This window comes from Mycobacterium sp. NPDC050041 (assembly GCF_049541695.1).
Lineage (GTDB): Bacteria > Actinomycetota > Actinomycetes > Mycobacteriales > Mycobacteriaceae > Mycobacterium.
Window position 1 is genome coordinate 901,163 of sequence record NZ_JBMVDG010000001.1, and the last position, 57,023, is coordinate 958,185.

Consider the following 57,023-nt stretch of genomic DNA (forward strand, 5'->3'; position numbering starts at 1 on the left):
CGACGAGGTGCACCGGCTGGATGTCGTGCGACTCGACTGCGTCGAGGCGGTGTTCGACGCGCGGCTGCAGCTCGGGCAGGACGCCGGCCTGGTGCCGGAGATCAGCGCCGAGGTCACCGGTCATCCACTGCGGGAACGGCTCTGGGAGCAGCTGATGCTCGCCCTCTACCGGGCAGGCAGGCGGGGTGACGCGCTGCGTGCCCACGACCGGATGCGCACGGTGTTCGACCGCGAACTCGGGGTCGCGCCGGGATCGGACGCCGAGCGGCTCGCCCACGACATCCGTTCGGAGGCAGCACATCTGCGGCGCGACCCAACCGCGTCGACCAAGGCGGCGCCCGCCCGACCGCGGCAGCGTCCCCTGGTGGGCCGCGGCCACGACGTCCGCCAACTGGACGATCGACTGGCCGCAGCCGTCGGCGGGCAGGGCAGCGCCACCGTGATCGTCGGCGAGAGCGGCATCGGCAAGACCGCCCTGGCCGCCGAGACCGCCCGCCGTGCCGAAGCCTTGGGTGCGACGACGCTCTGGATCGGGCACCGCGCCGCGGCCGACCTGTCGCCGTGGTGGACGTGGAACCAGGTGCTGCGCGAGCTCGCAGGCCGCACCGGCGACCCGGTCCATCAGCCCGCCCCGCCCCGCGCCGACGGCGACCGCCGGATGGTCGAGGCGATGGCCACCGCCGTCGGGGCGCTGGTGCGCGAGCCGACGGTGGTGGTCCTCGACGACGTCCACCTCGCCGACCCGCTCAGTCGCGACACCCTCGCGGTGCTGACGGGCGCGCTCCCCCGGCTGCCGCTGCTGGTGCTGGCCACCTGGCAGCACGGCGACGCCGCACGTCCCGGCGAGGAGCTGTCGCGGCTGCTGGCCGGTGCCGACCTGCGTTCGATGTGGTTGCATGGCCTCGACGCCGATCGCGCCGCCGAGCTCGTCGAGCATCTCAGCGGCGTGACGCCCACCGACGCGGTGGCCGGCCAGCTCGTCGCCCGCACCGGGGGCAACCCGCTGTATCTCACCGAACTCACCCGGCTGCTGATGGAACGCCGCCAACTCGACGGCGCGACAGCGGCATTGTCCGCCGACGGTGTGCCGCCGGCCGTCACCGGCGTCATCGGCGGCCGGATGGCCGCCTTGCCCGCGGACACCGCGACCGCGCTCAGCGCCGCGGCGGTGCTGGGCATCGCGGTGTCGTCGACCCGCGTCGGCGCCGTGCTCGGTGTCGCAGCGCACGTCGTGGAGGACCGGCTGGCGGCTGCGGTCAGCGCAGCCTTACTGGTGCCCGAGCAGGCCGGCCGCTACCGCTTCAGCCACGGCATCGTCCGTGACGCCGTGGTCGGCAGGCTCGACCCGCGGGACCGCAGCCGGCTGCACGCCGATGTCGCCCGGGTGCTGCTCGCCGACGCCGGCGCGCTCGACGAGGACGCCGTCGCGGGCGCCGACCACGCCTGGCGGGCGGGGGTCCGGCTGGACGCCGCAGACGCGCTGACGCTGCTCGGCCGGGCCGCGGCCACGGCGTGGAGCCGGTCGGCCTACCGCGAGGTGGCCGAGCTGAGCCGGCGAGGCCTGCAGGTGTGCGAGCGGTTGCCCGACGGGCCGGACCGGCTGCGCCAGGAGGCCGACCTGTGGTTGCAACTGGCCTCGGCGGAGGCGGTCGTGACGGGCCAGACGTCGGCCGCGGTGTCCGCCGCGCTGCGGCGATCCCACGAGATCGGTTCGCAGATCGGGCATGTGACCGTCGAGCGGGCGCTGCGCTGCCTGGAGGCCTGCGGGGCGGGCCGGTACCGGGAGGGCGCGGTGATGGCCGACGGGCTGATCGAGCTGTTCGCCGACACCGGTGACGCGGTCGCCGGATCGGCCGGGTACTACCTGCGCGGGTTGACCGATTTCGCGGCGGGCGACGTCGACGGCTGCCTCGACCGCATCGAGACGCTGCTGCACGAACTCCCGCCGGTGGACTGGCGCCGCCACGGTCACATGGCCACCTTCGACGTCCGCGGCTACGGCGTCGCGGCGTGGGCGCACGCACTGCTTGGTGAGCCCGAGCGGGCACGGGCACTCGTGGCGACCGGGCTCGAACTCGCCGAGGGCCGCAACGACACGTTCGGATCGGCGATCCTGCTGACCTCGCAGCTGCAGGTCGATGCGATCCGCGGCAGCCACGCGTGGCTCGCCGAGCAGGCCGAGGCGACGGTCGAGCGGCTCACCGGCTTTGGTTTCGATCAGCTGGCGGGCACAGCACGGATCATCGGAGGTTGGGCGCGCGCGCTGGGGCCGGCGGGTGAGGACACCGCCGAGGAGATGCGCGACGCGATCGCCACCCATTCCCGCGACGGGACGCGCATCTTCCTGCCGCTGTACTACGCGCTGCTGGCCGACGTGCAGGCCGCGCGCGGCGACGTGTCCGGTGGGCGGGCGACGCTGAACCGGGCGGAACTCACCGCGTTCGCCACCGGTGAGCGGGTCTGGGACGCCCAGCTTTCCGCGCGGCTGTCCGCGCTGCGGCACCGCCGTGACCACGGCCGCCCCGAGGACGCGGGGCGGATCGCCGAGTAGTCACCCGGGCGGCGACGACGTATCCACCCGCAACGACCAGCAGGGCGAACTTGATCGAGGCCGCCAGGTGCGCGCGTCGCGTGTGTACGGCAATCTGATTGCCGCTCAACACGTTCAGCAGTGACGCGCCCTCGATCGCGTCTCCGGCGACGGCGCCGACCACGAGCAGAACCGGCGTGCGCGGGTGGCCGAGAACCCGCCGCGCACGGTCGACATGCAGGCCGGCGAGGACGCCGTAGGTGGCCATGTAGCCGAAGTCCAGCCACAGGGACGTGCGCGCCGTGCGCCGACCACCGGGGCCCCAGCGGCCCATGATGCTCTCGGCGCGGGCGGGGGTGCGGGCCAGCTCGAATGGGATGATGCCCGGGCCGCCGGTCCGGCGCAGCCGCCGTTCGAGAACCATCATCAGCGCGGTGTAGCCGAGGAAGGCGCCCGTCGCGTAGCGGATTCCCGCGCCACGGATTTCGGGTGCCTGGCCTGCCGAACTCCGTGACATGGTGCTCCCCCACGTACATGGTGTGTGCGTTGTGGTGCAACGGTAACGCCGGCCGCGCCTCAGCGATGAGTTCGTGGCCCTGCCGCGGTCTTCACCAGCACCCGAACGAACGGAGAATGCAGTGCCTCGAACGAACCTCTCGATGTCGATATCCGCCGATGGCTACGTCGCCGGCCCGCACCAGAGCGTCGACCACCCACTCGGAGTCGGCGGAGAGCAGCTGCACGGTTGGCATCTCGGACCTGCCAGGGACCACCCGGCCAATCGCCAGGTGGTCGCGGAGATGCTCGACGACATGGGCGCGACCATCATGGGCCGCAACATGTTCGGGCCGATCCGCGGCGAGTGGGGTGATTCACCGTGGCGGGGCTGGTGGGGCGACGAGCCGCCCTACCACTGCCCCGTGTTCGTCCTCACCCACCACCCGCACGACCCCATCGAGATGTCCGGCGGGACGACATTCCACTTCGTCACCGACGGTGTCGAAGCCGCCTACGCGCTCGCGGCGGAGGCAGCGGGAGAACGCCCGATCTCCATCGCGGGCGGCGCGTCCTGCGCCCGGCAGGCACTGCACGCCGGGCTCGTCGACGAACTGGACCTCCAGGTGAATCCGGTCATCCTCGGGTCGGGCGAGCGACTGCTCGACGGGTTCGCGGCAGGCCACCCACAACTCGAACTGGTCCGAGTCATGGAAGCTCCCGGCGTCGCCCACCTGCGGTACCGCGTCGTCCGCTGAGCCGTCCCGAAGTCGTGATCGGTAGTGAGCTCACGCCGAGACGCTCTGTCCTGCGTCCCGGCCGGACCCGCCGGGACGGGACATCGTGAGAGGAAGACATGAACGCCACCCGCATCGGAATCGCACTCACCACCGGAGTCCTCGCGATCTCCGCGTTGAGCGGCTGCTCGAAAGCCACGGAGATCAGGGACGTGGCAGCCCAGGCGGCCGAGCAGGTCGTCACGTCGGGCACCGAAAGGATCACCCAGGCCGCGGCGGGCGGCGACCTGTTCACCGCTGAGGGCATCGACGCCGCCTATGCGGCGGTCGAGGAGAAGGTCGGCGCCGACCCGATGCAGGTGGTGGAGGTGACGATCATCGCCGGCAATCTCACCGTCCAGGCCGTCGACCCCAACGCCCCGACCGAGCTCAACCAGTGGACCTACACCGCAGGCGTCGTCGGGCCGTCGCGTCCGGTCGACTACGGCGATGACGTCGAGGCTCTCGGCGAGAACCTGTTCTCCGTCAACGAGGTCGAGACCGGCGCCATCGAGGCGGCCGTCGTCGGCGCGGTGACGATGGCCGCAATCCCGGGCGGCGAGGTGCAGAGCGTGATCGTCAAGCGGAACATCCCGTTCGACGAGAGCGTGACCATGTTCATCAACGTCGATGGCGAACGCAGCAGCAAGCAGGTGCGCGCCGACGTCTCGGGCACCATCACCGACGTCGTCTAGGAACGTGACCGCCGGGGTCGCCGATCAACTCGGCGGAACTGCGCCGGCAGTCGTCAGGTCGGCGTCCTTCGGCGCGTATTCGGCGACCACGTTCTTGAAGACGACGCTGGGGTTGGCGTCGTCGATCTTGAACGCCTCTTCCGGGTCCTGCTTCGCGTCGTCAATCGAGCTGCGAGTGCCGTACGCGGCGAAGAGTTGGGGATACTCGACGCTCTCCCGGCTGGGGTCGTCGATGACGAGATACACCCGCAGCAGCGGGTGATCGGACACCAGGTCGTGCACCACGTTGCGCGGGGCGATTTCGTTCTCGATGCACAGGAAACTGCCCCCGGCCGCGGTGGGCACGAGCTTGGTGACGGTCTCGGAGAATTCGACGGGCTGCTGGCGCAGGGATACCCGTGGCGGAAGGCAGGTGCGGGTGTCGGTCACCCGCCGCTGGGTGATGAAGGCGGCGCTCACGGAAAGGCGCGCCAGACCCACCTGACGAATGTCTACGTCGACCACCTTCTTGTAGTCGCTCTGCATGCCCGGCAGCAGGAAGGCGCCGGCGGTGTCGAAGTCGTCGGCGTACACCAGTCGGGCGGCGGCCGCCGGTGTCGGGCCGGCTCGAAAATCTCGTCCGGCGGTCCAGCCGCTGAAATCCATTCCCGCCGCGACATCGACCGGCTGCGCGTCCATGGGCGCCTGCCCTCGCGGATACGCCACCACACGCATCAGCGTTCCACCGATGTCGGCCTGCACGGTGCCGCGGTTGTGCAGCGTCACCTTCGCCTGGAGATGCACGATGTGGCCGGTGCTGCCGACGGGCGTCAGGTCGGCCCGAACGTCGATCAGTGGCCTGGAGGTGCGCGGCAGGTAGTCCGTGTCCAGCCAGTACTGGAAGAGACCGAGCAGCGGGACCACCGCCGCGAGAACGGCGACGCCTCTGGTGAACGTCGCTCTGGCATGCGGTCCGAGGTACACGATCCACCACACGGCGGATGCGCCGAGCGTCAGGACGAATCCGGTCCAACCGGTGAGCTGTGAGACGGGACTCCGAAGGTCGATCAACCAGACATAGCCGGCGAAGAACGCCATGGAGATCTGGCTCAGGAGGACGGCCGTCAACCAGCTCGCCGACTTGCGCACTATTGCCGTGAACGCCCAGACGCACACGATCGCGATGGCGAGTAACAAGCCCGCGCCGAGTGTCGACGACGCCGTGCGGGTCATCTCGAAATCGCGCACCGCCAACGCGAAGACGAAGACGCCGTCGATCAACACGGTCGCGACAAGCAGGACCGAAAGCGTCCGGGAGACGGTCCGAACATCACTGCCGATCGCCGTGGACGCCGCTGCGCGTCCGGGGCTTTCGTGGGGCACCGGCCGTGCATGCGTGTCCGGTTCGGTCACCATGCCCGATGTCCGAACTCGCACGGCCCGAGCCGCTCTGCTGGATCGCGCATCACACCTCCCCAGGCTCTACAGGGCGATGCTCTCAGGACTCGGCGGGCGGGTACCGGGTAGCCGGCTACCCCAGTGCAGACGGGGAAGAGGTGCGGGATCCTCGCGACGGCGCATGGCGGCCCACCACATGACAAAGGTCACGAACCCGGAGATCCGTGACCCTTGTCGAGTGTGGGCGAAGGGGGACTTGAACCCCCACGTCCCGAAGGACACTGGCACCTGAAGCCAGCGCGTCTGCCATTCCGCCACTCGCCCTGAAGACCGAGGGAGCCTATCACCCGAGCGCCTCGGCTCCCAAACCGTACAGATCGGGCCGACCAGAGCCTCCAGCAACCCCTGCGCCGCCCAAGATCGCGTCCCTGACCTGCGACGACAGGATTCTCAGAGTTCTGTTGGTCCCGCAGTTCAGTGCTGGGCCGATACCATGCACTGCAGGAAAGAGCCCGAGCGACACGCGGTGGGAGGCCGAGGTGAGCGGGGCCGAGCGACGACACGAGTGAGGCGGGCGGTGACATGGGTCCTCTCGACCGCATCGAACGCAAACTCGAGTCCACCGTCGGGGACGCCTTCGCCCGTGTCTTCGGCGGATCGATCGTCCCGCAGGAGGTCGAGACGCTTCTGCGCCGCGAAGCCGAGGCCGGCACCCGCGAGGTCGGCCGCGACCGCATTTTGGCGCCGAACGACTACGTAATTACCCTCGGTGTTTCCGATTACCAGAAGGTGAGCGCCGACCCGGACCTGACCTCGACCACATTCGCCAGACATCTGGAGGGATACATCCATGATCAGGGGTGGCAAACGTATGGTGATGTGGTCGTCAGATTCGAGCAGTCCCCGAATCTGCACACCGGCCAATTCCGCGCGCGGTGCGCGGTCAACCCAGACTCGACCACCGGCGAACCCGCCCCAGCACACCGAGAGCATGCGTTCGACGCAGGATCAGGAGTACCACCGATGACCGACAATCCGACGTACCGCGGCGGCGGCCAGGGACAGGGGCGGCCCGGCGACGAGTACTACGACGAGCGGTACGGACGCCAGGGCGACGATCCACGCGCGGCCTACCCGCCCGAGCAGGGCGGTTACCCGGCGCAGCAGGGTGGCGAGCCGAACTACCCGCCCCGCGGCGGCTACCCCGAGCAGGGTGGCTACCCCGACGGCGGTGGCTACCCCGAGGGCGGTGGCGGCTACCCGGACCAGGGTGGCTACCCGCCGCCGTCCTATGAGCAGCGCGGCCCCGCAGGTCCCGGCGGCTACGGCCCGCCGCCCGGCCCGCCACCCGGTGGCGGCTACGACCAGGGCTACCGGCCCGGTCCCGCCGGCCCCGGTGGTCCCGGTGGCTACGGCGGCGGCCAGTCCGGATACGGGCAGCCCGGCGCCGACTACGACTACGGCCGTCCCCCGGCACCCGGCAGGCACGAGGACGGTGGCTACGGCGCGCCGCCCGCCGGCCGGCCCGGTTACCCCGACCAGGGCGGCTACCCGGATCAGGGCGGCTACCCGGATCAGGGCGGCTACCCCGACCAGGGTGGCTACGGCGGCGGCCAGTACGGACGCCAGGACTACGGGCAGCAGGAGTACGGCGGCGGACGCGGCTACGCCGAGCCGGCCGCTTACGGCGAGCCCGGTTACGCCGAGCCCGCGGGCCGCGACTACGAGTACGGCCAGCAGGCCGGTGGCGGCTACGGCGGCGCGTACGGGCAGGGCGACTACCCGGCCGGTGGCGCGACCGTCACCCTGCAGCTCGACGACGGCAGCGGCCGCACCTACCAGCTGCGCGAAGGCGCGAACGTGATCGGACGCGGCCAGGACGCGCAGTTCCGGCTGCCCGACACCGGCGTCTCGCGCCGGCACCTGGAGATCCGCTGGGACGGACAGGTCGCGCTGCTGTCGGACCTGAACTCGACCAACGGCACCACCGTGAACAACGCACCGGTCCAGGAGTGGCAGTTGGCTGACGGCGACGTCATCCGGCTCGGCCACTCCGAGATCATCGTCCGCGTTCACTAGTGATCGCGGCTGGGTCACGACCTGGGCACAGCCACGGGCGAAGCTGAAGGCTTCACCACCACGTCGAACAACGTCCAAGTATCGTGACGTTGCCGACGTCGGCCGGCCGCACCGGCGGGCAGGGGCGCAGCGACCCGGGGATCCGTGTTGATGCGGGCAGGAGTACGGATCGGGGAACGAGAGGAACGTCAGATGCAGGGGTTGGTGCTGCAGCTGACGCGCGTCGGATTCCTGTTGCTGCTGTGGCTGTTCATCTGGTCGGTACTGCGGATCCTGCGCACCGACATCTACGCCCCCACCGGCGCGGTGATGGTGCGCCGCGGTCTGGCGCTGCGCGGCTCGCTGCTGCCCAACCGGCAGCGCAACGTGATCCGGCAGCTGGTGGTCACCGAGGGCGCGCTCGCCGGCACCCGGATCACCCTGAGCAGCCAGCCGGTGCTGATCGGCCGCGCCGATGACTCGACGCTGGTGCTCACCGACGACTACGCCTCCACCCGCCACGCCCGGCTGTCCCCACGAGGTTCGGAGTGGTACGTGGAGGACCTAGGATCGACCAACGGCACATACCTCGACAGGGCGAAGGTGACGACGGCGGTAAAGGTTCCGATTGGCACGCCGGTTCGGATCGGCAAGACGGTGATCGAGCTGCGCCCGTGACGCTGGTTCTCCGGTACGCCGCGCGCAGCGACCGCGGTCTGGTCCGTGCCAACAACGAAGACTCGGTCTACGCGGGTGCGCGCCTGCTCGCCCTCGCCGACGGTATGGGCGGTCACGCCGCGGGTGAGGTGGCCTCGCAGCTGGTGATCGCCGCGCTGGCCCATCTCGACGACGACGAGCCCGGCGGCGACCTGCTCGGCAAACTCGATTCCGCCGTCGCCGAAGGCAACTCGGCGATCGCGGCGCACGTGGAAGCCGATCCCGAACTCGAGGGCATGGGCACGACGCTCACGGCGATCCTGTTCGCGGGCAACCGCCTCGGCCTGGTGCACATCGGCGACTCGCGCGGCTACCTGATGCGCGACGGCGAGCTCACCCAGATCACCAAGGACGACACCTTCGTCCAGACGCTGGTCGACGAGGGCCGCATCACCGCCGAGGAGGCGCACAGCCACCCGCAGCGGTCGCTGATCATGCGCGCACTCACCGGCCACGAGGTCGAGCCCACACTGATCGTCCGCGAGGCCCGTGTCGGCGACCGCTACCTGCTGTGCTCGGACGGGCTGTCCGACCCCGTCAGCCACGAGACCATCCAGGAGGCGATGCAGATCCCGGACGTCGCCGAGAGCGCCGACCGGCTGATCGAGCTCGCGCTGCGCGGGGGCGGACCGGACAACGTCACCGTGGTGGTCGCCGACGTCGTCGACTACGACTACGGACAGACCCAGCCGATCCTGGCCGGCGCCGTCTCCGGCGACGACGACCAACCCCCGCCCAACACCGCGGCGGGCCGCGCGTCGGCATTCAACCCGAAGCGCAACGAGCCGAAACGCGTTGTGCCGCAACTCGCGGAGGACCCCCGCAAGCCGCGCTCGAAACGCCGGATGATCATCGCCGCGGTGTTGCTCATCCTGGTGGCCCTCGCCGGGCTGGCCATCGGCCGCGAGATCGTTCGCAACAACTACTACGTCAGCGACGACGACGGCACGGTGTCGATCATGCGCGGCGTGCCCGGATCCTTCCTGGGCTATCACCTCCAGGAGCCCTACCGGCAGGGCTGCCTCACCGCCCGCGACGGCCTCACACTGATCAACCCCGGCCAGGCGCCGCGCGACTGTGAGCTGTTCCGCGTCGCCGACCTCAAGCAGTCCGAACAGCGCCAGGTGATCGCGGGCCTGCCGACCGGGTCCGAGGACGAGGCGATCGGCCAGATCAACCAGCTGGCACGCGATTCGCTGCTGCCGATCTGCCAGGCCCCCAAGCCGACGCCGACCCCGAAGACACAGCCGCACCTGCCCGGCTCGCCGCAGTCGCCCGGCGTGCCGAACGCCCCGACGACGTCGGGTGGCGCCGCGCCGGCCCCCGAGACACCGCGGACCGTCGCCCCCTCGCCCGGCCCCGCTGCGGGCGGCCCGCAGGCACCGCCACCGGCGCCGCCCACCCCGTCCCCCTCCCCCACCGTGACGGCGCTGCCGCCCCCGCCCCCGGAACCTGGCACCAACTGCCGGGAGGCGGCGTGACGACGCAGCCCCAGTCACCGGTCACGGTGATGCCGCCGCTGCCGAATCGGCGCAACGCCGAGCTGTTCCTGCTCGGCTTCGCGGCACTCATCACGACCGTGGCGCTGCTGATCGTCGAGGTGAATCAAGAACAGGGTCTGAGTTGGGATCTCGCCCAGTACACGCTGGGGTACCTCGCCCTGTTCGCCGCCGCGCACGTCGCGGTCCGCCGCTTCGCGCCCTACGCCGATCCCCTGCTGCTCCCGGTGGTCGCACTGCTCAACGGGCTCGGTCTGGTGATGATCCACCGCCTGGACCTCGCCGCGGGCGAGCTGACGTCAGAAGGCTTGGGCGGCACCGCGAATCAGCAGATGCTGTGGGCGCTCGTCGGCGTCGCGGGGTTCACCCTGGTGGTCGTCTTCCTGCACGACCACCGGCTACTCGCGCGGTACGGCTACGTCTGCGGACTGACCGGCCTGGTGCTTTTGGTGATCCCGGCCCTGCTGCCGGCGCGCTACTCCGAACAGGGCGGCGCGAAGATCTGGATCCAGTTGCCCGGCTTCTCGATTCAGCCCGCCGAGTTCTCCAAGATCCTGCTGCTGATCTTCTTCGCCGCCGTGCTGGTGGCCAAGCGCGACGTGTTCACCAGCGCCGGTAAGCACTTCCTGGGCATGACACTCCCCCGCCCCCGCGACCTGGCGCCGCTGCTGGCCGCCTGGATCGCATCAATCGGCGTGATGATCTTCGAGAAGGACCTCGGCACCTCGCTGCTGCTGTACGCCTCGTTCCTGGTGCTGGTCTACGTGGCCACCGAGAGGTTCAGCTGGGTCGTCATCGGGCTGACCCTGTTCGCCGTGGGAAGCGTTGCGGCATATCACATGTTCGGCCATGTCCGGGTGCGCGTGCAGACCTGGCTCGACCCGTTCGCCGATCCGGACGGCGCCGGCTACCAGATGGTGCAGTCGCTGTTCAGCTTCGCCACCGGCGGCATCTTCGGCACCGGGCTCGGCAACGGCCAGCCCGGCACGGTGCCCGCCGCCTCCACCGACTTCATCATCGCCGCGGTGGGCGAGGAACTCGGGCTCGTCGGGCTCGCCGCGGTGCTGATGCTCTACACCATCCTGATCATCCGCGGCCTGCGCACCGCCATCGCGGTGCGCGACAGCTTCGGCAAGCTGCTGGCCGCCGGGCTGGCCTCCACGCTGGGCATCCAGCTGTTCATCGTCGTCGGCGGCGTCACCAGGCTGATCCCGCTGACCGGCCTGACCACCCCGTGGCTGTCCTACGGCGGGTCCTCATTGCTCGCCAACTACCTGCTGCTGGCGATCCTGGTGCGCATCTCGCACGCCGCGCGCCGGCCCATCGACACCAAGCCGGCGCAGCAGACGCCGATCGCGGCGGCCAGCACCGAGGTGATCGAGAAGGTATGAACACCTCACTTCGCCGCATCGCCGTCACGATCATGGCGCTGATCGTGCTGCTGCTGGCCAACGCCACCATGACCCAGGTGTTCAGGGCCGACGGGCTGCGTTCGGACCCGCGCAACCAGCGGGTGCTGCTCGACGAGTACTCCCGCCAGCGCGGCCAGATCTCGGCGGGCGGCGAACTGCTGGCGTACTCGGTGTCGACCAACGGCCGGTTCCGCTTCCTGCGGGTCTACCCCGACCCGCAGGCCTACGCCCCGGTCACCGGGTTCTACTCGCTGAGCTATTCGAGCAGCGGCCTGGAGCGCGCCGAGGACACGATTCTCAACGGCTCCGACGAGCGGCTGTTCGCTCGGCGGCTGGCGGACTTCTTCACCGGCCGCGATCCGCGCGGCGGCAACGTCGCCACCACGATCAACCCGCAGGTGCAGCAGGCCGCCTGGGACGCGATGTCCGAGGGCTGCAACGGGCGGGCGTGCAAGGGCGCGGTGGTGGCGCTCGAACCGAGCACCGGCAAGATCCTGGCGATGGTGTCGGCGCCGTCGTACGACCCGAATCTGCTGGCCTCCCACAACTTGGACGAGCAGGCCGCTGCCTGGGGCCAGCTGCGGGACAACCCCGACAATCCGTTGGTGAACCGGGCGATCTCCGAGACCTACCCGCCGGGGTCGACGTTCAAGGTAATCACCACCGCGGCCGCGTTGCAGGCAGGCGCGACCCCCAACACCACGGTGACCGCCGCGCCGCGAATCACGCTGCCGGACAGCACCGCAACGCTGGAGAATTTCGGCGGCTCGTCGTGTGGCGGCGGCCCGACGGCGACCCTGCGGGAGGCGTTCGCGCGCTCCTGCAACACCGCCTTCGTCGAACTCGGCATCGACACCGGTGCCGATGCCCTGCGCGATACCGCGCAGTCCTTCGGCCTGGACGACGCACCCGCGCCGATCCCTCTGCAGGTCGCCGAGTCGACCGTCGGCCCGATCGCCGACGGCGCCGCGCTGGGCATCTCGAGCATCGGCCAGAAGGACGTGGCACTCACACCGCTGCAGAACGCGATGGTGGCCGCCACCATCGCGAACGAAGGGGTAACCATGCGGCCCTACCTGGTCGACAGCCTCAAGGGACCCGACCTGGCCAACATCAGCACCACCAGTCCGGTCGAAGAGCGACGGGCGGTCACGCCACAGGTCGCAAGTACACTTACGGATTTGATGGTCGGCGCCGAGCAGGTGACGCAGCAGAAGGGAGCCATCGCCGGCGTGCAGATCGCTTCGAAAACCGGCACGGCGGAGCACGGGTCCGACCCGCGAAACACTCCGCCGCACGCCTGGTACATCGCCTTCGCTCCCGCTCAGGCTCCCAAGGTGGCCATCGCCGTTCTCGTGGAGGGCGGCGGTGACCGGCTGGGCGCAACGGGCGGCGCGCTGGCCGCGCCGATCGGCCGGGCAACGATCGCCGCGGCGCTGAGGGAGGGCTCATGAGTCCCCGCGTCGGTGTCACGCTGTCCGGTCGCTACCGGCTGCAGCGGCTCATCGCCACCGGCGGTATGGGCCAGGTGTGGGAGTCGGTGGACTCGCGCCTGGGCCGCCGTGTCGCCGTCAAGGTCCTCAAGGCGGAGTTCTCCTCGGATCCTGAATTCGTCGAGCGGTTCCGCGCGGAGGCGCGCACGGTCGCGATGCTCAACCATCCGGGCATCGCCAGCGTCTACGACTACGGCGAGACCGACATGGACGGCGAGGGCCGCACCGCCTACCTGGTGATGGAACTCGTCAACGGCGAGCCGCTGAACTCCGTCCTCAAGCGCACCGGCCGGCTGTCGCTGCGGCACGCGCTGGACATGCTGGAGCAGACCGGGCGCGCGCTGCAGGTCGCACACACCGCCGGCCTGGTGCACCGCGACGTCAAGCCCGGCAACATCCTGATCACGCCGACCGGACAGGTGAAGCTCACCGACTTCGGCATCGCCAAGGCCGTCGACGCCGCCCCGGTCACCCAGACCGGCATGGTGATGGGTACCGCGCAGTACATCGCCCCGGAGCAGGCCCTCGGCCACGACGCGACCGCGGCCAGCGACGTCTACGCACTGGGAGTCGTCGGCTATGAGTCGGTGTCGGGCAAGCGCCCCTTCACCGGTGACGGCGCTCTCACGGTCGCGATGAAGCACATCAAGGAGACCCCGCCGCCGCTGCCGGCCGACCTGCCGCCGAACGTGCGCGAGCTGATCGAGATCACGCTGGTGAAGAACCCGGGCATGCGCTACCGCTCGGGTGGGCCGTTCGCCGACGCCGTGGCCGCGGTGCGCTCGGGCCGGCGGCCTCCGCGCCCGAATCAGGCGCCGACGATCGGGCGGGCCGCGCCTGCGGCGGTGCCGTCCGCGGCGCAGAACCGTGCGGCGATGACCGGCGGGTCCCCGGTGACGGCGGCCCGTTCGCGTCCGGTGACGACGGGTCACCGGCCGCCCCCGCCGCGCCGGACGTTCTCGTCGGGGCAGCGGGCGCTGCTGTGGGCGGCGGGCGTGCTCGGCGCGCTGGCCATCGTGATCGCGGTGCTGATCGTGCTCAACGCGCAGGATCGGCGTGATCAGCAGTCGCCTGCGCCGACCATCACCAACACGATCACCGAGACCACGCCTCCCGCGTCGCCGACCGCGATGCCCGCGCCTGGTCAGGGCGGTTTCGAGCAGGAAAGTCTTGTCGATGCGGGATTCGGGGTATCCCTACTCGGCGCGACCGAACGGCCGCCGGTGAATCCTGCGGTACACCAGACACGCGTCTCCGAATACATATGGCTCCCAGAACAGACATGACAACCCCACAGCATCTGTCCGACCGTTACGAGCTGGGCGAGATCCTCGGCTTCGGCGGCATGTCCGAGGTCCACCTCGCCCGCGACAACCGTCTGCACCGAGACGTCGCCATCAAGGTGTTGCGCGCCGACCTCGCCCGCGACCCCAGTTTCTACCTCCGGTTCCGCCGCGAGGCGCAGAACGCCGCCGCGTTGAACCACCCGGCCATCGTCGCGGTGTACGACACCGGCGAGGCCGAGACGCCGACCGGGCCGCTGCCCTACATCGTGATGGAGTACGTCGAAGGCGTCACCCTGCGCGACATCGTGCACAACGACGGCCCGATGCCGCCCAAGCGGGCGCTGGAAGTCATCGCCGATGCCTGCCAGGCGCTGAACTTCAGCCACCAGCACGGCATCATCCACCGCGACGTCAAGCCGGCGAACATCATGATCAGCAAGGCCGGCGCGGTGAAGGTGATGGACTTCGGCATCGCGCGCGCCATCGCCGACAGCGGCAACAGCGTCACCCAGACCGCGGCCGTGATCGGCACCGCCCAGTACCTGTCGCCCGAGCAGGCCAGCGGCAACACCGTCGACGCCCGCTCGGACGTGTACTCGCTGGGCTGCGTGCTCTACGAGATGCTCACCGGTGAACCGCCGTTCGTCGGTGACTCCCCCGTCGCGGTCGCCTACCAGCACGTCCGCGAGGATCCGATTCCGCCGTCACGCCGGCACGAGGGCATCAGCCCCGAGCTCGACGCCGTGGTGCTCAAGGCGCTGACCAAGAATCCGGACAACCGCTACCAGACGGCGGCCGACCTGCGCACCGACCTGGTCCGGGTGCACAGCGGCGAGCAGCCCGATGCGCCGAAGGTGCTCACCGACGCGGATCGGACATCCTTCATGTCCGCGCCGCCCGCCCATGACCGCACCGAGCAGATCAACTACATGCCGCGTCCGGAGCCCCGCGCCGCCGGCGGTGACCGCGGCGGATCGATCGGGCGCTGGCTCATCGCGGTGGCGATCCTGGCCGTGCTGACGGTGGTCGTCACTGTGGCGATCAACATGTTCGGCGGCGAAACCCGCGACGTTGCGGTGCCTGACGTGCAGGGCCAGGTGTCGGCCGAGGCGATCGCGGAGCTGCAGAACGCCGGCTTCCGGGTGCGCACCCAGCAGCAGCCGAACTCCGAGGTGCCGCCCGACCACGTCATCAGCACCTCGCCGCAGGCCAGCTCGGAGGTCGGCGCCGGCGAAGAGGTCACGCTCAACGTGTCCACCGGACCCGAGCAGCGAGAGGTCCCCGACGTCCGCGGCGGGACCTACGCCGACGCGGTGCGCAAGCTCGCCGACGCCGGTTTCGACGAGGTGCAGCAGCAGCCTTCGGAGTCCACGCCGGAGCAGAGCGGCAAGGTGATGGCGACGTTGCCGCCGGCGAATTCGACATCGGCGATCACGAACGTCATCACCATCGTGGTCGGTTCCGGTCCGGGCTCACTGCCGGTGCCGGAGTGCGTGGGTCAGACCGTCGACGTGGCCACCCGCAACCTGAACACCATCGGATTCGCCACGGTGCTCACGGCGCCGGTGGACAGCCCGCGGCCGTCCGGCGAGATCATCGCGTGCGATCCGGGCCCGGGCACGTCGGTGCCGAAGAACACCCCGATCACGTTGCGGGTGTCGAAGGGCAATCAGTTCATCATGCCGAACCTGGTCGGGCAGTTCTGGTCGGACGCGTTCCCCCGCCTGCAGGCGCTGGGCTGGACGGGACCCCTGGACCGGGCCGCCGATGTGCGCGACAGCGGTCAGCGGCTCAACGCGGTGGTGATGCAGAGCCCGGAGCCGGGCACCGGCGTGAACTACGACGGATCGATCACGCTGGCGTTCGCTGCGTAGCAGCGGCCACCGCGTGGGCGACCTCGTCCTCCAGTCGGTGCACCAGAGTCTCGTCAGGTGCGCTGCCGCAGTAGCCGAGCCAGTTGGCCAGCATCCGGTGCCCGCCCTCGGTGAGGATCGACTCCGGGTGGAACTGGACGCCGTGGATGGGCAGTTCGGCGTGACGCACACCCATGATGACGCCGCCGGGGGTGCGGGCGGTGACCTCCAGGTCGGCGGGCACCGTCTCGGGCAGGATGGTCAGCGAGTGGTATCGCGTCGCCGTGAACGGATCCGGAAGCCCTTGCAGCACACCGGTATCCGCGTGATGGACGACGCTCGTCTTGCCGTGCAGCAGTTCGGGGGCGCGGTCGACGGTGGCGCCGAAGGCGACCCCGATGGCCTGGTGCCCGAGGCACACGCCGAGCAGTGGGGTGGCGGCCGCGGCGCAGGCCTTCACCAGCGGGATGGACGCCCCGGCCCGTTCCGGGGTGCCGGGCCCCGGGCTGAGCAGCACGCCGTCGAACTCGTCGGCCACCCCGGCGATTCCGGTCTCTGAATCCAGCCGCTGGTCGTCGTTGCGCCACACCTGCGCGCTCACCCCGAGCTGGCCCAGGTACTGGACGAGGTTGAACACGAAGCTGTCGTAGTTGTCGACGACCAGGATCTGCACCAGGCCAGGTTACCCGGGTGATTTCGCGGGCTCTGTGCCACAGGTGCGGGTGGTACTTCGGGCAGACGCAGTGCGGGTCGTCGAGCGGCGGGTCGATGACGTCGTCCGCGAACGGCGTCAGGTGCGGCTCGAGGCGCAGCGCCGAGTCGACCACCTCTCGCGTCACCTCGCCGCGGTCGTGAAGGGAGATCTCGACGCGATCGGCCCGCACCCACACGAACGCGCGGTCGCCACGAATGTCGACGTGCCCGGGCTGCGCGAGGTGGGGTAGGTGGTCGATTCGTCGGGGGAGTCTGGCGTACGCATCGCCGCGATAGGCAGCGCCGGGCACCGCACGCGGCGCATCGGCAGGAACCGGCGTCACGTCGAGGCCGAGGCCGGCGAGGACGGTCGCCGTCTCGTCTTCGGTCGAGGCGCGCACCGCGGCCCGCAGTGAGTCGCCGTCACCGGCGTGGCCGCCGAACGCCCGGCAGAAGCGGAAGTACCGCAGGCTGGGTGCCCATCGCCGCAACTGCTCGGGTGGGTGGGTCTCGTAGAGGTAGGCCAGCCAGCGGCTGTCGTCGGCCATCAGTAGCCGATCGGGCCTGCCGGCTTCGCGTAGCGCATCCGGACGGGCTCGGTGTGGCCGGTGAGTTCGACGTCGCTGCGGGTCTCTTCGGTGTAGCCGAGGCCGAACCGGACGACGTACTGCTTGTACAGCGTCACCAGGGGCGCGGCGGACAGGGCGGCCTGCATCGCGGCGGGGTCACCGACCGCGGTCACGACGTAGGGCGGGCTGTACGTGCGGCCGTTGAGCAGCAGGGTGTTGCCCACGCACCGCGGCGCCGAGGTGGCGATGATGCGTTGGTCCTGCATCTGGATGCCCTCGGCGCCGGCACTCCACAGCGCGTTCAGCACGGCCTGGATGTCCTGCTGGTGCACCACCAGGTCGTCGGGCGCCGCATCGCGCGGGAATCGGCCCTCGGCGTCGCGCTGGGCGTCGTTGAGCGTGACGACCAGTCCCGGGCCGTGCACCGGGTCGAGTCCGGCCTGTTCTGCCAGGGTGCTCGAGCGCGCCGTGATGGCCGCCAGAGCGGCGTCGGCGCCCGGCGAGCCACCGTGGTGGTCGTCCACCCGGGTCGACAGGGCGTCCCGCTCGGCTGTCAGCCGGTCCACCGACTGCTGCGATTCGCGCACCAAGTCCACCAGGCGGGGTGCGTCGCTGCGCCGGATCTCGTCACCGCCGGCCACGCTGTGCGTCGCCGCCAGGAGCACACCGGCCAGCAGGCACACGACCGGGACGCCGAAGCGCCAGGCCGAACGGCGCTGTGGCTGGTCCATCGGCTGGCCTCTCTGGTCGCTGGCTACGTTAGGCTCTCTGGTGCAACTCCATCGTCGCACTGCGTGGTCGGTATCCGCACCGATGACGACGAGTGCGGCGCCCGTATCGTCCGCGAAGGTACCCATGCCCAAGTCCAAGGTCCGCAAGAAGAACGACTTCACCATCAGCCCGGTCAGCCGGACACCGGTGAAGGTCAAGGCCGGGCCGTCCAGCGTGTGGTTCGTGGTGCTCTTCATCAGCCTGATGCTGATCGGCCTGATCTGGCTGCTCGTCTTCCAGCTCGCCGCGACCAATCCGATCGACACGCCAGGCATGCTGCAGTGGATGGCCGACCTCGGTCCGTGGAACTACGCCGTCGCGTTTGCTTTCATGATCACCGGCCTGTTGCTCACGATGCGCTGGCGCTGACCGATCCGTACCGCGCTTTGAATTCAAATGATGTTCAGCGCGTTACCATTCCAGCAACGGCGAGGGTGGCCAATCACATCCGTGTGATTCATCCCCATTGGGGATAGCACCTGTGGATAATTCCATTCGCAACGGTAAGAGCCCCTAAGGGAGCCATGCAGCAAACTGAGTGGAGCCCCTCCACCATAGGGATCGTCGCGTGCGGCATATTCGGGCTTATGATGGCTGCAGCCGCTGTGACCCTTGTCACAGACGCGCCGGGACGTGTCCTCACCGGCATTGCCGCAGTGGGATTGCTCACGTTTGCAAGCATGTCGTGGCGGGCGCGCCCGAAACTGGCAATCACCGGCGACGGGCTGGCCATTCGCGGGTGGCTGGGGTCGCAGATTCTGCAGCGCGCAGACATCAAGCTGATCCGGATCACCGAGTTCCGCCGCATCGGGCGCACCGTGCGACTGCTGGAGATCGAGACCACCGACGACCGGCTGCAGGTGTTCACCCGATGGGACCTCGGGACGAACCCGTTGAGCGTGCTGGACGCCCTCACCGACGCGGGTTACGCCGGCAAATAGAAACGCGACTTGTGGAGTCTCAGCCGCGGTGAGCGCGGCCGAGACTCCACAAATCGCGTGCGAAAGCTAGGAGACGGTGACCGACTCGATCACGACCGGCTCGGTGGGCCGGTCGCTGCGATCGACCGACGTGGTGGCGATCGCGTCGACGACCTTCTGCGACTCCGGGTCGACGACCTCACCGAAGATGGTGTGCCTGCGGTTCAGGTGCGGGGTCTTGCCGACGGTGATGAAGAACTGCGAGCCGTTGGTGCCCGGCCCGGCGTTCGCCATCGCCAGCAGATAGGGCTTGTCGAACTGCAGCTCGGGGTGGAACTCGTCGGCGAACTGGTAGCCGGGTCCGCCGCGGCCGGTGCCGGTGGGGTCACCGCCCTGGATCATGAAGCCGTCGATGACGCGGTGGAAGATGACGCCGTCGTAGAAGGGTCCCGACGTGCTGCCGGACGCGTTCTCGCCGCTGTAGTCCTTGGTGCCCTGAGCCAGCCCGACGAAGTTGGCGACGGTCTTGGGCGCGTGGTTACCGAACAGTGCGATCTTGATGTCGCCGCGGTTGGTGTGCAGGGTCGCGGTCGCTGTCTGAATGGGGCTCGTCACGGGAAGTCAGTGTGCCACCCGTCGATCGGGCGCCCGCACGCCACCCACTGTCACGGCAATGCCCGCCGCGGCGCCGACGATGATGGCAGGGTGGAGCGCACCGTTGCACGGCCGCAGAGAGGGCAGAGATGAGTTCCAAGACCGATGCGCGACTGGCCCCGCGTGAGCGACTGGCCCGGGGCCTGAAGTACTCCGCAGTGGGGCCCGTCGACGTCACCCGGGGCGTGCTCGGCCTCGGCGTCGATTCGGCCCAGTCGACCACCGCGAGCCTGCGCCGTCAGTACCGCAAGAGCCGCCTGCGCAGGGAGATCGCCGCCGCGCAGAGCGCGATCGCCGGCGAACTCGCCGCCGCCCAGGAAGTGGTCGCGAATCTCCCGCAGGCGCTGCAGGATGTGCGCACACCGCCGCACCGGCGCCGCCGCCCGCTCGTGCTCGCCGCCGTCGGCGCCGTGGTGCTGGCCGGCGGGGCAGTGGCGTTCTCGGTCGTGCGCCGCAACAACAAGCCGCAGCCGTCCCCGCTTCCGCCGAGCGTCGAGGTGACACCCAGGCCGTGACGGCTCAGAGGGCGGCGGCCCGCTCCGGCTCGCCCAAGGCGGTGTAGGCGCGGCGGTACTTGGCCCGCAGCTCGCTGCGCTTGGGCTCCGGAATCTGGGCCAGGCGGGCCGCATCGGAGTTGTCGGCCAGGTCGGCCATCTTCACGACACGGGCCAGCGGATGGGCGTTGATCGCCCGGTAGTAGTCGGCGTCGGGCACGTCGTCACGACGGGTCAGCAGGATCACGCAGTCGACGACGGCCTGGGGGATTCCCTCGGCGATGAGGTCGGCCGCGGTGACGGGGGTGTCCTCGATGACGTCGTGCAGCAGCGCCGCCGCCTTGGCCTGCGCCGTGTCCACACGTCCGGCGACGCGGCGGGGGTGGGCGATGTATGGCCGGCCGATCTTGTCGACCTGCCCGCGGTGCGCGCGCTCGGCGATGCCGTCGGCCTTCTCGATCAACGCGGTGTCGGACAGCGCCGAGACAACCATGCGCCGCACCTCTTCTTGATAACGGTCACACCAGGGGAGTGGAGCCTAGGAGATTCGAACTCCTGACATCTGCCTTGCAAAGGCAGCGCTCTACCAACTGAGCTAAGGCCCCTCGCGGGTTCAGGCCGGGTGATCGACCGAGTGCCACACCTCGGCGCCGTGACGCGAACGCCACACCACCGTGGCGACGGTTGCCGCTGTCGCCATGGCGATCACCACCACCAGCTTCATCGGTGCCCCTTCCGTGGGCGCCCGCCGGCTGTGCCGGCCCGTGGGCCTAGGAGGACTCGAACCTCCGACCTCTTCGTTATCAGCGAAGCGCTCTAACCACCTGAGCTATAGGCCCGTAATCGCATACGGCCGAGCGGGAAGATTACCGTAATTCCGCCGTCGGTCCCAAATTCAGTCCCGGTCGGCGAGCGTGACCTCGACCCCACCGACGAGGTCGGTGGTCAGGTTGTAGATGAACGCCCCCGCCGTCGCCATGGCCGACAGGATCACGATGTTCACCAGGCCGATCAGCGCCGCGCCGCCGAAGATGGTGCTGCTGGACACCAACTCGCCGCCGGTGCTGCCGCTCGCGCTGGTCAGCAGGTCACCGACGTTGCTGTTGAGCTTGCTCCACACGCCCATGCCGCCGAGCACCAAATAGAGGAACGCGACGGCGATCATCCAGACGAAGAACAGCGCCACCGACAGCACCAGCGACACCTTCAGCGCGCTCCACGGATCGACGCGCCGGATCTGCATGCTGGCCCGCACCGGGCCCTTCGGCTTGCTGCTGCCGACGTGGACACGGCTCGTCGGTGCCGACGTGCGCGGCGCAGGTTCGGCGGGCCGGTCGGTGCCGGTGCGCCGTTGCGGAGGCCGCGGCACCGGCCCCGACAGGTCGGGAAGCTCGCTGGCGTAGGCCTCCGAGCGGGTCTCGGGGCGCTCGGGAGCCCGCACCGCCGGCGGCGCCACCGGTTCGGTGCGGGTCGGGCCGTCAGATCCGCGCGCTCCCTCGGTGACGCGTGGCCCGTCGGTGCGCGACGGCACTTCCGGGCCGCGCGGCCCGTCGGTGCGGACCGGCGCATCACCCTGCGGGCGCGGTGGCCTGGTCCGGCTGCGCTGCCACGGCGGGATCTCGCCGTGCTCGGCGGCGTGCCCGGTCGACGGCCCGCTGCGCGCGGCCGCACCGCCCAACGCACCGCCGTCGCGGCCGGCCGCGGAACCGTTGGCAACACTCGGGCCGTCGCCCGCACGCGGGTATCCCGGCTCGTTCGGTGAACTCACCTACGGCTCCTTCAGTGGTCCGGCGCCGACTACTCGCCGAGGTCGGTGTTGACCTCGTCGGTGCCGTCGCCCTCTTCGGCGTTGCGCGCGATGGCAATCAGTGTGTCGCCATCACCCAGGTTCATCAAGCGAACGCCCTTGGTCTGCCGTCCGGCCTTGCGGACCTGACGGGCCGCGGTCCGGATGACGCCGCCGCCGGAGGTGATGGCATACAACTCGGTGTCGTCATCGACGATCAACGCACCCACCAGGTTGCCACGCCTGCGGTCGTACTGGATGGTCAGGATGCCCTTGCCGCCGCGGCCCTGCGCGGTGTACTCGTCGATCGCGGTCCGCTTGGCGTACCCGCCCGCGGTCGCGACCAGCAGATATGTGTCCGGCCGGACGACGTTGAGCGAGAGCAGCTTGTCCTCTTCGTTGAACCGCATGCCCTGCACGCCCGAGGTGGCGCGACCCATCGGCCGCAGCGCCTCGTCGGTTGCCGAGAACCGGATCGACTGGCCCTTGGCCGACACCAGCAGAAGATCCTCCTCCGCCGAGCACAGCACCGCGCCGACCAATTCGTCGCCGTCACGCAGGTTCACCGCCACGATGCCGCCGGAACGGTTGGAGTCGAAGTCGGTCAGCCTGGACTTCTTCACCAGGCCGTTGCGGGTGGCCAGCACCAGGTACGGCGCGTCCTCGTAGCCCTTGATCTGGATGACCTGGGCGATGCGCTCGTTGGGCTGGAACGCCAGCAGGTTGGCCACGTGCTGGCCGCGCGCGGTGCGCGAGGCCTCCGGCAGTTCGTAGGCCTTCGCCCGGTAGACCCGGCCCTGGGTGGTGAAGAACAGGATCCAGTCGTGGGTGGAGCAGACGAAGAAGTGGTTGACGATGTCGTCGGTCTTCAGCCCCGCACCCTGGACACCCTTGCCGCCGCGCTTCTGGCTGCGGTACAGGTCGGTCTTGGTGCGTTTGGCGTAGCCGGTCTCGGTGATGGTGACGACGACGTCCTCGCGGGCGATCAGGTCCTCGTCGCTGACCTCGCCGTCGGCAGGCACGATGCGGGTGCGCCGGTCGTCGCCGTACTTGTCGGCGAGTTCCTTGAGCTCGTCGCGCACAATGGCGCGCTGGCGCTCGGGCTTGGCGAGGATGTCCTCGAGGTCGGCGATCTCGGCCTCGATCTTCGCGAGGTCGTCGACGATGCGCTGACGTTCCAGGGCGGCCAGGCGCCGCAGCTGCATGTCCAGGATGGCCTGGGCCTGGATCTCGTCGACCTCGAGCAGCTCGATCAGACCCTGCCGCGCGACGTCGACGTTCGCCGACGCCCGGATCAGCGCGATGACCTCGTCGAGCGCATCGAGCGCCTTGACCAGGCCGCGCAGGATGTGGGCCCGCTCGTTGGCCTTGCGCAACCGGTACGTGGTGCGCCGGATGATGACCTCGAGCTGATGGTCGACGTAGTGGCGGATCAGCTGGTCGAGCCGCAGCGTGCGCGGGACGCCGTCGACGATGGACAGCATGTTGGCGCCGAAGCTGGTCTGCAGCTGGGTGTGCTTGTAGAGGTTGTTGAGCACCACCTTGGCCACGGCGTCGCGCTTGACCTCGACGACGATCCGCAGGCCCACCCGGTCACTGGACTGGTCCTCGATGTTGGAGATGCCGGCGAGCTTGCCGTCGCGCACCTGCTCGGCGATCGAGGTGATGAAGTTGTCGTGGTTGACCTGGTAGGGCAGCTCGGTGATGACGATGCCGGTGCGCCCGCGGCTGTCCTCCTCGATCTCGACCACGCCGCGCATCCGGATCGACCCGCGGCCGGTCTTGTAGGTGTCGTCGATGCCCTGTGACCCGACGATCAGGCCGTGGGTCGGGAAGTCGGGGCCCTTCACCCGCTCGCACACGGCGGCCAGGGTGGCCTCCTCGTCGGCCTCGAAGTTCTCCAGGCACCAGTACACCGCCTCGGCGAGCTCACGCAGATTGTGTGGCGGCATGTTGGTGGCCATGCCGACGGCGATCCCGCCGGAGCCGTTGGCCAGCAGGTTCGGGAACCGGCTGGGCAGGACCGTCGGCTCCTGCACGCGCCCGTCGTAGTTCGGGACGAAATCGACTGTCTCCTCGTCGATCTCACGCAGCATCTCCATCGCCAGCGGAGTGAGCCGCGCCTCGGTGTAACGCATGGCGGCCGGCGGGTCGTTGCCCGGCGAGCCGAAGTTGCCCTGCCCGTCGACGAGTGGGTAGCGCAGCGACCACGGCTGCGCCATCCGGACCAGGGTGTCGTAGATCGATGAGTCGCCGTGCGGGTGGTAGTTGCCCATCGTCTCGGCAACCGACCGTGCGGATTTCGCGTGTCCGCGGTCGGGACGGAAGCCGGAGTCGAACATCGCGTAGAGCACGCGGCGGTGCACCGGCTTGAGACCGTCGCGCACCTCCGGCAGCGCGCGGCCGACGATCACGCTCATGGCGTAGTCGATGTAGCTGCGCTGCATCTCCTGCTGGATGTCGACCGGTTCGATGCGGTCGCCGGCTTCGTCGCCCGGGGGCAACGTGGTGTCAGTCATCAGATCCTCTGGTCGCTGGTCGTGGTCACGAGGCGGTTAAACGTCAAGGAAGCGAACGTCTTTGGCGTTACGGGTGATGAAACTGCGGCGGGCCTCGACGTCCTCGCCCATCAGGATGGAGAACAGTTCGTCGGCAGCCGCGGCGTCGTCCAGCGTGATCTGCCGCAGCACCCGCACCGACGGGTCCATGGTGGTCTCCCACAGCTCCTTGGCGTCCATCTCACCGAGACCCTTGTACCGCTGGATGCCGTCTTCGGTGTTGATCCGCTTACCCGCCGCGCGACCCGCCTCGAGCAGGCCGTCGCGTTCGCGGTCGGAGTAGGCGAACTCCGGTTCCGTGCGCTGCCACTTCAGCTTGTACAGCGGCGGCTGGGCCAGGAAGACGTGGCCGTTCTCGATGAGCGGCTTCATGAACCGGAACAGAAGGGTCAGCAGCAGGGTCGAGATGTGTTGGCCGTCGACGTCGGCGTCGGCCATCAGCACGATCTTGTGATACCGCAGCTTGGACAGGTCGAACTCGTCGTGGATGCCGGTGCCCAGCGCGGTGATGATCGCCTGGACTTCGGTGTTCTTCAGCACCCGGTCGATGCGTGCCTTCTCGACGTTGATGATCTTGCCGCGCAGCGGCAGGATCGCCTGGAACATCGAGTCGCGGCCGCTCTTGGCCGAACCGCCGGCCGAGTCACCCTCCACCACATACAGTTCCGAGCGGCTTGGGTCGGTGGACCGGCAGTCGGCGAGCTTGCCCGGCAGACCACCGATGTCTGTCGCGCTCTTGCGCCGCACCAGCTCCCGGGCCTTGCGCGCGGCCATCCGGGCCTGCGCCGACGAGACCGCCTTGTTCAGAATGGTTTTCGCCTCGGCCGGGTTGGCCTCGAACCAGTGGGTGAGCTGTTCGTTGCAGATCCGCTGCACGAACGACTTGACCTCGGTGTTGCCGAGCTTCGTCTTGGTCTGGCCCTCGAACTGCGGCTGGCCCACCTTCACCGAGATGACTGCGGCCAGGCCCTCGCGGATGTCGTCACCGGTGAGGTTGGGGTCCTTCTCCTTGAGTAGCTTCTTGTCCTTGGCGTACTTGTTCACCACCGAGGTCAGCGCGGCGCGGAAACCCTCCTCGTGGGTGCCGCCCTCATGGGTGTTGATGGTGTTGGCGAAGGTGTGCACCGATTCGGAGTAGCCGGCGTTCCACTGCATCGCGATCTCGACCTCGTGGCCGGTGCCCTTGCCGCCGAAATCAACGATGCTCTGGTGGATCGCCGTCTTCGTGCGGTTGATGTGCTTGATGTAGTCGACGAGACCGTTGGGGTAGTGGAAGGTGCGGTGCTTGACCCTGTGCGGCGCCGCCTTCTCGACGGCCTTCTCCTCCGCGGTCTTGGGGGCTTCCGCGGTATCGCTGACCACCTCGTCGACCACCTCGTCGGCCTTCACCCGCTCGTCGACGAGGTCGATGGTCAGCCCCTTGTTGAGGAAGGCCATCTCCTGCAGCCGCCGCGCGATCGTCTCGAAGTCGTAGTCGGTGGTCTCGAAGATGTCGGGATCCGCCCAGAACCGGATGGTCGACCCGGTCTCCTTCGTCTTCTCACCCTGCTTCAGGGTTCCCGGAACCGACCGGTCGTAGGTCTGGAACCACTCGTAGCCGTCGGTGCGGACGTCGGCCTCCAGCCGCGAAGACAATGCGTTGACCACCGAGACGCCGACGCCGTGCAGACCGCCGGACACCTGGTAGGCGCCCTCCTCGAACTTGCCACCGGCGTGCAACACGGTCATCACGACGTCGATGGTGGGGATGCCGGTGGAGTGCATGGCGACGGGGATGCCGCGGCCGTCGTCGGTGACCTGGACGCCGCCGTCCTCGAGGATCCTGACGTCGACCTTGGTGGCGTAGCCGGCCATCGCCTCGTCGACGGCGTTGTCCACCACCTCCCAGACCAAGTGGTGCAGACCGCGCTCGCCCGTGGAACCGATGTACATGCCCGGGCGTTTACGGACCGCCTCCAGCCCTTCGAGGACCTTGATCGACTCGGCGCCGTACTCGGTCGGAGCACTCTTCTTTTGGGCAGGCACGTCGGACGCGTCTCCTCGGGGTTCGCATGAGGGGTCGACTGCCCCTCGTGATCGGCCACCAGTCTACCGAAACATGCCGACTGGACTGACACTGTGGCGGCGTTTTGACCTATCTGACTGGGCCGTGCGCGGAATTTCTCGAACTTCGGTGCGTGAGGACGCTTGAGGACCGTCGATCTGTGCGCCAGACGGCGCACAGCGGATCGGTCGCCGCTCACCCGTAGGTGTCGCGGGGCCCGCGGCCGGAGATGTGGTAGCGGCCCTTACGCCAGGACGGCGCCACCGGGCCGACGATCCTCAACGACGTCACCACGCCGTCGCCGACCGCCGCCGCGATCTTCGCCAGCAGTTGGGACTGCACCATCCGCAGCTGGGTCGCCCAGGCGGTCGATTCCGCCGACACCGTCAGCACCCCGTCGCGCAGGCCGGTGGGCACGGCGTGTTCGGCGATCTGCTCACCGACCACCGCGGTCCACCGGCCGAGCACAGAACCCTCCGCCACCCGGCCCGACCAGCCGCGGTTGCGGGCCAGGTCGCTGGTCGCGGCGCCGAGCGTCTGTGGATCCCGGGAGTCCGGGCCGGGCCCCGACCAGCTGCGGCGCCGACCTGCGGCGGGGGAGCGGCGGGCCGGGGACGTGCGGCCGCGGCCGACGTCCTTGCCCTGGCTGCGCGCAGCGCCGCGGGCCTCCTCGAGGGTGCGCCGCACCAGGTCCATCCCGGACAGCCCAGCCAGATGAGCCGGCGGCCCCGGCGGGGTGTCGTCGCCGTCGTCGTTCTGTTCTTGGCTGCCGTCGTCTGTCATGTCTGCACCGTCGAGATCCGCCCGTCGTCGCCGTCCTCCATGCGGATCTCGATCCGCCGGACGTCCCAGCCTTCGGGAATGTCCTCGCCGACGGCCGCGGTGACCAGGACCTGCTCCGCCGATTCGGCGACGGTGGCCAGCGCCCGCCGCCGGGCGGTGTCGAGTTCGGCGAACACGTCGTCGAGTAGCAGTACCGGGTCGCCGCCGTCGGCACGCAACAGTTCGTAGGCCGCCAACCGCAGCGACAGCGCCATCGACCACGATTCCCCATGGCTGGCAAAGCCTTTGGCGGGCTGGTCGCCGAGCCGCAGCTCGAGGTCGTCGCGGTGCGGACCGACCAGGCAGAGCCCACGTTCCAGCTCGCTGTCGCGCCGGCTGCTCATCGCCGCCAGCAGCGCCGCCTCGTAGTACTCAACGCTGTCGGCCGCGGGCACCTCGTCGTCGAGTTCGATGCTGGGGCGGTACCGGATGGCCGCCGGCCTCGACGCCGGGGCCAGGAGTTGGTAGGCCTTCTCCACCTCGGGGGCGAGTTCGGAGATCAGCACGGCGCGCGCCGCCATCAACCGGGCGCCGTGCGCGGCCAGGTGGCCGTCCCACACGTCGAGGGTGTCGAGCACACTGCGGTCTCCGCGGTGCCTGCCACCCGCGGCGGTCTTCAGCAGCGCGGTCCGCTGGCGCACCACCTTCTCGTAATCCGCTCGCACCCCGGCGATCGACGGCCGCCGGGTGGTGGCCAGTTCGTCGAGGTAGCGGCGCCGATCACTCGGGTCACCGCGCACCAGCGCCAGGTCCTCCGGTGCGAACAGCACCGCGCGCAGCACCCCGAGGATCTCGCGCGCACTGCGGACGGGGGAGCGGTTCAGCCGCGCCTTGTTCGCACGGCCACTGGTGATCTCGAGGTCGACGGCGAGTTCGCGGCCGTCGTTGACGACGATCGAGGACACCACCGCCCGTTCGGCTCCCGTCCTGATCAGCGGGGCGTCCGCACCGACCCGATGCGACCCTAGCGTCGCCGAGTACCAGAGTGCCTCAACGAGATTCGTCTTGCCGAAGCCGTTCGGCCCGACGAACACCGTCCGGCCGGGCGTCAACTCGATGTCGATGTGTGCCCAGGACCGGAAGTCGGTGAGTGTCACGTGACGGACGTACACGGGCTAACCGGACTCGCTGATCCTCTTGACGGCGTGACCCCCGAACTGGTTGCGAAGCGCCGCGACGGCCTTCATCGTCGGCGAATCCTCCTGACGTGAGGAGAATCTCGCGAACAAGGACGCGGCGATGCTCGGCACCGGAACCCGCAACCGGATCGCCTCTTCGACCGTCCACCGGCCCTCACCGGAATCCTCTGTATAGCCGGAAATCTCGGCCAGCTGCGGATCCTCGGAGAGCGCCTTGGCGAGCAGCTGCTGCAACCACGACCGCACCACGGTGCCGTTGGTCCACGCCTGGTACACCGCCTGCGGATCCTTGATCAGCTCTTGGGCGGCGAGCATCTCGTAGCCCTCGCCGTAGGCGGTCATCAGGGCGTACTCCACACCGTTGTGCACCATCTTGGCGAAGTGACCCGCGCCCACCGGCCCCGCGTGCACGAATCCGTCCGCCCGCTCACCCGGCGGCCGCAGCGTGTCGAAGATCGGCAGCGCCCGCTCGACGTCGGCGTCACTGCCGCCGACCATCAAGCCGTAGCCCTCCTTCAGGCCCCAGATACCACCTGAGACACCCGCGTCGATGAACGCGATTCCCTTCTCGTGCAACAACTTCGAGTGCAGCCCGTCTTCGGTGTAGCGGGAGTTGCCGCCGTCGATCACCAGGTCGCCCTCGCTGAGCTCGTTCGCCAGGGTCGCGATCGTGTCGTGGGTGATGGGTCCCGACGGCACCATCACCCACACCACCCGGGGCGCCGCGAGGGCCTCGGCCAGCGCGCCGATGGTCGGCACGTCGGTCACCTCCGGGCGCGGGTCGAATCCAACGACCTCGTGGCCACCTTCACGCAGGCGCTCCCGCATGTTGAAGCCCATCTTGCCCAGCCCGATCAGACCCAGCTGCATGTGTGCCCTCTTCTCCGGCGTTAAGGGCCGGTCAGCCGGGAAGCCGTACCGGCATCAACAGATACACGTAATCGGTCTGGGCGGCCGGGTAGGGACCACTTGCGCCGACTGTTCCATCATCCTCGCCCGCGGGCCGCAACACAGCGGGACGGCTGGGTGTCGTGAAGCCGAATGCCACCCGCTCGGAGTGCAGCGAGCCCAGGCCGTCGGTCAGGTAGGTCGGGTTGAACGCGATGGTCAACGGATCGCCGGCGAACGACACCGGGAGGTCTTCCTCGGCGCGCCCGACATCGTCGGCACCGGCCGACAGCCGCAGACCGTCCTCGGAGAACTCCATCCGGATCTGCGCGCCGCGGTCGGCGACCAGGGCGACACGCTTGATCGCCTCGGTCAGTTCGGCGACGCCGATGGTGGCCACGGCGGTGTGCTCGCTGGGCAGCAGCTGGCGGAACTTCGGGAACTCGGCGTCGAGCAGGCGGGTGGTGCTGCGCTTGCCCTCACTGCGGATGCCGAGCAGGCCCTCCTTGCCGACCGATGCGCCTGCGCCCAGCGACAGGTGCACGTCGGAGCCGTCGGTACCGGCCTTCGCCGCTTCGGCGAGCGTCTTGGCGGGCACCAGCACCGCGGCCTCGATGCCCGCGGTTCCGGTGGACCACGTCAACTCGCGGACCGCGAGCCGGAACCGGTCGGTCGCTGCCAAAACCACCGAATCACCGGAGATTTCGACGCGGATTCCGGTCAGCATCGGCAGGGTGTCGTCCCGGCCGGCCGCCACGGCGACCTGACCGATCGCCTCGGCGAAGAGATCGGCGGGAACCACACCGGTCTCCTCGGGCAGGGTGGGCAGCGTCGGGTAGTCCTCGACGGCCATCGTCGGAAGCGAGAATCGGGAGCTGCCGCAGGTCAGCGAGACGCGGGTGCCCTCGACGCTGACGTCCACCGGCTTGGCCGGCAGCGCCCGGGTGATGTCGGACAGCAGCCGACCGGACACCAGAACGCTTCCCGGAGAAGCGATCTCGGCCGCGACGCGAACCTCGGCGGAGACCTCGTAGTCGAATCCGGAGATCGTCAGCCCGTCGTCGCTGCCGGTGAGCAGCACGCCGGCGAGCACCGGGACGGTCGGGCGGGTCGGCAGATTGCGGGCCACCCATGCCACCGCGTCGGCGAAGTCCTCACGAACCAGGCGGAATTTCAGATCCGTGAGACCAGCCGTCGATGTCGTCACGTCCAAAACGTCCCTTCGATGAACCACACAATCAGCGATAACCAGCGGTTTCTCGGTGTCTCAACCCGCGTGACCTGCATGCGATGCGATGACCGTAACGGCTGTCGATGAACCACCGTAGAGCTTTCCGCCCCAACTTGAAAGCTAATCGATCGGGGTGACAACCAAGCGTCTGCGGCGGTCCGGCCGGGGCGGTGACGGAGTTTCCCCAGGCGCTGTGTTCAGAGAAGAAACCTATGGAGAGAAATGAGTAACAGTAATAGGGGCTGTGGACGCTGGGGATGAAGCCGTGTCGCCGCTGGCAGTCATGCGTGTCGAATTGTGAGTCGGCTGTGGACGGGCCGGCTGCGGGTGGTCGCCAACTGTGGAGCACCCGGTCGGTGTGTGACAACTTCGGCGGTTCGGGCGGTCGGCCACCATGTTGTTCACACCGTTGTGCACAGGCCATGCCGGTGACGAGTGGTGCCGATGTGACGGAAGTTTTTTCGCCGGCGGCGGTGTGATTCGGGCGCCCGAGCTCCCCATGGACGCATGCGGATCGCCACCGGAGCGTGCCGGCGGCACGAAGAAGTCACGCCAGAAGAGGCGGGAAGAGCGGAAACCGGAACTCAGCGCTTGGAGCGCTGACGGATCCTGGTGGTGAGTTCCTTCACGTGGTCGAACACCTCACGGCGCTCGGCCATCTCGCCGCGGATCTTCTTCTCGGCGTACATGACCGTGGTGTGGTCGCGGCCGAAGGCCTGACCGATCTTGGGCAGGGAGAGCTCGGTGAGCTCCCGGCACAGATACATGGCGATCTGCCGCGACTGCGCGAGTGCCCTGGTCTTGCCGGGCCCGCGCAGTTCCTCGATCGTCGTCTCGAAGTACTCGGCGGTGGCGGCCATGATCGCCGCGGTGCTGATCTGCATCGTGCTGGCGTCGGAGATGAGATCACGCAACACGATCTCGGCGAGGGACTTGTCGATCTGGGTCTTGTTCAGCGAGGCGAACGCCGTGACGCGGATCAGCGCGCCCTCGAGTTCGCGGATGTTGCGCTCGACACCGGCGGCGATCAGTTCCAGCACGTCGTCGGGCACGTCGAGGCGGTCCATCTGCGCCTTCTTGCGCAGGATCGCGATTCGGGTCTCCAGCTCGGGCGGCTGGACGTCGGTGATGAGTCCCCACTCGAAGCGGGTCCGCAGCCGGTCCTCCAGCGTCGCCAGCTGCTTGGGCGGCCGGTCGGAGGAGATGACGATCTGCTTGTTCGCGTTGTGCAGCGTGTTGAAGGTGTGGAAGAACTCCTCCTGGATGCCTTCCTTGCCCTCGATGAACTGGATGTCGTCGACCAGCAGCACGTCGATGTCGCGGTAACTGCGCTTGAACGACGCCTTGCGGTCGTCGCGCAGCGAGTTGATGAAGTCGTTGGTGAACTCCTCGGTCGACACGTACTTCACGCGCATGCCGGGGAATAACCGCTGGGCGTAGTTGCCGGCGGCGTGCAGCAGGTGTGTCTTGCCGAGACCGGACTCGCCCCAGATGAACAGCGGGTTGTAGGCCCGGGCCGGCGCCTCGGCGATCGCCAGCGACGCGGCGTGGGCGAACCGGTTGGACGCACCGATGACGAAGGTGTCGAAGGTGTAGCGGCGGTTGAGGCTGACGGCATTGGCGTCGGCGGCCGAGGAGTCGGCCGCCGGAGCGCGGAAGTACGTCGGCCAATTCTCTTCGGCGCTGGCGAGCGCCTCGCGGTCGTCGTCGACCTCGTCGGGTTCGGAGATCGCAGCCAGTGGTGGTGGTGGCGGAGCGTCGTCGTCGTCGTCGGTCGACGGGGTCGCGATGCGGACCCCGAGTTCCACCCGCTGACCGAGGTGGCGGCTGAGCGCGGAGATGATCGGCTCACGCAGGTGGCGTTCGATCTCGTTCTGCACGAACGGCGTGGGAACCGACAGCAGGGCAAAGCCCTCGGTGATCACCAGCGGTTTGACCAGTTTCAGCCAGGCCCTTTGCTGCGGGGTCAGGACGGGCAACGGCCCGGAGCCGTTGTGGTCGCGGGTGTCACTGTCGCCGTTGAGATCGGCCAGCACGTTGTTCCACACGGCGACGAAGGGCGGGTCGGGGTCAGCGGTCAATTGACGCCTACCCCCTCATGGTCGGTCCAGAGACGACCGAAGGAACGAAGACCGTCTGTCCACATAGTTATCCACAGGCTGTGGATAGAGACAGTACGTCGTCGCTCTCTGTTGCCTACCGGCGGGAACGCCGCAGGCCGGGGCTCGTCACAGTGGTGGTGCATGCTGTGGGCTCTCGGTGCGGTGGGCGTCCTCGCTTCGTTGTCGCCGCCGCCCCGGTCTGGGAACGGCATTGGCAGAAGCTAACAGTTTTCTCTCGACGTGCCAACCGTTCTGCAACATTGTTTGGACGTCGCTGGACAGCTGGTTGAAGTCGGTGAAGGTTGTGACTGTTGTGAACATTTCGCCGCCCGCTCGCGGCCGTCCGAGCAGGTTTGACCCAGCTAAATCTCGTCAGTACCCTCGAACAGTCGCCCGCACGTGGCGACACGGCTGCGACCCGGGGTTTCGGAGACCGCGCCGGTTAGCAAGACGCATGAGCTTACCAACGGCGACCGCGTCCACCGACACAGTTCGCTGTGCGTGGCGCGTGGCCGCCACTCGTAACGAGGAGATACTGCCGTGGCCAAGGGCAAGCGGACCTTTCAGCCCAACAACCGCCGGCGCGCGCGCGTCCACGGCTTCCGGTTGCGGATGCGTACCCGCGCGGGCCGTGCGATCGTCTCGGGTCGTCGTCACAAGGGCCGTCGTTCGCTCACTGCGTGATCCGACGCAGGGTCTAGCGCGGTGCTTCCGGCCCGGTACCGGATGACGCGGTCGACGGAGTTCAGTACCACGGTCAGTCAAGGGGTGCGCTCGGCGCACCCCGATCTGGTGTTGCACGGCGCCTTCGACGCCGCCGATGACACCGGCCCGCGGATCGGCCTGGTCGTGTCCAAGTCCGTCGGCAATGCCGTGATGCGCCACCGGGTGTCCCGGCGGTTGCGGCACGCGTCGCGGACCCTTCTCGATGATCTCGACAGCCGCGAGCGGTTGGTGATCCGGGCGCTGCCGAACGCCGGCCGTGCGATCTCGCCCGATCTGGAACGCCAACTGCGGGACGGCCTGGCTCGCGTGCGGCGCCGCCGGGGGACGGCCCGATGAGTGGTCTGCGGGGCGTGGGTGCGCTGGCGGCGCGTGCGGTCATCGGCGCCATTCAGCTCTACCGGCACACGGTCTCACCGCTGCGGTTGCCGACCTGCCGGTTCATGCCGACCTGCAGCCAGTACGCCGTCGACGCGCTGACCGAGTACGGCCTCGTGCGCGGCGGCTGGTTGGCCGTCGTGCGGCTCGCCAAGTGTGGCCCCTGGCATAGGGGAGGATGGGATCCGATACCGGAGCGCGCGGGCGGCGCCTGCGCGCACTCCGCGGATGCGAGCGGTACCGAAGCGGCCGCCGACGACCAAGTCTGGAGCAAGGCGCGTGTTTAACTGGTTCAGCCTCGACATCATCTACTACCCGGTGTCGGCGATCATGTGGGTCTGGTACAAGGCCTTCTCCGCCATCCCATTCCTGGGTCCGGACAACTTCTTCACGTGGACGCTCACGGTGATGTTCCTCGTGTTCACCCTGCGCGCGATCCTCTACAAGCCGTTCGTGCGCCAGATCCGCACCACCCGGCAGATGCAGGAGCTGCAGCCACAGATCAAGGCGCTGCAGAAGAAGTACGGCAAGGACCGCCAGCGCATGGCGCTCGAGATGCAGAAGCTGCAGCGCGAGCACGGGTTCAACCCGATCCTGGGCTGCCTGCCGATGCTCGCGCAGGTGCCGGTGTTCCTCGGCCTCTACCACGTGTTGATGTCCTTCAACCGGACGCAGACCGGCATCGGCCGGCTCGGGCTGTCGGTGGAGGAGAACCGCAGCCTCGGCAACTACGTGTTCAGCGCGACCGACGTCGGGCACTTCCTGGACGCGAACCTGTTCGGCGCTCCACTCGGCGCGACGATGATCCAGCAGCACGGCCTGCTGGCGTTCACCGAATTCAACCGCGTGTCGGTGATCCTGGTGGGCGTGCCGGTGATGATCCTGGCCGGCGTCGCGACGCACTTCAACAGCCGGGCGTCGGTGGCGCGGCAGAGCATCGAGGCGGCGGCCAACCCGCAGACGGCGATGATGAACAAGCTCGCCCTCTACGTCTTCCCGCTCGGCGTGGTGGTCGGTGGACCGTTCCTGCCGCTCGCGGTGATCATGTACTGGCTCGCCAACAACATCTGGACCTACGGCCAGCAGCACTATGTCTTCGGCAAGATCGAGAAGGAAGAAGAAGCCAAGAAGACCGAGGCGCTGGAGCGCCGCGCGGCCAATGCGCCTGCGCCGGGCGCCAAGCCGAATCGCGCGCGCAAGGCGGCTGCGGCTGCCGCGGGTAAGGACGTCGCGGGTAAGGACGTCGCCGGCGAACCCGAGGCGTCCGGCAGCGAGCCGACGAGCACCGCGTCGATCGACGGTGAGAACAACGGCAGCCCCACCAAGGCGGCCGGCGGAGAACAGGTCGCCAACCGCACGCCGCGGCCGGGCGCCCGTCCGAAGAAGCGAAAGCGTTGACCAGTCCGCGGACTGGGGGAGAGGGAGAGACACAGATGACGGACGCTGATACGACCGAGCGCACCGAGGAAGTCGACAACGGACTCGAGCAGGGTGAGGCCGAGGAGAGCGCAGGCCGCCCGGCCGGGGAGGACCTCGAGGAGCGACTGGTCGCCGAGGGCGAGATCGCGGGCGACTACCTCGAGGAGCTGCTCGACCTGCTGGACTTCGACGGCGACATCGACCTGGACGTCGAGGGTGACCGTGCGGTGGTGAGCATTGACGGCGGCACCGACCTGAACAAGCTCGTCGGCCGCAAGGGCGAGGCGCTCGACGCGCTGCAGGAACTCACCCGGCTGGCCGTGCACCAGAAGACGGGCGAGCGGAGCCGGCTGATGCTGGACATCGCCGGATGGCGCCGCAATCGCCGCGACGAGCTGGCGGCCCTGGGCGACAAGGTGGCCCGCCGGGTGCTCGAGACCGGGGAGCGCGAGGAGCTGGCGCCGATGACCCCGTTCGAGCGCAAGATCGTGCACGACGCGGTGGCCGCGGTTCAGGGTGTGCACAGCGAGAGCGAGGGCGTGGAGCCGTCCCGCCGTGTTGTCGTCCTCGCTGACTGATCACTCGAGTTACACCGGTGTAGTTCCCGCGAGCGATTCGGCGGAGGGATGTTTCACGTGAAACATACCGACGTCGGGCGCCCACCGGACGCAGCCGCAGAGCTGTTCGGTGACCGGCTGTCCATCGCCCAGCGCTACACCGAGATCCTTGCCGGAGCCGGTGTCGAGCGAGGCCTCATCGGCCCGCGCGAGATCGAGCGGTTGTGGGACCGGCACGTGCTCAACAGCGCGGCGATCGCCGAACTGTTCGCACCGCAGGAGCGGCTGGCAGATATCGGCAGCGGCGCCGGCCTACCGGGGATACCGTTGGCACTGGCCCGTCCGGATCTCGAGGTGACCCTCGTCGAGCCGCTACTTCGGCGCAGTGAATTCCTCACCGAGGTGATCGCCGAGTTGGGGCTCGCGGTGGACGTCGTGCGCGGGCGAGCCGAGGACAAGGGAGTGCGCGAAGAAGTGGGGGAGACCGACGTTGTCACGTCGCGCGCCGTCGCCTCCCTGGACAAGCTCGCCCGATGGAGCGTTCCGCTTCTTCGGGACGGCGGCCGCATGATCGCCCTGAAGGGCGAGCGCGCCGAGTCGGAGATCGAAGAACACCGGCGTGTGCTGGCGTCGGTTGGCGCCGTCGATGTGAGGGTGTTGAAATGTGGCGCGGACTATCTAGATCCACCCGCGACCGTGGTCGTGGCGCGGCGCGAGATGAAGAAGCCGAGATCGGGTCGGTCGGAACGAACGAGCAGGAGAACTCGATGAGGCCGGGGCCAGACAGCGAACGGACCGCACCACCCGGTGCGAGCGCTCCGCTCCCACCGACCGGAGCCGCCGGGCCGCGGGCAGGGGGCCCAGCGCAGCCACCGCGCGATGTTTCACGTGAAACATGGCAACGCGGGGGGAGCGGCGGCGCCTGGACCGACGACGCCGGCATCGACACCCCGATCGGGGCCGAGGCAGAGCGGGCGGTGCGCCTGCTGCACACCGCGAAGGGTCAGCTGCGGCGGCCGGCCCGTCAGCGGGTGTTCACCATCGCCAACCAGAAGGGCGGCGTCGGCAAGACCACCACGGCGGTGAACGTCGCGGCGGCGCTCTCCCTGCAGGGCCTCAAGACGCTGGTGATCGATCTCGACCCGCAGGGCAACGCCAGCACCGCACTCGGCATCGAGCACCGTCCCGGCACGCCGTCGTCGTACGAGGTACTCATCGGGGAGATCCCGGTCGCGGAGGCGCTGCAGCGCAGCCCGCACAACGAACGGCTCTTCTGCATCCCCGCCACCATCGACCTCGCGGGCGCGGAGATCGAACTCGTCAGCATGGTCGCCCGCGAAGGCAGGCTGCGGACGGCACTCGCCGAGCTCAAGCAATTCGACTTCGACTACGTGTTCATCGACTGCCCGCCCTCTCTGGGACTGCTCACCATCAACGCGCTCGTCGCCGCGCCGGAGGTGCTCATCCCGATCCAGTGCGAGTACTACGCGCTGGAGGGTGTGGGCCAGCTGCTCCGCAACATCGAGATGGTCAAGTCGCACCTCAATCCCGAACTCGACGTGACCACCGTGATCCTCACGATGTACGACGGCCGCACCAAGCTCGCCGATCAGGTCGCCGCGGACGTCCGGGCGCACTTCGGCGGCAAGGTGTTGCGGACGGTGATCCCGCGCAGCGTCAAGGTGTCCGAGGCGCCCGGTTACGGGATGACGATCCTCGACTACGACCCGGGCTCACGTGGTGCCCTGAGCTATCTCGACGCGAGCCGTGAACTCGCCGAACGGGGTGCGCCTGGCGAGGCCCCGCCGCGATGAGCACCAACGCCGCATGACATCCGTGACGAGAGGACGACGATGACTCAACCCACCCGTAAGCGCAGCGGCCTCGGACGTGGTCTCGCATCCCTCATCCCGACCGGTCCCGCCGATGAGGGCGGCCCCGGCGCCATGGGGCCACGGATGGGCGATGCCGCCGCCGACGTCGTGATCGGCGGACCGTCCGTAGCCGAGCACAACGAGGTCGGTGCGACCTACCGGGAGATCGATCCGGCGGCCATCGAGCCCAATCCGCGCCAGCCGCGGCAGGTGTTCGACGAGGAGGCGCTCGCCGAGCTCGTGCACTCGATCCGAGAGTTCGGTCTGATGCAGCCGATCGTCGTGCGCGCCGTCAGCGCCGGCACGGAGACACCGCGCTACCAGTTGGTGATGGGGGAGCGGCGGTGGCGCGCTGCCCAGCAGGCCGGACTGGCCGCCATCCCGGCGATCGTCCGCGAGACCGCCGACGACAGCATGCTGCGCGATGCGCTGCTGGAGAACATTCACCGGGCGCAGTTGAACCCCCTGGAAGAGGCGGCCGCCTATCAGCAGTTGCTCGAAGAGTTCGACGTCACCCACGATGAACTCGCGACGCGGATCGGTCGCTCCCGCCCCCTGATCACCAACATGATCCGGCTGCTGCGCCTGCCGATCGCCGTCCAGCGCCGCGTCGCCGCCGGAGTGCTGTCCGCCGGCCATGCCCGCGCCCTGCTGTCGCTCGAGGGTGGCCCGGATCGGCAGGAGGCGCTGGCCGCACGCATCGTGGCCGAGGGCCTGTCGGTGCGCGCCACCGAGGAAGCGGTCACGCTGGCCAACCGGGGGGACGGCGCGGCGCCGTCGGCTCCGCGCCGCAAGCCGATCCAGATGCCCGGCCTGCAGGACGTTGCTGAGAAGCTGTCGTCGGCCTTCGACACCCGCGTCACCGTGAGCCTCGGCAAACGCAAGGGCAAGATCGTGGTCGAGTTCGGGTCGGTCGAGGACCTGCAGCGGATTGTGGACTTGATGAACTCGTCGCAACGATGACCGTCCACACACGGTAATTACGTCACTGTGACACTGATGCCACGCCACACTCATGGGTCGCGCAATCTCACTGCGCAACAACCTGTTTCGTCAGCGGACGCGATTTCGTCGCGGGAAGCGGCAGAAACCGGGCCCGGCTCGGCGGGCTCTCCTATCCTGGAGGCGCACACGCGCATGCCAGCCCACCGACGAATCCGGGGAATCTAGTGCCGGCCCGAATCACGCCTCTTCGGCTCGAGGCCTTCGAACAGCTGCCGAAGCATGCGCGCCGCTGCGTGTTCTGGGAGGTGGATCCCTCCACCCTCGGCACCGACGACCACCTCAGTGATCCCGAGTTCGAGAAAGAAGCCTGGCTGTCGATGGTCATGCTGGAGTGGGGATCGTGCGGCCAGGTCGCGGTCCACGCGCCGCCCGGGTTCGAGGATGCGGCTCCCACCGAGGACACCGGCTCCTGCCTCGGGTACGCGTTCTATGCCCCGCCCCGCGCCGTGCCGCGGGCCGGGCTCTTCCCGACCGGTCCGGTCAGCGCCGACGCGATCCTGCTGACGACGGTCGGCGTCGAGGCCGGCGACGGCTGCGACGGATTGTCGCGCAGCCTGCTGACATCGGTGGTCAGCGATCTGGTCCGACGCGGTGTCCGCGCGCTCGAAGCATTCGGCAGAACCGCCGAGGCCGCCGAACTCACCGACCCGCGGCTGGTGCCAGGAGATCTGGTTCCGGTCGTCGAGACACTCGGCGACTGCACGGTCGACCAGTGCATCATCGCCGCCGACTTCCTCGAAGACGTCGGGTTCACCGTCGTCTCCCCGCACCGCTACTTCCCCCGGCTGCGTCTCGAGCTGGAGCAGGGACTGGGCTGGAAGGCCGGCGTCGAGGCGGCGCTGGAGCGGCTACTGGAGCACGCGCAGCTGCAGCAACCCGTTGGCGCAGGCGCGGGCCGGGTCGGGTTGACGACATCGGCCGAATCGGTTGGGGATCAATCCCGGTCGTAGTGGCACACCGCTTCCAGCATCACTCCGAACGGGTCGAGCCAGAAGGTCGCGAAGTACGGCGGCTGGTACTGCGGGAACGACTGGGGCTCGTGCACCACGTCGGCACCGATCCGCTGGACGAGCCGATGGACGGCATGCACGGCCGAGCGCGTCTTCACCATGAACGCGAGATGCTGCAGGCCGGCGCGGTGGCGTGAGTAGGGGCCTGCCTCGGCGGCAGGATAGAAGAACAGGTAGGTACCGGGCTTGCCGCCCGCCGGCCGGAAGGCGAACTGGTCGTCGGCGGCCAGGAACAACTCGAAGCCGACCAGCGGCATCAACGCGTCGTAGTACTTCCTCGCGGCGACGAGGTCGGGGACGTTGATCCCGATGTGCCCCAGCATGTCTGGGCCCAGCACCGTCCCGTCAGGACGGCAGCCGGCCCGCCTGCTCCACCGACAGTTCGTGCGCCAGCAGCTCGGCGAATGTGAAAGTCCCTGTGGGACGGTCGTTCTTGCCCAGCAGGTAGAGCCGCTTCACCGCCGCGAGGATCCCCTCGGCGACCGAGTCGCGGGTCTGCGTCGACACCAGCAGCGAGCGGTCCCGCGGGTTGGTGATGTACCCGACGTCGACCTGCACGGTGGGCATCCGGGTGAGGCGCAGCAGATCCCAGGTCCGGCCATGGGTGCGGCAGTCGCGTAACCCGGCGCGGGCCACCACTTCCCGCTGGATGAAGTCGGCGAGGTTGCGCCCGATCGTGGACACCGACCCGTGTGAGTTGCCGAAGTGGAACGACGCGACGCCGTTGGCCGAGGGACTCGACTGGGTGGCGCACCGCAGGCTGATCATCAGGTCGGCGCCGACGGTGTTGGCGGTCTCGGCCCGCTCGGCGTCGGACGGCGAGCGGTTGTTGGCCCGCGACAGGAACGTCTCCATCCCGATCGCGGTCATCCGGCCCTCGAGCCGGCTCGCCAGGTCCCACAGGATGTCGGCCTCGCTGATCGGGCCTTCGGGACCGTTCATGATGAGCCCGTGATCGGAGCCGCCGCGGCCCGGATCGATGATCACCCGCTTGCCCGACAGGCGGGGGCCCGAGCGCCGCACCAGCTCCTCCTCGCGGATCGCGTGCGGCGACCCACCGGTGACCCGCGAGCCGAGGAAGTACAACGACCGCAACGTCTCCGGGCCGCAGATGCCGTCCGGGTACAGGCCGTACTCCCGCTGGTAGGACATCAACCCGTTGTGGGTCTGCAGGCCGAAGTGCCCGTCGACCAGGCCGGTGTAGAAACCGAGGTCCTGCAGCCGGGCCTGCAGGGTGGCGACGTCGTCGCCGTACATCGGGGCGCCGAACTGGTGGGCCAGCGTGCGCGCGCCCAGCCGGTAGGAGGCCTCTTTGAGCGCCCGGTAGGTGGCCTCGCCGACGATGCCGTCGACGAGCAGCCCGCGGTGCTGCTGGAAGGCCCGAACGGCATGGTCGAGCTCGCCGTCGAACACGTCGAGCGCGACGTGCTTTCCGGTGCTCAAGTCGTCATCCGGGCTGTCGATCAGGCCCAGAGCGGACAGTGCCGCGCGGACCTCGGTGACCGCACCCCCGCGGTCACCGCGACGAAGAATCGACATATGGCCCTCCAGGCTGGCCTTTCGATCCGGCTGACAGAAAAATGACAGCGCCGACTATTTCAGGAACCGCTAGTCAGCATTGTCGCAGACCTTCGCCGGAATACGGAAAACTGCAGGCGGGTCGCGGTTGCCGCGTGGCGGATGTCAGACCAGGTCGGCCAGTTCGCGCAGCAGCGCGGCCTTGCCCTTCGCCCCGACGATCCGCTTCACCGCTTCCCCGTCCTTGAACAGGATCATGGTCGGGATCGACACCACCTGGAAGTCGCGGGCGGTGTTCGGGTTGGCGTCGACGTCGAGCTTGGCCACGGTCAGTGCACCGGCCTTCTCGCCGGCGATCTCCTCGAGCACCGGGGCGACCATCTTGCACGGCCCGCACCAGGTGGCCCAGAAGTCCACCAGTACCGGTGTGCTGCTGGACAATACGTCGTCGGCGAACGAGTCGTCGGTGACGGCGACCGTCGCGGAGGTCTCGGGCATCGTAGTTCTCCTTCTTCAGTTCAGGCTGTTGGTCGAGGCGTCAGATCGGCGCGGAGATCTCTTGATCGACCGGGGCGACGCCGATCTCGGCCAGCCAGCGCTCCGCATCGATGGACGCGGCGCAGCCGCTGCCCGCCGCGGTGATCGCCTGCCGGTAGACCCGGTCGACCAGGTCGCCCGCGGCGAACACGCCTTCGATCGACGTGCTGGTGGTGCGCCCCTCGACCTGCACGTAGCCGTCGGAGTCGAGTTCCACCTGACCGCGCACCAGGTCCGAGCGCGGGGTGTGCCCGATGGCGACGAACACGCCGGTGACGGGGAGCTTGGACTCCTCGCCGGTGATGGCGTCGCGCAGCCGGATACCGGTCACCTTCGGGTCACCCTCGATCTGGGTCACCTGGGTGTTGGTCAGGAACGTGATCTTCTCGTTGGCGCGGGCCCGGTCGAGCATGATGCGCGAGGAACGGAACTCCTCGCGCCGGTGGATCACGGTGACGCTGCGCGCGAAGCGGGTGAGGAAGGTGGCCTCCTCCATCGCGGAGTCGCCGCCGCCGATCACCGCGATGTCCTGGTCACGGAAGAAGAACCCGTCACAGGTCGCGCAGGTGCTGACACCCATGCCGAGCAGCGTGTCCTCGCCGGGCACGCCGAGATGGCGGGCCGCGGCGCCCATCGCCAGGATCACCGCGCGCGCCCGGTGGGTCTCGTCGCCGACGGTCACCGTCTTGACCGGACCCTCCAGCGACACCGCGTCGACGTCTTCCATCCGCAGGTCGGCGCCGAAACGCAGGGCCTGCTCGCGCATCTCGTCCATCAGTTCCGGGCCGGTGATGCCGTTGCGGAAGCCGGGAAAGTTCTCCACCTCGGTGGTGGTCATCAGCGCGCCGCCGAACTGGGTGCCCTCGAAGACCAGGGGTTCGAGCTGGGCGCGGGCGGCGTAGACCGCCGCGGTGTAACCCGCCGGGCCAGAACCGATGATGATCAGGTCGTGGACCTTCGATGAGGTGGTCATGTGCGCCTTTCTGCCGTATCGCGCCGGCACGGGTACAAACACCAGCCTAGGTCCGGGTGTTCCCCGATCGGTTGTGGGTCAGACTACGGCCGGCGCAAGTGTGGGGCGGTCAACACCCGGGGCGGGGGCGGGTCGCCGCCGCCCGCAGTGCTGCGGTGACACCCGCCGTCACCGCGGCGGGGACTCCGGACGCCGATGCGTCGTCACCGCCGAGATGCGCGAGGTCCCGCCGGACCCGGTCCAGGCCCGCCAGTGTCGCGGCCGCCGCCGGATCGGTGCGCAGCCGACGCCACAGCCGCGAGGCCGTCTCGTCGTCGAGGGCACCGGCCTGCAGGTCGGCCAGGAGTTCAGGCGTGATCGGGACGTCGGCCGGCGCGTCGTCCGTGCGCCCCTCGTCCGGCATCGCCGCCCCTGTCGTTCCGTCGCCGCACCACTGGTCTGTCCGCCACCCAGTCTCCATCATGGGTGCCGGCGATGCGGCGACCCGCCCGCGGTTCGCGGCGCGACTCGGCGGCCCCGTCGAAGTAGTGCAGCGCTTCGGCGAGCTTGGCGCGCGCCCGGCTGCACCGGCTCTTCACCGTGCCCTCGGGCACGCCCAGCATGCGCGCCGTCTCGGCCACCGAGTAGCCCTGCATGTCGACGGCGACGATCGCAGCCCGCTGCTCCACCGGCAGCGCCAGCAACGCTCGTTCCACCACGATCGCCGTGTCGACGCGCGCGGTCGAGTCACTCGCGGGTACGGCGTCGTCGAGCAGCGCGGTGGTGGGGTGATTCTTGTTGCGCCGCAACCGGTCCAGACACGCGTTGACGACGATGCGGTAGAGCCAGCTGCTCACCGCGGAGTCGAACCGGAATGCGTGGGCACTGCGGTGCGCCTTGAGCATGGCGTCCTGCAGCGCGTCCGCGGCGTCCTCGGGGTTGCGGCTGGTGACCAGCGCCAGCCGGTAGAGCTGCCGCTCGTGGCGCAGGAACAACACCTCGAACGCGTACCGGTCACCCGCGACGTGCGCGGCGAGCAGCTCCGCGTCCGACTGGCAGTCCGTCACCGCCGGTGGTTCAGAGGTTCCCCCGAAACTCTCCACAGCCGAACACTAAACGGCCCACGAGGGCGGTCGTGACACCAGTTTGCGCCGGTGGCTCTCACCGCGTGTTCGGCTGCGCGGGAGCTGGGGACAGCGCCTAGGAGGCGGCCTCGATGGTGACCTCGGCGATGTCGCTGCGGCTCTCGCCGTCCACCTTGCCCAGCTTCGACACCCACACCAGGACGTTCGACGTCGGTGCGGCGTCGCTGACCTCGATGGTGTTCGAGCCGGGGCGCACGGGGGTCGCCGGGGTGAGTTCGGTGGTGTCGTCCAGCGACGACGGGGTGGGCGACGATGCGGACCGGATCTCCACCTCGGTGCCGGTGCTGTTCAGGTCGATCTTCACCGCGGCCAGCGTGGTGGGCTGGGGCAGCTCGAGCATCAACCCGACGCCGTTCTTGAAGTTCGGGAAGGGCTCGGGGTCGGAGTAGGTGTCGATCGGCCACACGGTCGAGGCGTTGCCGTCGATCGCCAGGCCGGCCTCGCTGGGCGCGTCGGCTTCGCCTTCGGGTGAGAACACCGTCACCCGAACGGGTTTGACGGCAGTGCCGGTGCTGCCGCCGGACTCACCGGCCTCGGTCGACGACGGTGCGTTGAGCCCGAGCTCGTCGCCGTCGAGTCCGCCGCCGACGTCACCGAAGATGCTGCTGAGCACCGTGGCGAGCACGATCAGCGCGACGACGAGGATCGCGCCGCCGATCGCCAGTCCCACCATCAGTCCCTTGCGCCGACGGGCGACGAACTCGGGGTCGTCGTCCGGCGCCGGGCGTGCCCGCTCCGGCCCGTTCGGCTGGTCGACGGGGTTGATCTGCTCGGTGCGGTCGGCGATCGCGGTCGCCTGCTGCAGCAGGTTCAGCAGTGTCGGCGCGCTGCGGATACCGCCGTCGGGCTGTACCGCGTGGGCGGCCGCGGCCGAGATCTGGAACGGGATGTCGCGATCCACCGACCGGGGTTCCACCGGATTCCCCGCGGCGTCCAGGTCGGCCCGCCGAAGACCGCTCGGCACCCCCGACTCGTCGAGCGGCCAGCGGTTGACCAGCAGCGCGTACAGCGAGGCGCCGATCCCGCGGATGTCGTCCTCCGGCGTCGCGTCGGGCATGGTCGCCGGGAACGCCAGCGCCACGTCGCCCTCGATGCTGACCCGGACGCGGCTGGGATGGTCGATCGACAGCGACACCCCGGAACGGTGCGCGGCCTCGGCCGCTGCGGCCAGGCTCTGCATGGCGCGGGCTCCGCCGATCGGTGACGGCGACGTGTCGGCGACCTCGGCCAGCGAGCCGCCGCGGATCCACTCCGACACGATCAGCCCGCCCGAACCGGTGTTCGCGACGTCCAGCACGCGTGCCACCCCCGGCATGTCGATGCGGCTGAGCTTGAGGGTGCGGCCGAGGATCTCCTGCAGCTGGTCGTCGGGCAGCGTCGCCTCGGGGTCGACGAACGTCAGTGCGACCTGGCGGTCCAGGGCGGTGTCCACGGCCTGCCAGAACTGCAGGTTCGGCGGACCGCCGTGGAAGACGAGCAGGCGGTACCGGCCGTTGGCGATGGTGGCGCCGGGGATGAGGTGCACGTCCTCGTCGGAGGTGGCGGCCTCGATGGCGGGTTCGCGGGGCGCGTCGAAGGGCAGTGACTCGCGCGTCGGATCGCCGCCGTAGTCGGCAGGCGGGCGGCCCGAGGCGGGCATCGGCGTGGTGCCGTTGGGCACCTCCGCCGTGACGTCCCGGTCGGCGGAAGCATCGTCGGAGTAGCCCACGTCGGGCTGGAAGTCGTCGGCGGTGGCGCGGGGCAGCTTGGTGGTGGCCGTGCGGTCCGGCGCAGGTACGGCGTCACCCGCGGGTTCGTCGGTCACCGCTGGTCCTTTCCGCATCCCTGCCCCCGCCGGGGGTCTCGGCCGGCCGGCGACCGGTCCTGGCAGTCGTCGTTCCGGGTGGAGATTCCTCTGCTCAGGGTACGGGAACCGGCTCCCCGGGCGTGGCGAGACGGCCCGCTCGGCGGGAGCCGCAGCCACCTCGGAGCGGCGTCCGAACCGCCGCCGCACCGCCCCCAACGCCGCGGCCGCCTCGGGCACCCGCGCGGCCAGCAGCACCCCGGCGATGATCGGCCCCATCAGCAGTCCGATGACCGTTAGCCGCACCAGCGAGCCACCGGCGCCGAAACGTTCGGTCAGCGACTCGAGCCCGAGCAGCTGGTCGGCGACATGGGCGAGCAGCCCGGCGAGCAGCGACGCGGCGACGGTCACCAGGATCGTGCGGAGCACCTGGGTGTCGAAGAGCCGTCCGCCGGGCGGACGCAGGTGCGAGCGCAGCAGGAAGTAGCCGACCGTCGCGCCGGCGAGGAAGCCCAGCCCGTTGGCCAGACCCAGGTAACCGGCCACCAGCTGGGGGTCGTCGGTCAGGTGCGGCGCGGCCAGCGACCCGGCGATCTTGACCGTCGTGATGACCACGATGACGGCGATCGGCGTCCATGGGCGTTCGCGGGCATAGAACACCCGCAGCTGGAGCAGCACCAGCGCGTACGGGATCAGCGTGAACGCCGACAGCGTGATCGCCATCCCGAGGTAGCCGGCGGCCTCGGGGGTGAAGTTGCCGTACGCGAACAGCGCGCTGCCGATCGCCGGACCGCCGACGGTCATCACCGCCACGATCGGGATCAGGGTGACCATGGTCAGCCGGGTGGCCAGCGACAGGTCGGCCCGCACGGCGGACAGGTTGTCGGCGGCGGCGTTGCGGCTCAGCCGCGGCATGACCACGGTCAGCACCGTCACGCCGATCACGCCGAACGGCAGCATCAGGACGATCCAGGTGTAGTTGTAGATCGCCGGCCCCGATGCCGCCGCGGTGCTGGCGATCTGGTTGCCGACGATCAGACCGAGCTGACTGATCAGCACGTAGCAGACCATCGCGGCGGCCATCGCGCCGAATCTCTTCAGCCGGTCGTCCAGGCCCCACAGCGGTCGAAGGCTGATGCGCTCCTTGCGGATCGCGACCAGCAGCACCACGGTCTGGGCGACCACACCGAGTGTGGTGCCGATGCCGAGCACCAACAGCTTGGCGTTGCCCATCTCCACCGGGTCGAGCGACAGCTCGCCGGGCACCAGCATGTAGACGCCGAGCGTGAGGATCGCGATGACGTTGTTGATCACCGGCGCCCAGGCCGGCGGGCCGAACACGTTGCGGGTGTTGAGGATCGCGGTGAACACCGACGACAGCCCGTAGAACAGCACCTGGGGCAGCAGCAGGAAGGCGAAGGCGACTGTCAGCGGGCTGTTGACCTGCGGGTCGTCGCCCAGCATCAGGCGCACCAGCAGTGGGGCGGTGGCGACCGACAGCACGGTGGTGACCACCAGCAGGGCGGTGGCCAGGGTGAACAGCCTGCGCACGAACGCGGTGCCGCCGTCGGCGTCGTCGCGCTCGGCCCGGGCCAGCACCGGGATGAAGATCGCGGTGAACGTGGCCTCCAGCACCAGCGCCGCGATCAGGTTCGGCAGCTGGTTGGCCACCGAGAAGGAGCTCAGCAGCGCGTCGCCGAGCAGATAGGCCAGCAGCGCCATGCGCAGGAAGCCGGTGATGCGGCTGACCAGGGTGGCCAGCGCCATGCCCCAGGACCGCGACACCACGGCGGCGTCGGAGAGCTCCGGGCGGCCCGCCTTCCGGCGCGGCGCGGGACCGCGGGGGATGCGCTGCCGGGGCGGCGGAGGCGGCAGCCGCCGTGGCGGGGGAGGAGGTCCCGGCGGTGCGTGGCGGCGCGGCGGGGGCGCGGTCGGCGCGCGCTCGAACCGCTGGACCGGCGGCGGCGTCGGGTCGGGCCCCCACCGCCCGGTGGTGCTCATGCCCGGTCGCCCGGCGACCCGGGGCCCACCCGGGTCGGGTCGGCTTCCGCGCCGGGCGCGTGCCGGATGGCGGTGTCCAGCGGGTCGGACCGCTCGTCGTGGTCGACGTCGAGGTCGGCGCGGTCGGGCTGGCCGCGGAACCGGTGCCACAGCCGCCGGCCGACCAGCAGCGCCAGCACCGCCCCGCCGGTCAGCGTGATGAAGAACAGGACCTTGCCGTAGGCGTTGGAGTGCACCGACAGCCGCACCGGTTCGCCGAGCGCCAGCCCGTCGGCGGTGCGCAGCGAGACGTCGACCGCGACCCGCTGGGTGAAGTGCACCTCGATCGGCACCCGCAGCGGCAGGTAGCCCGGGGGCAGTTCGATCACCCCCATGTCGGTCACCGACATGCCCGGCGGGGCGTCGACCTGCAGGCGCACCCGCACCGGCACGGGGAGGTCGTTGCGCAGGGCGAGCGGGAGCGGGCTGCGCTCGGTAGCCAGCGTGTAGGCGCCGCCCGGGTTGACCACGGTGACCGCGCCGAACAGGTCGTCGACCGTGTTCGCAATCCGCGAAAGACGTTGCTGGGCAAGCCCATTGCGGGCACCGGGGGGTACGGCCAGGCTGAGCGCGCGCAGCATGTCCTCGCGCAGCGGTGCGATGTACTGGGTGCCCGTCAGGCCGGTGCGCACATCGGTGGTCAGCGCCGTCGAGAGTCCGTTGAGCCGGCCGACGGCCGCGGCGATGCCGGACGTGACCGCCTGGTCGATGCGGCCCTGTGGGTTGCCGAGTTCGGAGGGCGGGGCGGGTGCCAGCGGCTGCGGCGGCAGGGCGTCCCCGTCGGCGATCACCTCGGCCAGCGGTCGCGGCACCGCCAGTCCGGCGCGGATCGCGGTGGCCGCAGCGGTCAGGATCGCCTGTGCGTCGTCGGCCCGCACATTCCACGTCAGCGGCGGCATCAGCAGCTGGGTGCGCGGCGCGGCGTCCGGGCGCAGACCGCGCCACAGCAGGGAGCCGAGCGCATCCTGGCGGCGGGCCACCTCCGAGTCGTGCTGAACCGGGACCTCCAGCGACGGATCCAGGTAGCTGGGCGCGACCGGCTCGGTGCCGACACCCGCCAGCGCCGCCCCGACGGTCGGGTCGAACGGCACCGCGACCAGGTCGGGCGCGAACCGCATCGGGGCCAGGTCGGCGGTGCTCAGCGCGCCGGTCGCGGAGTCCTGCGCGGTCAGGTCCGCCGCGGCGATGGCGACCCGGCGGCCCTGCGCGGACAGCAGCTGTGCGGCCGGACCGGTCAGCGGGCCGTCGCCGACGATCGTCACGCCGCGCATCGACGGGACCCCCAGCAGCTGGTCGACGATGTCGGCGGCGCCATTGGTGGCGATTGCGCGCAGCGCCGGGTCGCCGACCCGCTGCACGGCGTCGAGGTCGGCCTGGGCGTAGGTGGTCGGTGCGACGCACATCCGCTGCGCCAGTGCCTTGAGGCGGTTGAGCCAGCTGATCGCGGCGTCCTGGCCGGCGCCGGGCCGGGTCGGCGTGCCCGGTCCCGCGTCGATGCCGTCGTTGACGACGTAGCCGGTGGTCATCGCGTTGACCGTGACGAGCAGGTCGGGGTCGACGGCCAGGCACAGGGCTCCGCTGAGCTGCCCGCCGGCGTCGACGGTCGGGCCGACGGCGAAGTCCACCGCCGAGAGCAGGGTGTCCAGCCGGCCGCCCGGCGCCAGCGACGTGGCCAGCTCGTCGTCGACCAACCGGACCGGCGCCGCGCCGCCGGGGACACCCGGAGCCAGCCGCGGCCGGTCGGCCAGCGGCCAGAACATGGTCAGCCGGACCGGCCGGGAGGTGTCGGGCGGCACCACGGAGGTCAGGGTCTCGGCGACCGACGCGGCTGCGCCGTCGGGCGGCACGCCGAGCACGGGCAGCAGGAACCGGGCGTCGTCGAGCCGGGCGGGCGCGCCGTAGTCGGGGGTGCCGTTGACGTTGACCAGCACCGGGAACACCCCGGGGGCGCCGATGGCCAGCGACGGCTGGTCGGAGGAGCGCAGCGGATAGCTCAGGGTGAACGGCACCTGCCTGCCGCGCTGCAGCTCGGGGGCCAGCGTGACGAACTCGGCGACGGGGGCGAACTGGTCGAGGTTGCCGGTCAGGTTGGTGCGCAGCCCCGCCGACGAGTCCACCGCCGCGGCGTGCTCGAGGCGCACCATCACGTCGCGCACCGGGCGGTCACCGACGTTGAGCACCACACCGGAGACGGTGACCACGGGGTCGCTGGTGGTGGTCACGACGTCGGGAGTGACCCGGTCGATGCGCAGCTGCAGGAACGGCGTGGCACCCGGTTCGCCCGCGGCGGCCTTGGGCAGCGCGGCCGGGACGGCGAAGAGTACGAGCAGCGCCACGGCGGCGAAGATCCGCGGCAGCACGGCCGGGCAGCGCCGGGCGGTCACGGCCCCTGTCCGCATCCGTTCGTCCGCCGGCCTGATGTGGGTGGGCTCGACTCGTCGCGACGACGGTTGCGGGTGTGGGAGTGGGTCTGGGGGCGCCGCCGCGGTGAACTGTGCGGCAGCGGCGGCAGCGAGCTCGGCCCGTCGGCGTGCAGCTTGTCGATCAGCTCACCGGCCACCTCGGCGAGGCGTCGCTCGTCGGCGTAGGCGAGCCGCGACGGCAGTTCCTTCAGCGGCACCCACGCCACCTCGGTCACCTCGACGTCCTCGTCGGACAGCTCACCGCCGAGGAACCGCATGAGGTAGTGGTGCACGGTCTTGTGGACGCGGCGACCCTCGGTGACGAACCAGTAGTCGATGCTGCCGAGTGCGGCGAGCACGCTGCCCTGGATGCCGGTCTCCTCGGCGACCTCGCGGATCGCGGTCTGCTCGGCGGTCTCGCCGAGTTCGATGTGGCCCTTCGGCAATGACCACAGCATCCGGCCGCGGCGGTCGATGCGCCCGATCAGCGCGGCGACCTGACCGTCCTTGGGGCCGTCCAGACCGTCGATGACGAGGCCGCCCGCCGATGTCTCGTGCACGGTGCGCAACCGCTCCGGCGCGCGGCGCGGCCGGTTCTTCTGCTGCTTGGCATGTTCGGCGGGGGTGCGCGGCGGGGTGGGTGCCGCGGAATGGTTCTGCGGGGCGACGGGCTGAGCGGCCTGCTGGCCGGCCTCGGGCGGGCCTGCCGCGCGTCGGCCGCGGCGACGCCCGCGGCGCCGTCGTGGTTTGGCCTGTTCGCCTTCCGACACCCAAGCGATAGTAGCTGCCACCTGGTATACGTCCGGGCCGCACTCACCGGTCGGTGCAGGACCGTTACCGTCTAGGCTCATCGAACGTGTCCGACTCCGCTGCTGACCTCGAACTGCTGGCCGGTGCGGTCGCCGCGCTGCGCCTGCACGATTCGCTGCTGCGTGAGCTCGGCGCGGTGTTCGCCGGCGCCGGCCACGACCTGTATCTGGTCGGCGGCAGTGTGCGTGACGCGCTGCTCGGCCGGCTGGGCACCGACCTCGACTTCACCACCGATGCGCGTCCTGCGCAGATGCAGAAGCTGCTGCGGGGGTGGGCGGACGCGCTGTGGGACACCGGCATCGAGTTCGGCACCCTCGGTGTCGGCAAGGACGGTCACCGGCTGGAGATCACCACCTACCGGGCCGACAGCTACGACCAGGTGTCACGCAATCCCGAGGTGCGGTTCGGCGACACCCTCGAGGGCGACCTGGTGCGCCGGGACTTCACGGTCAATGCGATGGCGGTGCGCATCACGGCCGACGGCATCGGCGAGCTGCACGACCCGTTGAACGGTCTGGCCGCCCTGCGGTCACGGGTGCTGGACACGCCGTCGTCGCCGGAGGTGTCCTTCGGTGACGACCCGCTGCGGATGCTGCGCGCCGCGCGCTTCGTGTCGCAGCTGGGGTTCGACGTCGCGCCGCGGGTGCTCACCGCGCTCACCGAGATGGCCTCGCAGCTGGGGCGCATCACCGCCGAGCGGGTGGCCGCCGAGCTGGACAAGCTGTTGTTGGGCGCCGACCCGGTGGCGGGCATCGACCTGATGGTGCGGACGGGGCTCGGTGACGTGGTGCTGCCCGAGGTGGGTGCGATGCGGATGGCGATCGACGAGCACCACCAGCACAAGGACGTGTACTGGCACTCGCTGACGGTGCTCAAGCAGGCGATCGACCTGGAGGAGTCGCCGGATCTGGTGTTGCGCTGGGCGGCGCTGCTGCACGACATCGGCAAGCCGTCCACCCGCCGCCACGAACCCGACGGCGGCGTGAGTTTCCACCACCACGAGGTGGTCGGCGCGAAGATGAGCCGCAAGCGGATGCGCGCGCTGAAGTACTCCAAGCAGATGGTCGACGACGTCTCGCAGCTGGTGTACCTGCACCTGCGGTTCCACGGTTACGCCGACGGGACCGGGACCGGCCGCTGGACCGACTCGGCGGTCCGCCGCTACGTGGCCGATGCCGGACCGCTGCTGTCCCAGTTGCACAAGCTCGTGCGGGCCGACTGCACCACCCGCAACAAGCGGCGGGCGGCGCGGCTGCAGGCGAACTACGACGACCTGGAGCGACGGATCGCCGAACTGGCCGCCAAGGAGGACCTGCAGCGGGTCCGCCCGGACCTGGACGGCAACGAGATCATGCGGCTGCTGGACATCCCGGCGGGTCCCGAGGTCGGCGAGGCGTGGCGGTATCTCAAGGAACGGCGGCTGGACCGCGGGCCGCTCGACCACGACGAGGCCGTCGACGAACTGCTCGCCTGGTGGAAGACCCGCCAGAACACGTAGCGGAACCGCCCGCCACGGCGCGGCGTCTGACCAACATGGAGTACTGCCTGGGCGAGGGTGACGGGTCGGCGACCATCTGGACCGCGGAGCCCGACGTCGACCTCGACGGTGACGGCCGGCTGGACGCGGTCGGCCTTGACTTCGACGGCGACGGCCGCCTCGACGACGCGATGGCCGACCTCGACGGTGACGGCCTCGCCGATCAGGTCGCCCTCGACCTCGATGACGACGACCGCGCGGAAGCCCACTTCACCGACGACGGCTCGGGCACCTGGCTGCTCAGCGTCGACCGGGCGGGCCAGGTGCGTTGGTTCGGACTGGACGGCGCCGAGCAGGTCGGCGGTCCGCTGGTCGACGTCGACGCCGACGGTCAGGCTGACGATCGCCTGGCCGACACCGACGGGAACGGCCTGGCCGACCGGGTGTTCTCCGAAGGCGTTGCCCTGGTGGACACCGACGGCGACGGCCGCTGGGACCTCGAGCTCGCCGACACCGACGGAGACGGGAAGGCCGACGCCGCCACGCAGCTCTGAGCCGCCGCCTTGACGAGGCTGTCACTTAGTGACACAGTCGAGTTGTCACTAAGTGACACCGAGACGGGAGGCGACTGCGTGGACTCCGACGCCAAGCGGCTGACCGTCTCGCGGCACGCGGCGGCGTTGTTCTGGGAGAAGGGAGTGTCGGGCACCAGCGGCGACGACATCGCTGCGGCCGCCGGGCTGTCCACCCGCACGATCTGGCGCTACTTCCGTACGAAGGAGAGCTGCGTGGAGCCGCTGCTGGCCCGCTCGGCCGACCGGTTTCTCGAGATCCTGCACCGGTGGCCGCTCGAACTGTCCCTCGGCGAGCACCTCGCCGAGGACACCGCCCGTCATCCACTCGACGAACAGGGCGTCGAGGACGAGTGGAGCGGTATGCGCATCAGCACCATGACCCACGCCGAACCGGCACTGCGCACGGCCTACCTGATGGTCCACGACCGCCTCGAACAGGGCCTGATCCCGGTGGCCGCCGAGCGGCTGTGCCTCCCGCAGGACGATCTGACGGTGCGGCTCTGCGCCGCCGCCGTCACCGGTGCGTTCCGCGTCATCGACGAGGACGTCAGCAGGGCGATCATCCTGGACAACCGCAAGGTCAGCCAGACCGAGGCACTGGGACTGATGGACCGCGCCATCAACGAGGCCACCAACGGCCGGCTCGGCGGCCCCGTGGCGACCTGAGACACCAACCACCACAACCGAATTCAACACCCTGCCCGGTCACACTGCCGGGCCGGTCGATGGCGCGCGCCGCCGTCTGGAGAAAGGACCGACATGCCACTGCCACCACCGATCACCGTCGAGGAGCTCTTCAGCCCGCCGGTGCGCGCCCGCGCGACGATCTCGCCGGACGGCACCAGGATCGCCTACCTCGCACCCTGGCGGAACCGGCTCAACGTGTGGGTGCAGCGCATCGACGCCACCGACAACGGGCGCTGTGTGACCGCGGATGCGGACCGCAGCGTCATGGGCTCCGACTGGACCGGCGATTCCCGTTGGCTGCTCTACCTGCAGGACACCAAGGGCGACGAGAATTGGCACGTTTTCCGGGCCGATCCGGAGGAAACCGACACGCCCGCAGTCGATCTCACCCCCTTCCCGGGAGTGCGGGCGTTCTATCAGCTGCTCCCCGGGCGGCCCGGCACCGCGATCGTCCAGATGAACAGGCGCACCGTCGAACTGATCGACGTCTACGAACTCGACATCGCCACCGGCGAGCTGACGGTGCTCGCCGAGAATCCCGGGAACGTCGCGGCGTGGGTGGTCGGCGGTGCGGGCACGGTGCTGGCCATGGCGACGCTGGCAGGCGGTGACATCGAGATCCAGCAGTGGGAGGGCGCGGCAGCGGGATTGCGGCGCGTCGCGGTGTTCGACGGGGCCGACCACCCGCTCGGGCTCTTCCCGTTCGACATCACTCCGGACGGCACCGGGGTCTGGTTCGGGTCCAACCGCGGCACCGACCACACCCGGCTGGCCCGTCTCGACCTCGCCACCGGCGAGGAGACCGAGATCGACAGTGATCCGGCACTCGACCTCGACACCACCGGCCTGGTCATCCCCTTGTTGCCGTCACCGCTGATCCAGGATCGCCGGACCGGCGAGCTGATCGGAGTCCGCTACCAGGGAGAGCGGCGGGTGACCCGGGCGCTGGACGCCCGCTTCGCCGCAGTGCTCGAGAACCTGAGGAAGCTCTCGGACGGCGACCTGGCCCTGACGTCGTCGGACGACAGCGGGCAGCACTGGGTCGTCACCTACTTCCACGACCGCGACCCCGGCGTCACCTACTACTACGACCACGGGACCGGCGAGAGCCGGCTGCTGTTCCGGCCGTTGCCCCACCTCGACCCGGCCACGCTGGCGCCGATGACACCGGTGACGATCACGGCGCGGGACGGCTTGGCGCTGCCGTCGTATCTGACCCTGCCGGTCGGGATCGAACCGGAGGGCTTGCCAATGGTGCTGGTCGTGCACGGTGGTCCGTGGGCCAGGGACAGCTGGGGCTTCGACCAGACGGTGCAGCTGCTGGCCAACCGCGGATATGCGGTGCTACAGGTCAACTTCCGCGGCTCGACGGGCTTCGGCAAGGCGCACATGCAGGCCGCGGTCGGCGAGTTCGCAGGCAGCATGCACGACGACCTCGTCGACGCCGTCGAGTGGGCCGTCAAGGAGGGCTACGCCGACCCGGACCGGGTGGCGATCTTCGGCGGGTCCTACGGCGGGTACGCCGCGCTGGTCGGTGTCACGTTCACCCCCGACGTGTTCGCCGCCGCGATCGACTACGTCGGCATCTCCAACCTGGCCAATTTCATGCGAACCCTGCCCGCCGGGGCGCGGCCGCACCTGGCCGCGAACTGGCACCGGTATGTCGGCGATCCCGACGATCCCGAGCAGGAGGCCGACATGCTGGCCCGCTCGCCGATCAGCCGGGTGGACCGCATCCGCACCCCGCTGCTGGTGGTGCAGGGGGCCAACGACGTCCGCGTGGTGAAGGCCGAGTCCGACAACATCGTGGGGGCGCTGCGGGCGCGGGGCGTCGAGGTGGAGTACATGGTCAAGGACGACGAAGGCCACGGCTTCCTGAACCCGGAGAACCAGATCGACCTGCACCACGCGGTCGAACGCTTTCTGACCCGGCACCTGGGCGGGCGGACGGCGACGGGCTAGTCGCGACCCGCGCCCGGCGGGCCGGCGAACGCCTGCGCGATGGTCAACCACGTCTCGGCGTCGGCGCCGTCGGCCTGCACGTCGAGCTCGGTGCGCGGGCGGCGCTGGGTCACCAGGTAGCAGAAGTCCTCGGCCGAGCCGGTGACACGCTGTTCGGCGTCGGGCGGACCCCAGGTCCAGGACGACCCGTCGGGTGCGCGTAGTTCCACGTGAAACGGTGCTGCAGGAACGGGCAGCCCGTGCACGGCGAACGCGAAGTCGCGGGTCCGCACGCCGATGTGGGCGATCGACCGCAGCCGCGCCGTCGCAGGCCGCGTCACACCGAGCGCGTCGGCGACGTCGAGGCCGTGCGCCCAGGTCTCCATCAGCCGCGCGGTCGCCATCGACGCGGCGCTCATCGGCGGGCCGAACCACGGCAGCTTGCGGCCGTCGGCGACGCCGAGGAGTTCGTGGTGCAGCCGGGCCCGGGTGTGCCGCCAGTCGGCGAGCAGCTCGGCGGGCGGGGTCGCAGCGACCTCCGCGGCGCCCTCGTCGACGAAGCCGGTCGGGTTGGTCGCGGCGGCGCCCAGCACCTCGGTGAACGCGGCCTCGTCGGTGACCGACAGCAGCGCGACCCGATCGGTCCACAGCAGGTGGGCGATCTGATGGGCGATGGTCCAGCCCGGCGCAGGCGTCATCCGGGCCCACTGCCCGGGGGGCAGGTCGGCGATCAGCGCGTCGAGGTCGTCGCTCTCCGCGCGGAGATCGGCCACCACCGCCGCTGCTGCCGCCATGCCGGTCAGGTTAACCAGCCGGTGCGCGGCGGCCGACGGCGGCGTGCACGGCCAGCCCGAGCAGGTACACCACCGACCCGGCGATCGCCAGCCCGGGGGCGTGACCGTCGGCGGGGACGAAGAACGCCGCCACCGCGATCGCCCCGATGAACGCCATCCAGAACAGCGAGTCCTGCACGGTGAACACGTGGCCGCGCAGCGCGTCGTCGACGTCGATCTGCATGGCGCTGTCGGCGCACAGCTTGACCACCTGCCCGGCGGCCCCGAGCAGGAATCCACACGCCACCATCACCGGCACCTGCAAGCCGAATCCGGCGAGTTGGACCACCGCTGCGAAGGCGAGCGCACCGTTGGCGGTGGCATAGCGGCCCCATCGGCCGATCGCGAAGGGCGTCAGGAGGATGGCCAGGAACAGGCCGGCTCCGGCGGCTGTGGCGAACAGCGCCGCGGTACCGAGCCCGGCAACGGCCTGGGTGTCGCTGTGCCGCACGATCACCAACACCAGCAGGGTGTTGACGCCGAACACCATCCGGT

The 57,023-nt window shown here is 69.8% G+C and carries 53 protein-coding genes and 3 tRNA genes (2 of these 56 running past the window's edge); 28 read left to right on the top strand and 28 right to left on the bottom strand.

Translation table 11 applies throughout. The features are described from left to right. Positions 1-2,551 carry the 3' portion of a BTAD domain-containing putative transcriptional regulator gene (locus ACPCHZ_RS04370; protein WP_423483607.1) on the top strand. Its footprint begins 443 nt before the window's first position, so the window shows 2,551 of its 2,994 coding nt (coding positions 444-2,994); the start codon falls outside the window, past its left edge; it ends in the stop codon at positions 2,549-2,551. On the opposite strand, the gene ACPCHZ_RS04375 is transcribed toward ACPCHZ_RS04370, so the two are convergent. After that, positions 2,433-3,047, bottom strand: a complete 615-nt coding sequence (locus tag ACPCHZ_RS04375) for a hypothetical protein (RefSeq protein WP_423483608.1) — start codon at positions 3,045-3,047, stop codon at positions 2,433-2,435. The genes ACPCHZ_RS04370 and ACPCHZ_RS04375 overlap by 119 nt on opposite strands. Positions 3,048-3,168: 121 nt before the next feature. Here ACPCHZ_RS04375 and ACPCHZ_RS04380 point away from each other — a divergent pair, with 121 nt between their 5' ends. Both ACPCHZ_RS04380 and ACPCHZ_RS04385 read left to right on the top strand, forming a co-directional pair. Then, complete coding sequence (locus ACPCHZ_RS04380) at positions 3,169-3,783, top strand: dihydrofolate reductase family protein (RefSeq protein WP_423483609.1); 615 nt, start codon at positions 3,169-3,171, stop codon at positions 3,781-3,783. A 98-nt stretch (positions 3,784-3,881) separates the two neighbouring features. Further along, positions 3,882-4,496 (top strand): hypothetical protein, encoded by a 615-nt coding sequence (locus ACPCHZ_RS04385; protein WP_423483610.1) that lies wholly within the window; start codon positions 3,882-3,884, stop codon positions 4,494-4,496. A 24-nt stretch (positions 4,497-4,520) separates the two neighbouring features. Here ACPCHZ_RS04385 and ACPCHZ_RS04390 read toward each other — a convergent pair whose 3' ends face one another. Both ACPCHZ_RS04390 and ACPCHZ_RS04395 read right to left on the bottom strand, forming a co-directional pair. Further along, positions 4,521-5,759 (bottom strand): hypothetical protein, encoded by a 1,239-nt coding sequence (locus tag ACPCHZ_RS04390; RefSeq protein ID WP_423483611.1) that lies wholly within the window; start codon positions 5,757-5,759, stop codon positions 4,521-4,523. Positions 5,760-6,114: 355 nt separating this feature from the next. Beyond that, a tRNA-Leu gene (locus tag ACPCHZ_RS04395) sits at positions 6,115-6,197 on the bottom strand. 258 nt (positions 6,198-6,455) lie between these two features. On the opposite strand from ACPCHZ_RS04395, the gene ACPCHZ_RS04400 reads away from it, so the two are divergent. The 7 genes from ACPCHZ_RS04400 (at position 6,456) to pknB (ending at position 16,212) form a co-directional block, all read left to right on the top strand. After that, positions 6,456-7,952 (top strand): DUF3662 and FHA domain-containing protein, encoded by a 1,497-nt coding sequence (locus tag ACPCHZ_RS04400; RefSeq protein WP_423483612.1) that lies wholly within the window; start codon positions 6,456-6,458, stop codon positions 7,950-7,952. A gap of 192 nt (positions 7,953-8,144) precedes the next feature. Further along, complete coding sequence (locus tag ACPCHZ_RS04405) at positions 8,145-8,609, top strand: FHA domain-containing protein FhaB/FipA (RefSeq protein ID WP_423483613.1); 465 nt, start codon at positions 8,145-8,147, stop codon at positions 8,607-8,609. Then, positions 8,606-10,129, top strand: a complete 1,524-nt coding sequence (locus ACPCHZ_RS04410; protein ID WP_423483614.1) for a PP2C family protein-serine/threonine phosphatase — start codon at positions 8,606-8,608, stop codon at positions 10,127-10,129. The genes ACPCHZ_RS04405 and ACPCHZ_RS04410 overlap by 4 nt, the downstream gene beginning before the upstream one ends. Further along, on the top strand, positions 10,126-11,538 hold the full coding sequence (locus ACPCHZ_RS04415; protein ID WP_423483615.1) for an FtsW/RodA/SpoVE family cell cycle protein: 1,413 nt from the start codon (positions 10,126-10,128) through the stop codon (positions 11,536-11,538). The genes ACPCHZ_RS04410 and ACPCHZ_RS04415 overlap by 4 nt, the downstream gene beginning before the upstream one ends. After that, on the top strand, positions 11,535-13,013 hold the full coding sequence (pbpA, locus tag ACPCHZ_RS04420) for a D,D-transpeptidase PbpA (protein ID WP_423483616.1): 1,479 nt from the start codon (positions 11,535-11,537) through the stop codon (positions 13,011-13,013). Before ACPCHZ_RS04415 ends, pbpA begins: the two co-directional genes overlap by 4 nt. Continuing rightward, entirely contained in the window at positions 13,010-14,338 is a 1,329-nt protein-coding gene (locus ACPCHZ_RS04425; RefSeq protein WP_423483617.1) for a protein kinase domain-containing protein, read from the top strand. The genes pbpA and ACPCHZ_RS04425 overlap by 4 nt, the downstream gene beginning before the upstream one ends. Beyond that, on the top strand, positions 14,335-16,212 hold the full coding sequence (pknB, locus tag ACPCHZ_RS04430; protein WP_423483618.1) for a Stk1 family PASTA domain-containing Ser/Thr kinase: 1,878 nt from the start codon (positions 14,335-14,337) through the stop codon (positions 16,210-16,212). Before ACPCHZ_RS04425 ends, pknB begins: the two co-directional genes overlap by 4 nt. Here the strand turns inward: pknB and ACPCHZ_RS04435 are convergent. Next, positions 16,190-16,864 carry an aminodeoxychorismate/anthranilate synthase component II gene (locus ACPCHZ_RS04435; RefSeq protein WP_423483619.1) on the bottom strand — a complete coding sequence of 225 codons (675 nt, stop codon included), beginning with the start codon at positions 16,862-16,864 and terminating at the stop codon, positions 16,190-16,192. The genes pknB and ACPCHZ_RS04435 overlap by 23 nt on opposite strands. A gap of 70 nt (positions 16,865-16,934) precedes the next feature. Here ACPCHZ_RS04435 and ACPCHZ_RS04440 point away from each other — a divergent pair, with 70 nt between their 5' ends. Together ACPCHZ_RS04440 and ACPCHZ_RS04445 are read left to right on the top strand one after the other, a co-directional pair. Next, the gene (locus ACPCHZ_RS04440) at positions 16,935-17,135 is read left to right on the top strand and encodes a hypothetical protein (RefSeq protein ID WP_423483620.1); all 201 of its coding nucleotides are present in this window, start codon (positions 16,935-16,937) and stop codon (positions 17,133-17,135) included. After that, complete coding sequence (locus tag ACPCHZ_RS04445) at positions 17,136-17,300, top strand: hypothetical protein (protein WP_423483621.1); 165 nt, start codon at positions 17,136-17,138, stop codon at positions 17,298-17,300. Between the two features lie 131 nt (positions 17,301-17,431). Here ACPCHZ_RS04445 and ACPCHZ_RS04450 read toward each other — a convergent pair whose 3' ends face one another. Next, a complete protein-coding gene (locus ACPCHZ_RS04450) occupies positions 17,432-18,184 on the bottom strand; it encodes a DUF881 domain-containing protein (RefSeq protein WP_364977903.1) in 753 nt (250 codons plus the stop codon). Positions 18,185-18,308: 124 nt separating this feature from the next. On the opposite strand from ACPCHZ_RS04450, the gene crgA reads away from it, so the two are divergent. Both crgA and ACPCHZ_RS04460 read left to right on the top strand, forming a co-directional pair. Then, positions 18,309-18,593, top strand: a complete 285-nt coding sequence (gene crgA, locus ACPCHZ_RS04455) for a cell division protein CrgA (protein ID WP_302916607.1) — start codon at positions 18,309-18,311, stop codon at positions 18,591-18,593. A 155-nt stretch (positions 18,594-18,748) separates the two neighbouring features. Further along, a complete protein-coding gene (locus ACPCHZ_RS04460; RefSeq protein WP_423483622.1) occupies positions 18,749-19,165 on the top strand; it encodes a PH domain-containing protein in 417 nt (138 codons plus the stop codon). A gap of 66 nt (positions 19,166-19,231) precedes the next feature. Here ACPCHZ_RS04460 and ACPCHZ_RS04465 read toward each other — a convergent pair whose 3' ends face one another. Beyond that, positions 19,232-19,759 (bottom strand): peptidylprolyl isomerase, encoded by a 528-nt coding sequence (locus tag ACPCHZ_RS04465; protein ID WP_423483623.1) that lies wholly within the window; start codon positions 19,757-19,759, stop codon positions 19,232-19,234. Positions 19,760-19,887: 128 nt separating this feature from the next. Between ACPCHZ_RS04465 and cwsA the strand changes: the two genes are divergently transcribed. Then, positions 19,888-20,313, top strand: a complete 426-nt coding sequence (gene cwsA, locus ACPCHZ_RS04470) for a cell wall synthesis protein CwsA (protein WP_423483624.1) — start codon at positions 19,888-19,890, stop codon at positions 20,311-20,313. Between the two features lie 4 nt (positions 20,314-20,317). Here the strand turns inward: cwsA and ACPCHZ_RS04475 are convergent, their stop codons facing one another. The 11 genes from ACPCHZ_RS04475 to dnaA all read right to left on the bottom strand — a co-directional run bounded on the left by ACPCHZ_RS04475 (position 20,318) and on the right by dnaA (position 32,841). After that, the gene (locus tag ACPCHZ_RS04475) at positions 20,318-20,785 is read right to left on the bottom strand and encodes a guanosine-3',5'-bis(diphosphate) 3'-pyrophosphohydrolase (RefSeq protein WP_423483625.1); all 468 of its coding nucleotides are present in this window, start codon (positions 20,783-20,785) and stop codon (positions 20,318-20,320) included. Between the two features lie 39 nt (positions 20,786-20,824). After that, positions 20,825-20,897: transfer RNA gene (locus tag ACPCHZ_RS04480), tRNA-Ala, on the bottom strand. A gap of 160 nt (positions 20,898-21,057) precedes the next feature. Further along, positions 21,058-21,131: transfer RNA gene (locus ACPCHZ_RS04485), tRNA-Ile, on the bottom strand. A gap of 56 nt (positions 21,132-21,187) precedes the next feature. After that, positions 21,188-22,060, bottom strand: coding sequence for a DUF3566 domain-containing protein (locus tag ACPCHZ_RS04490; protein ID WP_423483626.1), 873 nt, complete (start codon positions 22,058-22,060; stop codon positions 21,188-21,190). A 29-nt stretch (positions 22,061-22,089) separates the two neighbouring features. Further along, the gene (gene gyrA, locus ACPCHZ_RS04495) at positions 22,090-24,597 is read right to left on the bottom strand and encodes a DNA gyrase subunit A (protein ID WP_423483627.1); all 2,508 of its coding nucleotides are present in this window, start codon (positions 24,595-24,597) and stop codon (positions 22,090-22,092) included. A gap of 36 nt (positions 24,598-24,633) precedes the next feature. Beyond that, entirely contained in the window at positions 24,634-26,661 is a 2,028-nt protein-coding gene (gyrB, locus tag ACPCHZ_RS04500) for a DNA topoisomerase (ATP-hydrolyzing) subunit B (RefSeq protein ID WP_423483628.1), read from the bottom strand. A 214-nt stretch (positions 26,662-26,875) separates the two neighbouring features. After that, the gene (locus ACPCHZ_RS04505; RefSeq protein ID WP_423483629.1) at positions 26,876-27,463 is read right to left on the bottom strand and encodes a DUF721 family protein; all 588 of its coding nucleotides are present in this window, start codon (positions 27,461-27,463) and stop codon (positions 26,876-26,878) included. Continuing rightward, positions 27,460-28,614, bottom strand: coding sequence for a DNA replication/repair protein RecF (gene recF, locus ACPCHZ_RS04510; RefSeq protein ID WP_364977932.1), 1,155 nt, complete (start codon positions 28,612-28,614; stop codon positions 27,460-27,462). Before recF ends, ACPCHZ_RS04505 begins: the two co-directional genes overlap by 4 nt. 3 nt (positions 28,615-28,617) lie before the next feature. Next, on the bottom strand, positions 28,618-29,511 hold the full coding sequence (gene gnd, locus ACPCHZ_RS04515) for a phosphogluconate dehydrogenase (NAD(+)-dependent, decarboxylating) (RefSeq protein ID WP_423483630.1): 894 nt from the start codon (positions 29,509-29,511) through the stop codon (positions 28,618-28,620). Between the two features lie 31 nt (positions 29,512-29,542). After that, positions 29,543-30,736 (bottom strand): DNA polymerase III subunit beta, encoded by a 1,194-nt coding sequence (gene dnaN, locus ACPCHZ_RS04520; protein ID WP_423483631.1) that lies wholly within the window; start codon positions 30,734-30,736, stop codon positions 29,543-29,545. Between the two features lie 608 nt (positions 30,737-31,344). Beyond that, positions 31,345-32,841 (bottom strand): chromosomal replication initiator protein DnaA, encoded by a 1,497-nt coding sequence (gene dnaA, locus ACPCHZ_RS04525; RefSeq protein WP_423483632.1) that lies wholly within the window; start codon positions 32,839-32,841, stop codon positions 31,345-31,347. Positions 32,842-33,402: 561 nt separating this feature from the next. Here dnaA and rpmH point away from each other — a divergent pair. The 9 genes from rpmH to ACPCHZ_RS04570 all read left to right on the top strand — a co-directional run bounded on the left by rpmH (position 33,403) and on the right by ACPCHZ_RS04570 (position 39,768). Then, complete coding sequence (rpmH, locus tag ACPCHZ_RS04530; RefSeq protein ID WP_364977944.1) at positions 33,403-33,546, top strand: 50S ribosomal protein L34; 144 nt, start codon at positions 33,403-33,405, stop codon at positions 33,544-33,546. Between the two features lie 21 nt (positions 33,547-33,567). After that, a complete protein-coding gene (gene rnpA / locus ACPCHZ_RS04535) occupies positions 33,568-33,924 on the top strand; it encodes a ribonuclease P protein component (RefSeq protein ID WP_423483633.1) in 357 nt (118 codons plus the stop codon). Beyond that, on the top strand, positions 33,921-34,250 hold the full coding sequence (gene yidD, locus ACPCHZ_RS04540; RefSeq protein WP_423483634.1) for a membrane protein insertion efficiency factor YidD: 330 nt from the start codon (positions 33,921-33,923) through the stop codon (positions 34,248-34,250). The genes rnpA and yidD overlap by 4 nt, the downstream gene beginning before the upstream one ends. Beyond that, positions 34,192-35,361 carry a membrane protein insertase YidC gene (yidC, locus tag ACPCHZ_RS04545; RefSeq protein ID WP_423483635.1) on the top strand — a complete coding sequence of 390 codons (1,170 nt, stop codon included), beginning with the start codon at positions 34,192-34,194 and terminating at the stop codon, positions 35,359-35,361. The genes yidD and yidC overlap by 59 nt, the downstream gene beginning before the upstream one ends. Positions 35,362-35,396: 35 nt before the next feature. Further along, positions 35,397-35,960 (top strand): protein jag, encoded by a 564-nt coding sequence (locus ACPCHZ_RS04550; RefSeq protein WP_423483636.1) that lies wholly within the window; start codon positions 35,397-35,399, stop codon positions 35,958-35,960. Between the two features lie 48 nt (positions 35,961-36,008). Then, positions 36,009-36,710, top strand: coding sequence for a 16S rRNA (guanine(527)-N(7))-methyltransferase RsmG (rsmG, locus tag ACPCHZ_RS04555; RefSeq protein WP_423483637.1), 702 nt, complete (start codon positions 36,009-36,011; stop codon positions 36,708-36,710). Then, a complete protein-coding gene (locus ACPCHZ_RS04560) occupies positions 36,707-37,753 on the top strand; it encodes a ParA family protein (protein ID WP_423483638.1) in 1,047 nt (348 codons plus the stop codon). The genes rsmG and ACPCHZ_RS04560 overlap by 4 nt, the downstream gene beginning before the upstream one ends. Positions 37,754-37,792: 39 nt before the next feature. After that, positions 37,793-38,776, top strand: a complete 984-nt coding sequence (locus tag ACPCHZ_RS04565; RefSeq protein WP_423483639.1) for a ParB/RepB/Spo0J family partition protein — start codon at positions 37,793-37,795, stop codon at positions 38,774-38,776. A 206-nt stretch (positions 38,777-38,982) separates the two neighbouring features. Continuing rightward, positions 38,983-39,768, top strand: coding sequence for an acetyltransferase (locus ACPCHZ_RS04570; RefSeq protein WP_423483640.1), 786 nt, complete (start codon positions 38,983-38,985; stop codon positions 39,766-39,768). On the opposite strand, the gene ACPCHZ_RS04575 is transcribed toward ACPCHZ_RS04570, so the two are convergent. From ACPCHZ_RS04575 to ACPCHZ_RS04615, 9 genes are all read right to left on the bottom strand, one after another. Beyond that, a complete protein-coding gene (locus tag ACPCHZ_RS04575; protein WP_423483641.1) occupies positions 39,753-40,151 on the bottom strand; it encodes a VOC family protein in 399 nt (132 codons plus the stop codon). The genes ACPCHZ_RS04570 and ACPCHZ_RS04575 overlap by 16 nt on opposite strands. 22 nt (positions 40,152-40,173) lie before the next feature. Continuing rightward, positions 40,174-41,367, bottom strand: coding sequence for an N-acetylmuramoyl-L-alanine amidase (locus tag ACPCHZ_RS04580; RefSeq protein WP_364977975.1), 1,194 nt, complete (start codon positions 41,365-41,367; stop codon positions 40,174-40,176). A 144-nt stretch (positions 41,368-41,511) separates the two neighbouring features. Beyond that, a complete protein-coding gene (gene trxA / locus ACPCHZ_RS04585; protein WP_264014449.1) occupies positions 41,512-41,844 on the bottom strand; it encodes a thioredoxin in 333 nt (110 codons plus the stop codon). A gap of 40 nt (positions 41,845-41,884) precedes the next feature. Further along, positions 41,885-42,856: a thioredoxin-disulfide reductase gene (gene trxB, locus ACPCHZ_RS04590; RefSeq protein ID WP_423483642.1), complete on the bottom strand. Its 972-nt coding sequence runs from the start codon at positions 42,854-42,856 to the stop codon at positions 41,885-41,887. Between the two features lie 109 nt (positions 42,857-42,965). Beyond that, positions 42,966-43,259, bottom strand: a complete 294-nt coding sequence (locus ACPCHZ_RS04595; RefSeq protein ID WP_423483643.1) for a hypothetical protein — start codon at positions 43,257-43,259, stop codon at positions 42,966-42,968. Beyond that, positions 43,204-43,938 carry an RNA polymerase sigma factor SigM gene (gene sigM, locus ACPCHZ_RS04600; RefSeq protein WP_423483644.1) on the bottom strand — a complete coding sequence of 245 codons (735 nt, stop codon included), beginning with the start codon at positions 43,936-43,938 and terminating at the stop codon, positions 43,204-43,206. Before sigM ends, ACPCHZ_RS04595 begins: the two co-directional genes overlap by 56 nt. 97 nt (positions 43,939-44,035) lie before the next feature. Next, the gene (murJ, locus tag ACPCHZ_RS04605; protein WP_423483645.1) at positions 44,036-47,764 is read right to left on the bottom strand and encodes a murein biosynthesis integral membrane protein MurJ; all 3,729 of its coding nucleotides are present in this window, start codon (positions 47,762-47,764) and stop codon (positions 44,036-44,038) included. Further along, positions 47,761-50,202, bottom strand: coding sequence for a DUF6049 family protein (locus tag ACPCHZ_RS04610; protein ID WP_423483646.1), 2,442 nt, complete (start codon positions 50,200-50,202; stop codon positions 47,761-47,763). Before ACPCHZ_RS04610 ends, murJ begins: the two co-directional genes overlap by 4 nt. Beyond that, on the bottom strand, positions 50,184-50,975 hold the full coding sequence (locus tag ACPCHZ_RS04615; protein WP_423483647.1) for an NUDIX hydrolase: 792 nt from the start codon (positions 50,973-50,975) through the stop codon (positions 50,184-50,186). Before ACPCHZ_RS04615 ends, ACPCHZ_RS04610 begins: the two co-directional genes overlap by 19 nt. Positions 50,976-51,061: 86 nt before the next feature. Between ACPCHZ_RS04615 and ACPCHZ_RS04620 the strand changes: the two genes are divergently transcribed. The 4 genes from ACPCHZ_RS04620 to ACPCHZ_RS04635 all read left to right on the top strand — a co-directional run bounded on the left by ACPCHZ_RS04620 (position 51,062) and on the right by ACPCHZ_RS04635 (position 55,716). After that, positions 51,062-52,513 (top strand): CCA tRNA nucleotidyltransferase, encoded by a 1,452-nt coding sequence (locus ACPCHZ_RS04620; RefSeq protein ID WP_423483648.1) that lies wholly within the window; start codon positions 51,062-51,064, stop codon positions 52,511-52,513. A 35-nt stretch (positions 52,514-52,548) separates the two neighbouring features. Then, on the top strand, positions 52,549-53,046 hold the full coding sequence (locus ACPCHZ_RS04625; protein WP_423483806.1) for a pullulanase: 498 nt from the start codon (positions 52,549-52,551) through the stop codon (positions 53,044-53,046). A 78-nt stretch (positions 53,047-53,124) separates the two neighbouring features. Next, positions 53,125-53,733: a TetR/AcrR family transcriptional regulator gene (locus tag ACPCHZ_RS04630; protein ID WP_423483649.1), complete on the top strand. Its 609-nt coding sequence runs from the start codon at positions 53,125-53,127 to the stop codon at positions 53,731-53,733. A 93-nt stretch (positions 53,734-53,826) separates the two neighbouring features. Then, positions 53,827-55,716, top strand: a complete 1,890-nt coding sequence (locus ACPCHZ_RS04635) for an alpha/beta fold hydrolase (RefSeq protein ID WP_423483650.1) — start codon at positions 53,827-53,829, stop codon at positions 55,714-55,716. Here the strand turns inward: ACPCHZ_RS04635 and ACPCHZ_RS04640 are convergent. Together ACPCHZ_RS04640 and ACPCHZ_RS04645 are read right to left on the bottom strand one after the other, a co-directional pair. After that, a complete protein-coding gene (locus ACPCHZ_RS04640; protein ID WP_423483651.1) occupies positions 55,713-56,489 on the bottom strand; it encodes a TIGR03084 family metal-binding protein in 777 nt (258 codons plus the stop codon). The two genes, ACPCHZ_RS04635 and ACPCHZ_RS04640, sit on opposite strands and share 4 nt — an antisense overlap. Positions 56,490-56,499: 10 nt before the next feature. After that, on the bottom strand, positions 56,500-57,023 hold the 3' portion of the coding sequence (locus tag ACPCHZ_RS04645; protein ID WP_423483652.1) for an MFS transporter. It continues 757 nt past the right edge of the window; the window shows 524 of its 1,281 coding nt (coding positions 758-1,281); the start codon falls outside the window, past its right edge; its stop codon occupies positions 56,500-56,502.

Coding starts and splice junctions, on each gene's coding strand:
- ACPCHZ_RS04375 (WP_423483608.1), bottom strand. CDS start 3,047: ATGTCACGGAGTTCGGCAGGCCAGGCACCCGAAATCCGTGGCGCGGGA.
- ACPCHZ_RS04385 (WP_423483610.1), top strand. CDS start 3,882: ATGAACGCCACCCGCATCGGAATCGCACTCACCACCGGAGTCCTCGCG.
- ACPCHZ_RS04400 (WP_423483612.1), top strand. CDS start 6,456: ATGGGTCCTCTCGACCGCATCGAACGCAAACTCGAGTCCACCGTCGGG.
- ACPCHZ_RS04405 (WP_423483613.1), top strand. CDS start 8,145: ATGCAGGGGTTGGTGCTGCAGCTGACGCGCGTCGGATTCCTGTTGCTG.
- pbpA (WP_423483616.1), top strand. CDS start 11,535: ATGAACACCTCACTTCGCCGCATCGCCGTCACGATCATGGCGCTGATC.
- ACPCHZ_RS04425 (WP_423483617.1), top strand. CDS start 13,010: ATGAGTCCCCGCGTCGGTGTCACGCTGTCCGGTCGCTACCGGCTGCAG.
- pknB (WP_423483618.1), top strand. CDS start 14,335: ATGACAACCCCACAGCATCTGTCCGACCGTTACGAGCTGGGCGAGATC.
- ACPCHZ_RS04450 (WP_364977903.1), bottom strand. CDS start 18,184: ATGGACCAGCCACAGCGCCGTTCGGCCTGGCGCTTCGGCGTCCCGGTC.
- crgA (WP_302916607.1), top strand. CDS start 18,309: ATGCCCAAGTCCAAGGTCCGCAAGAAGAACGACTTCACCATCAGCCCG.
- ACPCHZ_RS04460 (WP_423483622.1), top strand. CDS start 18,749: ATGCAGCAAACTGAGTGGAGCCCCTCCACCATAGGGATCGTCGCGTGC.
- cwsA (WP_423483624.1), top strand. CDS start 19,888: ATGAGTTCCAAGACCGATGCGCGACTGGCCCCGCGTGAGCGACTGGCC.
- ACPCHZ_RS04475 (WP_423483625.1), bottom strand. CDS start 20,785: ATGGTTGTCTCGGCGCTGTCCGACACCGCGTTGATCGAGAAGGCCGAC.
- gyrA (WP_423483627.1), bottom strand. CDS start 24,597: ATGACTGACACCACGTTGCCCCCGGGCGACGAAGCCGGCGACCGCATC.
- ACPCHZ_RS04505 (WP_423483629.1), bottom strand. CDS start 27,463: ATGACAGACGACGGCAGCCAAGAACAGAACGACGACGGCGACGACACC.
- gnd (WP_423483630.1), bottom strand. CDS start 29,511: ATGCAGCTGGGTCTGATCGGGCTGGGCAAGATGGGCTTCAACATGCGG.
- yidD (WP_423483634.1), top strand. CDS start 33,921: ATGAGTGGTCTGCGGGGCGTGGGTGCGCTGGCGGCGCGTGCGGTCATC.
- yidC (WP_423483635.1), top strand. CDS start 34,192: ATGCGAGCGGTACCGAAGCGGCCGCCGACGACCAAGTCTGGAGCAAGG.
- ACPCHZ_RS04550 (WP_423483636.1), top strand. CDS start 35,397: ATGACGGACGCTGATACGACCGAGCGCACCGAGGAAGTCGACAACGGA.
- rsmG (WP_423483637.1), top strand. CDS start 36,009: ATGTTTCACGTGAAACATACCGACGTCGGGCGCCCACCGGACGCAGCC.
- ACPCHZ_RS04560 (WP_423483638.1), top strand. CDS start 36,707: ATGAGGCCGGGGCCAGACAGCGAACGGACCGCACCACCCGGTGCGAGC.
- ACPCHZ_RS04565 (WP_423483639.1), top strand. CDS start 37,793: ATGACTCAACCCACCCGTAAGCGCAGCGGCCTCGGACGTGGTCTCGCA.
- ACPCHZ_RS04575 (WP_423483641.1), bottom strand. CDS start 40,151: ATGCTGGGGCACATCGGGATCAACGTCCCCGACCTCGTCGCCGCGAGG.
- ACPCHZ_RS04580 (WP_364977975.1), bottom strand. CDS start 41,367: ATGTCGATTCTTCGTCGCGGTGACCGCGGGGGTGCGGTCACCGAGGTC.
- trxA (WP_264014449.1), bottom strand. CDS start 41,844: ATGCCCGAGACCTCCGCGACGGTCGCCGTCACCGACGACTCGTTCGCC.
- trxB (WP_423483642.1), bottom strand. CDS start 42,856: ATGACCACCTCATCGAAGGTCCACGACCTGATCATCATCGGTTCTGGC.
- ACPCHZ_RS04595 (WP_423483643.1), bottom strand. CDS start 43,259: ATGCCGGACGAGGGGCGCACGGACGACGCGCCGGCCGACGTCCCGATC.
- murJ (WP_423483645.1), bottom strand. CDS start 47,764: ATGAGCACCACCGGGCGGTGGGGGCCCGACCCGACGCCGCCGCCGGTC.
- ACPCHZ_RS04610 (WP_423483646.1), bottom strand. CDS start 50,202: ATGCGGACAGGGGCCGTGACCGCCCGGCGCTGCCCGGCCGTGCTGCCG.
- ACPCHZ_RS04625 (WP_423483806.1), top strand. CDS start 52,549: ATGGAGTACTGCCTGGGCGAGGGTGACGGGTCGGCGACCATCTGGACC.
- ACPCHZ_RS04635 (WP_423483650.1), top strand. CDS start 53,827: ATGCCACTGCCACCACCGATCACCGTCGAGGAGCTCTTCAGCCCGCCG.
- ACPCHZ_RS04640 (WP_423483651.1), bottom strand. CDS start 56,489: ATGGCGGCAGCAGCGGCGGTGGTGGCCGATCTCCGCGCGGAGAGCGAC.